Source organism: Marinomonas sp. 63XJN7_7_ISO-PGPR-S23-202, from assembly GCF_056173505.1.
This window is the reverse complement of the sequence record NZ_CM149677.1, coordinates 3137297-3194967: the sequence shown is the minus strand read 5'-3', so window position 1 is coordinate 3194967 and position 57671 is coordinate 3137297. Positions and strand designations below refer to the sequence as shown.

45 protein-coding genes (2 of these 45 running past the window's edge) are annotated in these 57671 nt (G+C 44.8%); 25 read left to right on the top strand and 20 right to left on the bottom strand.

All coding sequences use genetic code 11. The features are described from left to right. Positions 1–214: the 3' portion of a LysR family transcriptional regulator gene (locus AC0VYG_RS14815; protein ID WP_475428734.1), read on the top strand. Its footprint begins 665 nt before the window's first position; only the last 214 of its 879 coding nucleotides appear in the window; its start codon lies beyond the left edge, outside the window; its stop codon occupies positions 212–214. Positions 215–294: 80 nt separating this feature from the next. On the opposite strand, the gene trpA is transcribed toward AC0VYG_RS14815, so the two are convergent. Together trpA and trpB are read right to left on the bottom strand one after the other, a co-directional pair. Continuing rightward, positions 295–1083 carry a tryptophan synthase subunit alpha gene (gene trpA / locus AC0VYG_RS14810; protein WP_475428733.1) on the bottom strand — a complete coding sequence of 263 codons (789 nt, stop codon included), beginning with the start codon at positions 1081–1083 and terminating at the stop codon, positions 295–297. 3 nt (positions 1084–1086) lie between these two features. Then, positions 1087–2343: a tryptophan synthase subunit beta gene (gene trpB, locus AC0VYG_RS14805; protein ID WP_475428732.1), complete on the bottom strand. Its 1257-nt coding sequence runs from the start codon at positions 2341–2343 to the stop codon at positions 1087–1089. A 176-nt stretch (positions 2344–2519) separates the two neighbouring features. Between trpB and AC0VYG_RS14800 the strand changes: the two genes are divergently transcribed. Further along, positions 2520–3071 (top strand): TetR/AcrR family transcriptional regulator, encoded by a 552-nt coding sequence (locus tag AC0VYG_RS14800; RefSeq protein WP_475428731.1) that lies wholly within the window; start codon positions 2520–2522, stop codon positions 3069–3071. A gap of 82 nt (positions 3072–3153) precedes the next feature. On the opposite strand, the gene AC0VYG_RS14795 is transcribed toward AC0VYG_RS14800, so the two are convergent. Continuing rightward, complete coding sequence (locus tag AC0VYG_RS14795) at positions 3154–4386, bottom strand: multidrug effflux MFS transporter (protein ID WP_475428730.1); 1233 nt, start codon at positions 4384–4386, stop codon at positions 3154–3156. Between the two features lie 387 nt (positions 4387–4773). Here AC0VYG_RS14795 and AC0VYG_RS14790 point away from each other — a divergent pair, with 387 nt between their 5' ends. The 12 genes from AC0VYG_RS14790 to AC0VYG_RS14735 all read left to right on the top strand — a co-directional run bounded on the left by AC0VYG_RS14790 (position 4774) and on the right by AC0VYG_RS14735 (position 24517). Next, entirely contained in the window at positions 4774–5283 is a 510-nt protein-coding gene (locus tag AC0VYG_RS14790) for a GNAT family N-acetyltransferase (protein ID WP_475428729.1), read from the top strand. 97 nt (positions 5284–5380) lie between these two features. Next, positions 5381–6685 carry an SAM-dependent methyltransferase gene (locus AC0VYG_RS14785; protein WP_475428728.1) on the top strand — a complete coding sequence of 435 codons (1305 nt, stop codon included), beginning with the start codon at positions 5381–5383 and terminating at the stop codon, positions 6683–6685. Beyond that, entirely contained in the window at positions 6678–7625 is a 948-nt protein-coding gene (locus AC0VYG_RS14780) for a methionyl-tRNA formyltransferase (protein WP_475428727.1), read from the top strand. Before AC0VYG_RS14785 ends, AC0VYG_RS14780 begins: the two co-directional genes overlap by 8 nt. Positions 7626–7668: 43 nt before the next feature. Next, complete coding sequence (locus AC0VYG_RS14775; RefSeq protein ID WP_475428726.1) at positions 7669–8250, top strand: phage tail protein; 582 nt, start codon at positions 7669–7671, stop codon at positions 8248–8250. Positions 8251–8326: 76 nt separating this feature from the next. Next, positions 8327–8935, top strand: coding sequence for a phage tail protein (locus AC0VYG_RS14770; RefSeq protein ID WP_475428725.1), 609 nt, complete (start codon positions 8327–8329; stop codon positions 8933–8935). Between the two features lie 367 nt (positions 8936–9302). Further along, a complete protein-coding gene (locus AC0VYG_RS14765) occupies positions 9303–10877 on the top strand; it encodes a TolC family protein (RefSeq protein WP_475428724.1) in 1575 nt (524 codons plus the stop codon). A 12-nt stretch (positions 10878–10889) separates the two neighbouring features. Beyond that, positions 10890–11612, top strand: coding sequence for an efflux RND transporter periplasmic adaptor subunit (locus AC0VYG_RS14760; protein ID WP_199475456.1), 723 nt, complete (start codon positions 10890–10892; stop codon positions 11610–11612). Between the two features lie 113 nt (positions 11613–11725). Next, entirely contained in the window at positions 11726–19621 is a 7896-nt protein-coding gene (locus AC0VYG_RS14755; protein WP_475428723.1) for a DUF4347 domain-containing protein, read from the top strand. Between the two features lie 7 nt (positions 19622–19628). Continuing rightward, positions 19629–20966 (top strand): efflux RND transporter periplasmic adaptor subunit, encoded by a 1338-nt coding sequence (locus AC0VYG_RS14750; RefSeq protein ID WP_475428722.1) that lies wholly within the window; start codon positions 19629–19631, stop codon positions 20964–20966. Next, positions 20967–23087, top strand: coding sequence for an efflux RND transporter periplasmic adaptor subunit (locus AC0VYG_RS14745; RefSeq protein ID WP_475428721.1), 2121 nt, complete (start codon positions 20967–20969; stop codon positions 23085–23087). Between the two features lie 15 nt (positions 23088–23102). Further along, positions 23103–23906, top strand: coding sequence for a hypothetical protein (locus AC0VYG_RS14740; RefSeq protein WP_475428720.1), 804 nt, complete (start codon positions 23103–23105; stop codon positions 23904–23906). Between the two features lie 107 nt (positions 23907–24013). Then, positions 24014–24517: a hypothetical protein gene (locus AC0VYG_RS14735; protein WP_475428719.1), complete on the top strand. Its 504-nt coding sequence runs from the start codon at positions 24014–24016 to the stop codon at positions 24515–24517. Positions 24518–24594: 77 nt separating this feature from the next. Here the strand turns inward: AC0VYG_RS14735 and AC0VYG_RS14730 are convergent, their stop codons facing one another. From AC0VYG_RS14730 to dbpA, 8 genes are all read right to left on the bottom strand, one after another. After that, a complete protein-coding gene (locus AC0VYG_RS14730) occupies positions 24595–25131 on the bottom strand; it encodes an NADPH-dependent FMN reductase (protein WP_475428718.1) in 537 nt (178 codons plus the stop codon). Between the two features lie 299 nt (positions 25132–25430). Then, positions 25431–25958 carry a menaquinone-dependent protoporphyrinogen IX dehydrogenase gene (gene hemG, locus AC0VYG_RS14725; protein ID WP_475428717.1) on the bottom strand — a complete coding sequence of 176 codons (528 nt, stop codon included), beginning with the start codon at positions 25956–25958 and terminating at the stop codon, positions 25431–25433. Positions 25959–26067: 109 nt separating this feature from the next. Continuing rightward, positions 26068–27369: a guanine deaminase gene (gene guaD / locus AC0VYG_RS14720; RefSeq protein ID WP_475428716.1), complete on the bottom strand. Its 1302-nt coding sequence runs from the start codon at positions 27367–27369 to the stop codon at positions 26068–26070. 10 nt (positions 27370–27379) lie between these two features. Further along, the gene (xdhB, locus tag AC0VYG_RS14715; RefSeq protein WP_475428715.1) at positions 27380–29746 is read right to left on the bottom strand and encodes a xanthine dehydrogenase molybdopterin binding subunit; all 2367 of its coding nucleotides are present in this window, start codon (positions 29744–29746) and stop codon (positions 27380–27382) included. After that, complete coding sequence (xdhA, locus tag AC0VYG_RS14710; RefSeq protein ID WP_475428714.1) at positions 29739–31184, bottom strand: xanthine dehydrogenase small subunit; 1446 nt, start codon at positions 31182–31184, stop codon at positions 29739–29741. Before xdhA ends, xdhB begins: the two co-directional genes overlap by 8 nt. 166 nt (positions 31185–31350) lie before the next feature. Continuing rightward, complete coding sequence (locus AC0VYG_RS14705) at positions 31351–32640, bottom strand: glycerate kinase type-2 family protein (protein ID WP_475428713.1); 1290 nt, start codon at positions 32638–32640, stop codon at positions 31351–31353. A gap of 278 nt (positions 32641–32918) precedes the next feature. After that, a complete protein-coding gene (locus AC0VYG_RS14700; RefSeq protein WP_475428712.1) occupies positions 32919–33278 on the bottom strand; it encodes a VanZ family protein in 360 nt (119 codons plus the stop codon). Between the two features lie 45 nt (positions 33279–33323). Beyond that, on the bottom strand, positions 33324–34706 hold the full coding sequence (dbpA, locus tag AC0VYG_RS14695) for an ATP-dependent RNA helicase DbpA (protein WP_475428711.1): 1383 nt from the start codon (positions 34704–34706) through the stop codon (positions 33324–33326). Between the two features lie 327 nt (positions 34707–35033). Here dbpA and AC0VYG_RS14690 point away from each other — a divergent pair, with 327 nt between their 5' ends. Continuing rightward, entirely contained in the window at positions 35034–37391 is a 2358-nt protein-coding gene (locus AC0VYG_RS14690; RefSeq protein ID WP_475428710.1) for a bifunctional diguanylate cyclase/phosphodiesterase, read from the top strand. Positions 37392–37436: 45 nt separating this feature from the next. On the opposite strand, the gene AC0VYG_RS14685 is transcribed toward AC0VYG_RS14690, so the two are convergent. The 6 genes from AC0VYG_RS14685 to AC0VYG_RS14660 form a co-directional block, all read right to left on the bottom strand. Next, complete coding sequence (locus AC0VYG_RS14685; protein ID WP_475428709.1) at positions 37437–38375, bottom strand: LysR family transcriptional regulator; 939 nt, start codon at positions 38373–38375, stop codon at positions 37437–37439. Positions 38376–38418: 43 nt separating this feature from the next. Next, a complete protein-coding gene (locus tag AC0VYG_RS14680; RefSeq protein WP_475428708.1) occupies positions 38419–39435 on the bottom strand; it encodes an ABC transporter ATP-binding protein in 1017 nt (338 codons plus the stop codon). Beyond that, positions 39432–40466, bottom strand: coding sequence for an ABC transporter ATP-binding protein (locus tag AC0VYG_RS14675; RefSeq protein WP_475428707.1), 1035 nt, complete (start codon positions 40464–40466; stop codon positions 39432–39434). The genes AC0VYG_RS14680 and AC0VYG_RS14675 overlap by 4 nt, the downstream gene beginning before the upstream one ends. A 2-nt stretch (positions 40467–40468) precedes the next feature. Then, positions 40469–41407, bottom strand: a complete 939-nt coding sequence (locus AC0VYG_RS14670; protein WP_475428706.1) for an ABC transporter permease — start codon at positions 41405–41407, stop codon at positions 40469–40471. Continuing rightward, complete coding sequence (locus AC0VYG_RS14665; RefSeq protein ID WP_475428705.1) at positions 41404–42384, bottom strand: ABC transporter permease; 981 nt, start codon at positions 42382–42384, stop codon at positions 41404–41406. The genes AC0VYG_RS14670 and AC0VYG_RS14665 overlap by 4 nt, the downstream gene beginning before the upstream one ends. A 76-nt stretch (positions 42385–42460) precedes the next feature. Then, a complete protein-coding gene (locus tag AC0VYG_RS14660; protein WP_475428704.1) occupies positions 42461–44002 on the bottom strand; it encodes an ABC transporter substrate-binding protein in 1542 nt (513 codons plus the stop codon). Between the two features lie 268 nt (positions 44003–44270). Here AC0VYG_RS14660 and AC0VYG_RS14655 point away from each other — a divergent pair, with 268 nt between their 5' ends. From AC0VYG_RS14655 to AC0VYG_RS14630, 6 genes are all read left to right on the top strand, one after another. After that, the gene (locus tag AC0VYG_RS14655; RefSeq protein ID WP_475428703.1) at positions 44271–44840 is read left to right on the top strand and encodes an acyl carrier protein phosphodiesterase; all 570 of its coding nucleotides are present in this window, start codon (positions 44271–44273) and stop codon (positions 44838–44840) included. Positions 44841–45184: 344 nt separating this feature from the next. Then, positions 45185–46180, top strand: a complete 996-nt coding sequence (ylqF, locus tag AC0VYG_RS14650) for a ribosome biogenesis GTPase YlqF (protein WP_067343426.1) — start codon at positions 45185–45187, stop codon at positions 46178–46180. Positions 46181–46191: 11 nt separating this feature from the next. Further along, positions 46192–46572, top strand: a complete 381-nt coding sequence (locus AC0VYG_RS14645; RefSeq protein ID WP_067343428.1) for a YacL family protein — start codon at positions 46192–46194, stop codon at positions 46570–46572. Positions 46573–46640: 68 nt separating this feature from the next. Further along, positions 46641–47240, top strand: coding sequence for a hypothetical protein (locus AC0VYG_RS14640; protein ID WP_067015455.1), 600 nt, complete (start codon positions 46641–46643; stop codon positions 47238–47240). Between the two features lie 137 nt (positions 47241–47377). Then, the gene (locus AC0VYG_RS14635; RefSeq protein ID WP_475428702.1) at positions 47378–49729 is read left to right on the top strand and encodes a fatty acid cis/trans isomerase; all 2352 of its coding nucleotides are present in this window, start codon (positions 47378–47380) and stop codon (positions 49727–49729) included. Positions 49730–49959: 230 nt separating this feature from the next. Further along, positions 49960–50964 (top strand): LLM class flavin-dependent oxidoreductase, encoded by a 1005-nt coding sequence (locus AC0VYG_RS14630; RefSeq protein WP_475428701.1) that lies wholly within the window; start codon positions 49960–49962, stop codon positions 50962–50964. Positions 50965–51051: 87 nt separating this feature from the next. Here the strand turns inward: AC0VYG_RS14630 and AC0VYG_RS14625 are convergent, their stop codons facing one another. After that, the gene (locus AC0VYG_RS14625; RefSeq protein WP_475428700.1) at positions 51052–51981 is read right to left on the bottom strand and encodes a lysophospholipid acyltransferase family protein; all 930 of its coding nucleotides are present in this window, start codon (positions 51979–51981) and stop codon (positions 51052–51054) included. Next, positions 51974–52684, bottom strand: coding sequence for a 3-deoxy-D-manno-octulosonic acid kinase (locus tag AC0VYG_RS14620; RefSeq protein ID WP_475428699.1), 711 nt, complete (start codon positions 52682–52684; stop codon positions 51974–51976). The genes AC0VYG_RS14625 and AC0VYG_RS14620 overlap by 8 nt, the downstream gene beginning before the upstream one ends. Positions 52685–52847: 163 nt before the next feature. Here AC0VYG_RS14620 and AC0VYG_RS14615 point away from each other — a divergent pair, with 163 nt between their 5' ends. Then, positions 52848–53873 carry a glycosyltransferase family 9 protein gene (locus AC0VYG_RS14615; protein WP_475428698.1) on the top strand — a complete coding sequence of 342 codons (1026 nt, stop codon included), beginning with the start codon at positions 52848–52850 and terminating at the stop codon, positions 53871–53873. Positions 53874–53937: 64 nt separating this feature from the next. Here AC0VYG_RS14615 and AC0VYG_RS14610 read toward each other — a convergent pair whose 3' ends face one another. Next, the gene (locus tag AC0VYG_RS14610; protein WP_475428697.1) at positions 53938–54900 is read right to left on the bottom strand and encodes a methylenetetrahydrofolate reductase; all 963 of its coding nucleotides are present in this window, start codon (positions 54898–54900) and stop codon (positions 53938–53940) included. Between the two features lie 217 nt (positions 54901–55117). On the opposite strand from AC0VYG_RS14610, the gene AC0VYG_RS14605 reads away from it, so the two are divergent. The 3 genes from AC0VYG_RS14605 to gcvA all read left to right on the top strand — a co-directional run. Beyond that, positions 55118–55726: a DUF1285 domain-containing protein gene (locus AC0VYG_RS14605; RefSeq protein WP_475428696.1), complete on the top strand. Its 609-nt coding sequence runs from the start codon at positions 55118–55120 to the stop codon at positions 55724–55726. Between the two features lie 96 nt (positions 55727–55822). Then, positions 55823–57172: a DEAD/DEAH box helicase gene (locus AC0VYG_RS14600; RefSeq protein WP_475428695.1), complete on the top strand. Its 1350-nt coding sequence runs from the start codon at positions 55823–55825 to the stop codon at positions 57170–57172. A 125-nt stretch (positions 57173–57297) separates the two neighbouring features. Continuing rightward, positions 57298–57671 carry the 5' portion of a transcriptional regulator GcvA gene (gcvA, locus tag AC0VYG_RS14595; protein WP_067015426.1) on the top strand. It continues 514 nt past the right edge of the window, so 374 of the gene's 888 nt are visible here — the first part of the coding sequence; its start codon is at positions 57298–57300; its stop codon lies beyond the right edge, outside the window.

The following is a 57671-nucleotide window of genomic DNA, read 5'->3' as shown; positions in this document are numbered from 1 at the left end:
AATATTAAAAATTCTATCCATGAATCAACAATATGTAACCTTTCTATCGGCTTGGGCTGCCAAAAATTCACCTTTCGACAATATCACAACCCTAAAAACAACAGCGTACTCAGCCCCTTGTACTTGGTACATCATTTATCATCAATCAGTAGAGAGTCGACCTGAAATAAGAGAGGTTATCAGCGCATTACAAACGATCGCTGAGATTAAATAGACAAGTGGTTGAGAGTACAAAAGCGCGCCCCCTCGTGGAAGGTAATAGAGGCACGCTTTTGGTATTTCAAACACTTGCTTCTAATTTTGAAACAAGTCTTTTATCAGCTTAATGCCAGCTTCTTGTCCACCTTGGTTGTAGGCGTCTAGAAGAGCGGAGCCTAAAATAGCAATGTCCGCTTTGCCAAGCAAAGCCTCGATGTGGCTACGTTCACGAAGACCAAATCCAACGCCCATTGGAGCGCTGGCGTGGGCTTTGATATGGGCTAGATACTCATCCATTGCCGTTTGTTTACTTTTAGCTTCATGGCTTGAATGTCCGGTTACGCCAGATCGCGCCACACAGTAAAGGAAGCCAGATGCCTGGCTGGCTAACATTTCTAGGCGCGCTTTTGGTGTCACAGGTGTTACTAGCCAAATTGGGTCGACTTGGTTTTCTTTACAAGCGGCAACGTAATCGGCGGATGCTTCGACCGGTAGATCGGGCAGGATCAAGCCCAGTATATTAATCTCAGCGGCACGCTTAGCCAGTTTTTGCAAACCATAACGATACATTGGGTTTAAATAACTCATCAGTACGATACGACTGTCTGGAAAGTCCCGGCTGAGTTTGCCCATATCATTTAAGAAGGTGTCCACATCTAGGTCTTGCTCTAACGCCACATGGCAAGCTTCGACAATACTGGGGCCGTCTGCCACGGGGTCAGAGAAAGGGAACTGTACTTCAATAAAATCAACGCCTTCTTCTAAGAGACGTGTCATCCAAGATAGGCTTTCTTGAACCGTCGGATAGCCATACACCACATGAGTCATGGATAAAATCGGCTTCTGCTGGCGTTTTTGGGTGATATAATTCGCTAACTGACTCATGATTTAGGCCTCCTCGTCGTTATTCAAATGTTCTTTGTAATCGGCTAGATAATCTTCCAAAAACTCAGGGAAGGTTTGATCGTTCATGGCTTTTGCCACGTTAAAGATATCTTTATCGCCACGTCCCGATAGGTTGATCACAATGCGAGACTCTTTTGGCAAGTTCGCCGCGTCTTTGAATGCGCCAGCCAAAGCGTGTGAGGACTCCAGTGCCGGGATGATGCCTTCTTTTTTCAGTAGTAAAGAACAAGCATCGATCACTTCATCGTCCATGGCATAAGTCATTTGAATACGGCCAATTTGTGCTAGATGCGCAATGATGGGTGACACGCCCACATAATCTAAGCCTGCGGCAATTGAATGAGTGTCTTGCAACTGACCATTCTTGTCCTGTAAGAACATGGTGGCAAAACCTTGTGCAATGCCTTTTTCACCTAATCCGTTAGAAAGGCGAATGGAGTGTTGCCCCAACTCTAGCCCTTTACCGCCCGCTTCAACGCCAATCATTTCAACGTTCTCTTCTTCCAAGAAAGGAAGGAAAAGTCCACAAGCATTAGAGCCACCGCCGACACATGCGTAAAGACGATCTGGATATTGCCCAAACTGCGCTTTGCTCTGTTCTTTTACTTCTTCGCCGATAACAGACTGGAAGAAGGCTACCATCTCAGGGAAAGGAGCACAGCCACAGGTAGTACCAATCAAGTAGTGGCTGTCTTCATGGCTGGAAGACCAGTCGCGAAGAGCTTCGTCCAAGGCATCACGAAGGGTTTGCGAACCTTCCGCGACGGGCACGACGGTGGCGCCAAGTTGTTTCATCCAAAACACATTAGGATATTGGCGTTTCACGTCTTTGGCACCCATATAAATGGTGCATTCGAGGCCTAAGCGCGCAGCAATTAGCGCCGTTGCAACACCGTGTTGTCCAGCGCCAGTTTCGGCAATCACGCGCTTTTTGCCCATACGTTTAACCAGCAAGGCTTGGCCAATGACGTTGTTCATTTTGTGCGCGCCACTTTGGTTTAAGTCTTCGCGCTTTAAGTAAATCTGGGCGCCACCAAAATGCTCTGTTAAGTTTTTGCAAAAGGTTAATGGCGTGGGGCGACCAGAGTAGTTCTGCCAAGTCTCTTTTAGTTCAGCGATAAATTCAGGATCGGTTTTGATCTCTTCAAATGCATGAAGGATTTGTTGCTGACTGGCGTAGAGAATCTCTGGAATGTAACTTCCACCGAACTCACCATAGAAACCATTATTGCTTTGCATTGTGGCGTGCTCCAAATTAATTATTTAACTATACCGTTTAGTTAATTTAATGGTTGCGTAGACTGACGTCAAGTGCCTTTTTTAGCGATTATTTGCTAGAAAGGATTGCAATTTTTTGAAAGCATCGTTTAATCAATGCTTTAGACTAATGTGCTGAGTAATTTAGGAGAAATTAAATGGCTCGAGGTAGACCAACAAAAAAGAGCGTTATTGTGGAGGCTGCTTGTCAATTGTTCACTCAGCAAGGCTATCAAGGCACGAGTATTGATCAAGTGGTGATAGAAGCCAATGTTTCTAAACCAACGGTATACAGTAACTTTCCAACCAAATTAATATTGTGGGAGACGGTGTTAGAAACGTTAACAGAACAAACTAAAGCTGAAATGATGTCTGTGCTCTCTACCATAGAGGAAACCAGTCAAGATATGATTACAGGCTGGATCGCCCTTTGGCGCCAATGGATAGCGTTGCCAGAGCGTTTAGCTGCTTATCGCATTCTGCTAGGAGAGCAACATAAAATGGAGGCCTCAACGGTGTCCTTGTTTGCTAATTTAGAGTTAGTGTTAGAAATGGTGTTATTGGATTGGCTGGCCAGTTTTTCGGTCTCTAATGAACGCTTGTTTGCGCTGAAAGCCATCACAAAAGAGGCGCTATTAATGCCCTCTTTGATGAATCAAAAATTGGTGACAGATGATGCGCTAAAAGCGCATTTGAGCTGGATTCTATAAAAAAACGTGGCCAATTAGGGAGGATTTGGTCACGTTTTTACTCTGATTTTCGCTTTCTTGATGATCTTTCTAGTGAAGCCTACTAGGTCGGGGCGACCTCTATCGATGCATCTTGTCCTTTTTCAGCCCACAATATAATGCCTAGTGCTAGCGTTCCCACGATAATAAAGCCAACCGTAATCGGAATTAAGGTATTGTTATAAAGTTGCCCGATCAGTGTGCCTATCAACATCGACATAATTGATGACAAAGAGCCAATCACGGCTGATGCAATCCCTGCCACATGTCCCATAGGCTCCATTGCCAGAGCGTTGATGTTGCCGAACAGTAATCCAAAGCAAAAGAAAAAGACAACAGCATAGGCCATAAACATCCACAGTGTAATGTCGACAAAAGCATGTAGCGCTAGAAAGACTATAGAGGCAAGAACAACCGTCACAATGGCTCGGAAGGCGATAGTCTTAGTGCCGTGTTTCTCAACAATCCGTGAATTAATCAAAGATGAGACACCGAGTACTAAAGCTAAGACACCAAAGTAAACACTAAAGAGTGTGCCTGTATGGAACTGTACTTGGAAAATTTGCTGTGAGGAGTTTAGGTAGCCAATAAAACCACCAAAGAATAATCCCATGCAAATGGTATAGCTTGCCGTGGCTCGATGAGTCAGTACTTCCTTAAAGCCATCGTAAAAACTGCGAGCTGTTAATGTGATGCGTTTCTCTCTTGGCAAGGTTTCTTTTAAGCGCAAGCTAACCCAAACCAGTAATATTAAGGCGTAACAAAGATACATCTCAAAAATGCCGCGCCAGTGGCTGAATAGCATCACCGCTTGCCCTAAAGTAGGCGCTATCGCTGGCACGAGCACAAAAATCATCATAACCAAAGACATGGTGCGCGCCATTTGCGCCCCTTTAAACATATCTCTGACTAAGGACATGGCGGCAATTTGTGGCCCTGCGACCCCTAAACCTTGTAAAAGGCGCCCCAACATCAGCCCTTCAAGGGAGGAGGAGAAGTAGCAAACCAGTGTGCCTGTCAAATAGATGGCAAACCCAGCAAAGAGTATAGGCTTACGACCCAAGGCATCGGAAAAAGGACCAGCGATGAGTAAACCAATGGCCTCGCCCAAAAATAACATACTGATTAGGTATTGAGGTTGGTTAGGATCCGTAATCGCTAGATCTTTGCCAATCATACCGAGTGCAGGCAGGAGGGCATCAATGGAGATGGCTACGATGGACATCAATGCTGCAACCAAAACAGTAAACTCTTTTGCAGACATGCCGGATTTTGTTGTGTCTTGGGTGTGTTTCATAAGTATCTAACATCGTCTTCTATAAAGTGTTTATCGTGTCACCCGTGGATGATTCGCTGCACGGCTCAACCATTGGCTTATTCTCGCCACTATGATGGAAAAGTCCGAGTATTATAATCAGGTATCATTACAATGGCTTGATTGTTTGTGTATAAAAAAAGGAAGTGGCGGGGTTGCGCCTATGATGACATAAAAAGTTATGTTCTTAACATGAAAAGGATAATGATTATATATAATTATAAAAGCTTACTAGGATATGTGGCGGTGTGTCGATAATAGTTTTGTGTAATAGCGTGTAATTGACTGCTTTCGTTGTTTTTAATAAATTTTAACTTAGTTATTTTTATACTAATTTTTTATGAAAAGTCTATTAAAGGTTTCTGTTCTATGGGTGATATGGATTTTCAGTTATTAGCTTTGCGTAAGGAGAATAAAGCCGATATGCTTTTTATAAAAAATCTCTATTATATGTCTAGAGAAGCAGAAATGGCGACTGTTCCTTGGTCATTTTCCGATAAGAAGTTTTTTTTAAAAAAGCAATTCACTCTTCAAAAGAAACATTTTGATAAGGTCTACCCTCAAGCCATTAAGCAGTTGGTACTGTATCAAGGACAACCTATTGGGCGTTTATATACGGCTGTTAACGAGAAGAGTAAGGATTGGCATTTGATTGATATTACTTTGTTACCAGAACATTGTGGGCTGGGAATAGGGCGGTATTTAATTACGCAGCTTATAAATAAAGTGTCCTCTAAAAAAGCTAAGCTGACTTTATATGTACACAGTAGAAACCCTGCATATCAACTTTATGTTGATATGGGATTTGAGAAAATAGGAGATAAGGAGGGCTATTACCATATGCAGAATAACTGTCTTGAAAGTAGAGCTTTGCCTTAGCACATACGTTAATTATGTTAGCTTTTTGGATGAGATGTGTCTATTTTTAGTTATATGGACATCATTTGGTTTTTTGTAAAATAAGGAAGGTTTTATTGTGCAAACTAGAAATTCAACCTCAGCGGTTTATGAGGTAGAGCAGGATGGCCGCGAAGCGTTAGACAGTGTGATGCAAGTGGGGGTTTTGAACGAACTGCTTAGGGCGCAACTTAACCCTGCTGCGGTGACAAAAATCAACAAAAGCACAGAACAAGACTCTTCTAATGAGACGGCTTCCTTATTGTCCTCGGTGGTTGATGCTGTAGAGGAAGTTTTATCCCCTGAAGGGCTTAATCGTACTCAATTACACCAGAAATTAAGCCAACTCTATTATCAGCAAAAAGCGATATATGATCAGGCAAATATTCCGGCCCAACTTAGAAAACGTCAGTATATTTCCCATTGCGGATTGATCATGTCTCCGGACAATTGCATTACCACTCAATTGGATGATTTAAGGGTACGATCGTTTCTTCGAGGCATTGATTTAGCGATCAGTGACTTGTTGAACAGGCGTCAAGCATCAGTGCATATCGTATATCCTGCCTGTGGTCCATTTGCGCCATTGCTTATGCCCCTGATTGCCTATTACAAGTCTGCTGGCAAGTTGCTATCAACACAGCTTGAAATAACCTTAGTGGATGTTCAGCCTGGTGCAGTGCAATCTTTGCAGGCGTTGATCGATGCAATGGGTATTCAAGATTATATTTACCAAGTTAATTGTATGGATGCACTTGAATATGATCCTGGTGATAAAAAGATTGACCTAGTTGTGCTTGAAGCGATGCAGCATGGTTTTAGTCGGGAAGGCCATTTTAAATTGGCACGTCATTTTGCAACTATGCTGGAGCCCGATGGGTATCTTATTCCACAACAAATAAAGCTATCTGCTGCCTTGAATATAGCGCAGCGCGAATATGTTGATCAATGGAAGGGCGCTCAAACCGTATCAGAAAAACACATGAGTACGCAGATATACTCTGAACGTACGATACTAGGGGAAATATTTAGGGTAACAAAAGAGTCTCTATTGAACCTTAAAGAGCATGTGTTAGATGAAAATACCACACTAATTGAATGTGGTAAGGTTGATATTCCGTTGTTATTAAACCGCAATGATGAACAAACCCTGTTGATTCTTACGCAAATTCAAGTCTTTGCAGATGAATTCATTGGTGAATATGATTCTGGCATTACTCACCCCTTGCCTGACCAGCATGTTTGTATCAATTTCAAACCCAGAGATGAAAGGCCAGGTGATTTATTGCTGGAAAGTGGAGACGCTATTCGCTTTTACTACCGCCAAAATGGGCTTCCTGGTTTTATGGCGACTTGGGCTCAAGGAGCCATAAATAATGGTTAAGTCAAAGCCTGTTCATGAGGTAACAAAAGTGGTTGTATTGGCAGCAAGCCCTATGGCAGTGCCAACGATTGCTATGTTGTTACAGGAGCATCGTCTTGCAGGTGTACTTTTGCCTGAACGACTAGATGCCTTTAGTGGTCAATTACAGGCGCAGTTGCAACAGTGTGAGATACCTTATTGCAAGATGGGCGAGCAGAGCGAAGCAGTTGTTGTGGCTCAATTGCTAGATTGGCATGCGGATCTGGCGATTAGTTTTGGCTTTGCACCTAGTTTGAAAAACAGCTTTAGTCAAGCTACGACCTATGGTTTGTATTATATGTTGGGGGCTGCCCCTGACGATTATTACGGCCCAATGCCAAGTTATTGGCAAATTCGTGATGGCCGTCGTTGTACTCATCTCACATTAATCAAAGCCATTGCCAGCGAGCAGGGAGATATTGCCTTATCTTTGCCCATCGCCATTGAAGAGCTTGATACCTTGCAGAGTCTTGAAAACAAGTTGGCGCATTATGCACCTAAACTGGTGCAATCCTTTATGAATAAGTTGGTTGAGCATAATGGGCAAATACCCTTGGTTAAATCGCAACAGCAAGGCCTGCAAGCGCCGTTAGTAAAAGAAAAAGATTTGCATGTCGATTGGGCAACAATGACGGCGTCACAGATTGCCGCGTTGGCTCGTGCGGGTAATCCTACTTTAGTGGGTTGTGTGGTAACGCTGGGTAATACATCACTGAATTTGTTGCAAGCGACCGAAGTGAAGCACCCGACTTATGGAGTGAGCCCCGGCACTTTGTGTCATGTGGGGGAGCCTGAGGGGGTTATTGTGACAACCCTAGATGGAGCGATTCGACTGGATATTTTGTCCAATATTGATGGAGTATTTGGTGCCATGAGCTTTACAGAACGATTTGGTATTTCAGCGGGAATGGTGTTTGTTTGACCATAGGACATAAACTGGTAATGAGTTGAATGAGGAGAAAAAAATGGAAGAGCCATTTATAGGAGAGGTGGACATTTACGGTTTTAACTATGCTCCAGACAATTGGACGGCATGCAATGGTGCGATGTTAGCGGTTGTGGATTTTCAGGCACTATTTGCATTGATTGGAACGTATTATGGAGGAGATGGTCGTTCTACTTTCGGGGTGCCCGATCTGAGGGGGAGAATGGCGATCAGTCAGGGTGAGCATCCAGGCAGTAGATATGATTGGAAGATCGGGGAATTCTATGGCGAAGAAGTCCATACTATGTCCTCTGCTGAGTTACCAAAGCATAGTCATCTAGCGGCTTTTACTCCATCAGGGATGGAATTGCAGGTTTCCACGGATATTGCTACATCAGATGTGGCAAGTGATGGTGACTTTCTTGCTCAGGCAGACATTGCCATATACAGAGCGGATGCAGGGTCAGGTACCGTGCCTTTAGGTGGCGTTTACGGCGAGGGCGGGGCGGCTAGTGTCGCCGTCGACACGGTTGGAGCGGGGAAGCAATTCGGTATTATGCAAACAGTGCTTGTGCTGAACTACTGCATGGCAAAGGAGGGCTTGTTTCCTTCCCGATCTTAATATTTGCGCGAAACAATTTATCGTCATGCATAACGATTACGACTGAAAAAATGGACACAGTTAAGAGGAATTTATTATGGCAGACCCATTTATTGGTGAGATTCGATTATTTGGTTTTAGTTTTAATCCTAGAGGTTGGTATCGGTGTGAGGGGGCATTATTGCCAATTGCTACGAATTCAACATTATTTTCTTTACTGGGAACTTTTTATGGCGGTGATGGCCGCACAACCTTCGCCTTGCCTGATTTACGTGGTCGTAGTGCGATCTCGCAAGGGCGACATCCGGGTAGTTATTATGACTGGCGACAAGGAGAATATGCGGGGGCAGAAATCCATCAATTGAGTGTAGATGAGCTTGCTTATCATACTCACAGTGCAGAGTTTACCTCGGCGGGGGGAGGAGGCGCCTCGGTGGAGGTATCAACTGATGCGGCAACTTCTGATACACCCGCAGCGGGGAGTTATTTAGCCAGCACCAAGGTTGGGAGAGGTGCTGGGCCAGCTTTGTACCGTGCAGATGCTGGTAGTGGAACTGTGGCCCTAGGTGGTGTTAGTGGTAACGGTTCACAAGGTGTTGTGACAGTTCAGGCGACTGGTGGAAGCCAAGCATTTTCACTGATGCAGCCAGTATTAGTGTTGAACTATTGTCTGTCAATGCAAGGAATTTATCCACCTCGCTCATGATTTTTGCGAAACAGGTTCGTTTTTTGAAATGAACCTGTTTTTTTTGGCAGATTTCGGAAAGCCCTTCTTTGTATTATTGAATTGCGTACAAAAATCCCCTCGTTTTTAGATGTAATTATTTTTGACTGCTATCAATGTGTTTGAGTGTAAAGTCATTTAGGATAAGGATAAATAGTTGGCAAGAAAAAAGAATTTTATGTATATTGTGTGCAGATTACATTCTGTATTCGTCCTTTATTAGGATTCAGAAAAGGATTGCTTAGTTTTAACAAGGGAAGGTTAAAAATCCTATGTCTATTACATGTGCTCTTCCTCTTCATAAATGTGCTTTTCAATTTCTGGTTTTATTCTCTTCTAAGGAGTTTTTATGTCCTCTCGATTAACGTTGGGTCGTACCACATTGGCTGTGTTTGTATCTTTGGCTGTAGCAGGGTGTTCGGTGGTACCAAAGCAACTTTCTAACCAAGAAGTGATGGCTAATGCAGCGGAAAATGCGGATATATTAGCGAAAGAGGTGGCGCCTATTACAGGCCCGATTGACTTAAACGAAGCCTTTGCAAGAACGATCAAATACAACCGAGATGCTCAACTAAAAGCCTTTGAAGCGGTAGTGTCCGAGGGACAACTGTCCGTAGATAAATTTGATATGTTGCCTAAGCTGGCGGCGGCTGCAGGTTATAGCTATCGCAATAATTATGCTGCCTCAGCGTCGGTGTCGTTTGTTGGTGACCAGCCAGCAGCGCTTGGCAGCAACCCCAGTTACTCGGTGTCATCAGATAAAAGTACGGTCAATGCGAGCATCGGCGCAACATGGGATATTTTAGACTTTGGGCTGTCTTATTACCGTGCTAAACAGCAAGCGGATCGGTTTCTGATTGCCAAAGAGCGTGAGCGCAAAGTGGTGCATAATATCATGGAGCAAGCGCGTAGTGCTTATTACCGGGCAGTATCCGCTGAGCGTTTGTTGTCTAAAATTAATCCTTTAATTGTCAAGGCTCGCATGGCTTTATCGGATTCAAACCGACTGGAAAAACTGCGTGCTCAATCACCAATGGAAGCGTTGACTTATCAGCGATCTTTATTGGAAACCTTGCGAACACTTCAAGATATCCGTAAAGACTTAATGCCAGCGAAAGCGGAATTAGCCACCTTAATGGGACTCAACCCATCGACCGATTTTCAATTAGCGGATGTAAATAATCCGAATTTCACGACACCTAAGCTCAATATTGATATGAATACTATGGAGCGTACCGCACTTGTGTTACGTCCAGAGCTGCGTGAAGCGCAATACCAAGAGCGTATTACTCAGCAGGAGGTGCATTCCGCTTTCCTTTCGTTGTTTCCTAGCTTGAACCTCAGTACGGCAGTTAATTATAACGATTCGGATTACTTGCGTAACAATAACTGGACGTCTGCAGGGGTAGGGGTGAACTGGAACCTAATGAACGTTTTCCGTTACGGAAAAATTGAGAAGCTAAATAAATTGAAAATAGCAGCGAGTAAGCAGCAAGCCTTAGCGACGTCCATGGCGGTGATCTCGCAAGTTCATATTGCCGATATCCAATACCAAGAAGCGGGTGATAGCTACCAGCTAGCACAGCAGTATTTTGATGTGGCACAACGTATTAAAAAACAAGTGGAATCTAGCCGGTCTGCACAGAGTATTGGCGATTTAACGGTCATTCGTGAAGAGTTGAATGCGGTATTAGCGGAGTTACGCCGCGACGTCGCTTACGCAGACCTACAAAATGACTACGGCAAAATTTTAGTCTCCATGGGATTAGATCCGTTGCCAGCAGGATTTGGCAATATGAATTTAGCCGAGCTATCAAACGCTTTTAAAACGTTGCAAGCGAAATGGCAGCAAGGGGATATTCAAGTGGTGAGCAAAGAAGCCATGCAGTCAGCGCTTATGGCAAAGAATAAAGTGGAATCATAAGGCTAGTGCAGGATGAAGAAGTACCTGAGTTTGTTTTTATTGGTTATTTTTTTTATGCCGGGGGCTGTTTGTGCTGCTGTTCAGGAAAATGCCCGAGGAATTTTAGTGGCGGTTCATCAAGCGACCTTATCCAGTGAGCTGGCTGCAAAAGTGATCGCTGTGCCGAAGCAAATGGGCGAGACTTTTAAAAAAGGTGACACCTTAATTCAACTAGATTGTCGCTTGTTTAATGCTCAGCTGGAAAAAGTCGATGCCGAGGCAAAAGCGGCTCGGGCGAAATTAGATAATGTGCAACAGCTGAACCGATTAAACTCCATTGGTACATTGGACGTCGCTATTGCGGAGGCTGACTTGCAAAAAGTCCAAGCCGAACGACTTATGGCGCAACTTAATGTGGCGCGTTGTGACATTAAAGCGCCCTTTAGCGGCAGTGTAGAACAACTGGATATTCATCCTTTTGAGATAGTGCAACAGCGCCAAGCCTTGATGAAAATAGTGGGCCATGAGCGCCTAGAAGCCGACATTATTGTTCCCGCTCAATGGATGACTTGGTTAGCTATAAATAAGACTATTGTTTTGCAAGTAGAAGAAACCAAGCAGCGTTTACAAGCAGTGATCAGTCATATTGGGCCCAGTGTCGACCCGACCAGCCAGACCATCCAAATTCGCGCCACCATCAAAAAAGTACCGGCCAAGGTGCTACCAGGCATGAGTGTGGTGGCTGAGTTTCGGTGAATATTTTGGATTAAAAAGCACATTAAGCGTGCAGCTGAAATCAATAAATTGACTATATTTAAATAAAGCAGAGCGAACCTGCTTATTAAGAATTACCCATCGAGGTGACGAGTATGAAAAAGGACTATTCCAACAAATTAGGCAAAAAAATGTCAGGTTATCATTCTGTAGGTAGGAAAAATCATGCGCGTAAGCCACTGATTACTGTTCTAGAACCTCGCCTGTTGTTGGATGGTGCGGCCGTTGCCACGGCAGTAGATGTGATCAGTGACGCTCAATTACATCATGATGCGACACAAACGGATTCTAATCATACCGTTACTGCTGATCGTCATAAAGACATCAGTAAATCTGTTGTCATTGCGCCCACCGAAGTCCGAGCCGTTGATCCTGCACAAAATAACGGCCGCAAAGAAGTGGTTTTTATTGAAACCAATGTTGCGGATTACCAAAGCTTGGTAAATGGCACAAAAGCGGGTGTGGAAGTCGTGCTGCTCGATTCTAGCCAAGATGGTTTGTCGCAAATGACAGAGTGGTCAAAAACTCATAGTGATTATGATGCCATTCATATTATTAGTCACGGTTCGGAAGGCAGTGTTAATCTTGGCGCACTGAATCTGGATCGTTCTGATATTAGCGGTCGAGCTTCAGATCTAGCGCAACTGGGCTCGGCATTGAATGAACAGGGGGATTTGCTGCTCTATGGTTGTGATGTGGCAAGTGGCGAAGGGCAAGCATTTATTGACTCCATCGCGCAGCTAACCCAAGCCGATGTGGCCGCGTCTAATGATCTTACCGGAGCGGCTGATTTACATGGAGACTGGGATTTAGAGTACCATCAAGGTCATATAAAAGAGGGGGCTGTTTGGGATAAAGCGATCTTAGATCACTATCACTCTGTGCTAACAACTGCAAGTTTTAAAGGCTTAGGTAACACAGACTCTGGTGGCACAGGGTTTAAATCATTAACAGACGTTAATTTAGTAGTGAATAATGCGGTATCAGTGGAAAATGGAGGGATGTACCTTTCCGATAGCGCTGATAATGATGCAACCATCACAATAAAGGCAGATGGTATAGATGCTGCCTCATTTGATGTGAGTAAAGTGATGGTATATAACTATGCTGATCCCACTGCACTAATCTTAGATTCTAGTTCCACAATTGTCTTTACAGATAAAGATGGTGCTGTTTTGCGCACCATGACGTTAAATAGCGACATATCAATAACTGGAGGTTCAGGTTCCCCCTCAAATCTTTTTACCTTATTTGATAATAATACAACCTCTGTGGAAGGGGTTGCGCAAATAGACTTCAATTTTATATGTAGTAATCCATCTCAAGTTCATCTGGCTGACCTAACATTCACCAGTATTACTTATGATAATGTGGTTGCCCCTTCCTCTGGACCGAGTGCTCCATCAACACCGGATTTGTCAGCAGCATCCGATACTGGTATATCCAGTACTGACAACATCACCAACGATACCACGCCGACCTTTACCGTTACTGGTGTCACCAGCGGAGCGACGGTTACGCTGTTCAACGACGCCAACAATAATGGGGTGGTCGATGCGGGAGAGACTCTTAAGACCGGAACTGCCAGCGGCACCAGCATCCAGTTGACCACCAGCTCGGCCCTGACCTCTGGCACCTACAACATCAAGGCTATCCAGACCGTCGGTGGGACCAACAGCGATGCTACTTCCGCCCAGTCTATAACGATTGATACAGCAGCGCCAACAGAGACAATTGCCTCAGCGACCTTTTCGGCTGATACAACGGCTAACGGCGGTACTAACAGCGATTTTATCACCAAGACGGCTGAGCAGACGGTCAGTGGCACCTTATCAGAGAACTTGTCATCGGGAGAGAGCGTTTACGTGTCCCTTGATAATGGGGCGAGCTGGACAGTGGCGACGGCGTCCGTGGGATCGAATACTTGGTCTTTAGCAGGACAAACGTTAACGGAATCAAGCACCTTAAAAGTTAAGGTGACTGATAAGGCTGGTAACGACGGAGAAGTTTATAGCCAAGCATATGTGCTGGATACAAGTGCACCAACAAAGACAATTACCTCAGCGGCCTTTTCGGCTGATACAGCGGCTAACGGCGGTACTAACAGTGACTGGATCACCAAGACGGCGAGTCAGATCGTCAGCGGTACTCTGTCGGCCAATCTTGCCTCAGGCGAAACTGTTTACGTGTCACTTGACGGCGGAACCAACTGGAGTGCTGCTACTGCCATAGTTGGGCAGAACACATGGACGCTAGCCGGACAAACGCTAACGGGATCTAACACATTGAAGGTGAAAGTCACCGACACTGCTGGTAACGACGGAGAAGTTTATAACCAAGCGTATGTGCTGGATACAAGTGCACCAACAAAGACAATTGTCTCAGCGACCTTTTCGGCTGATACAGCGGCTAACGGCGGTACTAACAGTGACTGGATCACCAAGACGGCGAGTCAGACCGTCAGCGGTACTCTGTCGGCCAATCTTGCCTCAGGCGAAACTGTTTACGTGTCACTTGACGGCGGAACCAACTGGAGTGCTGCTACTGCCACAGTTGGGCAGAACACATGGACGCTGGCCGGACAAACGCTAACGGGATCTAACACATTGAAGGTGAAAGTCACCGACACTGCTGGTAACGACGGAGAAGTTTATAACCAAGCGTATGTGCTGGATACAAGTGCACCAACAAAGACAATTGCCTCTGCGGCGTTTTCCGCTGACAGTGCGGTTAACGGTGGCTCCATTATCACCAAGACGGCTGAGCAGACGGTCAGTGGCACCTTATCAGCGAACTTGTCATCGGGAGAGAGCGTTTACGTGTCCCTTGATAATGGGGCGAGCTGGACAGTGGCGACGGCGTCCGTGGGATCGAATACGTGGTCTTTAGCTGGACAAACGTTAACGGAATCAAGCACCTTAAAAGTCAAGGTGACTGATAAGGCTGGTAACGACGGAGAAGTTTATAGCCAAAATTACGTACTTGATACGACAGCACCGACCATTACTTCGATTACTCGCCAAACTCCAAGTGGCTCCTCTACTGATGCGGACTCGCTGGTTTATCAAGTGACCTTTTCAGAAGCGGTTTCTAACTTAGATGCTAGTGATTTTTCCGTAGCAGGGACAACAGCAAGTGTGACGAGTGTTTCTCAAGTGAGTAGCAGCAATGTCTATAATATTACGGTATCGGGCGGGGATTTAGCGGATCTCAATGGCACAGTCTCTCTTGGTTTTTCTGGCAGTCAAAATATTCAAGATATTGCTGGTAATGCGATAACCAATACCACGCCCACAGGTAGTAATGATGCAAAATATGATGTTATTAATTCTCTGACGGTGACGACAGGCGATAACAAGAATGATAATGCCACTTTTTCTGATTATGCGACTGACCTTACTGATGGCGGTGGGTTGTCGCTGACAGAGGCCATGCATTATGCGTCGGCGAATCAGACTGTGGCGTTTAATCTAGCCTCTGACTTTGTGGATATGAATGGTCAAACTATCAACCTGGTATCTGGTGTGACACTCGATACTGACTCGATGAATGCTTTGACAATATCCAACGGTACATTGAATCTTCAGGGCAGCGCGACTGTGACTAATGGCGTTGGTGATTCGTTAACTATTGCAAGCATCATAACAGGTGATGGTCAAACTCTTACCAAAATGGGGGACGGCCGTCTTACCTTATCTAGCGCTATAAATAGTAACTCTTCTTTTAGTACCAATGTGACGGGCGGGAGTCTTTCCATTTCAGAAAATGGCAACCTCGGCTCGGGGGAGCTGACCTTAGATGGCAGCTCGTTAATTCTGCAAAATTCGTCCGATATCTCACATGACATCACTCTAGGTGCAAATGGGGGAACCATTACGGTTACTAACAGTGATGTGACTGTCAGTGGTGCTATTTCTGGTTCAGGCGCAATGACTCATACTGGAGGGCGTGCGTTAACACTTTCTGGAAACAATACGTTTTCTGGGGGCTTAACGCTCTCCGGAAGTGGTGGTGTGGTGGTGGCCGATGGTGGCAATCTTGGTAGTGGCGCTGTCACTCTGTCACAAGGATTAACGGTCACAGGCTCATCCATTGCTTTAGCCAATAATTTTGTATTCAACGGAGGTTCGATTACGAATGCGAATAATGTCACGATTTCTGGTGACATTTCTGGTTCTGGTTCGGTGGAAAAGGCAGGGGCGGGGACTTTACTCTTGTCTGGTGCTGGCAATTCTTGGTTTGGTGCCGCTACCGTATCGGCGGGGACGTTAAGTGGTACGACAGCAAGCTTAACAGGCGATATTGTCAATAATACGGCTGTCGTATTCAACCAAAACTCATCGGGTACTTACAGTAAGATAATCAGTGGAACCGGAACGTTTACTAAGTCTGGTTCGGGTGCTGTTACATTGACCGGAGAGAATACCTACACCGGTAATACAATCGTTTCTGCGGGGGAATTGGTACTCAATAATAGTAATGGCATGGCGTTGGCTGATACTAGTGCAGTGGCATTAACGGGTACAGGCAAATTAAGCCTTTCCAGCAACGAGACGATTGGTAACTTGAGTGGTGTTAGCGGAACCAGTGTTGATTTAGGTGATAATACGTTGACCGTTAATCAGACCAATAGTAGTTCGTTTGCAGGGGTAATGAGTGGTACGGGAGGGCTGATTAAGGCAGGAGCTGGTACACTAGCCTTGTCGGGGGGGAATACCTATACGGGAGACACGACGATTTCTTCAGGTGAAGTGTTTGTCTCTGGCGGTAGTGCTATTGCCGATAACAGTGCAGTAACGGTTGCTGCAGGTGCAACATTTGAATTATCTACTTCTACCTCTGAAACTATAGGATCCATTGCTGGTGCAGGCAGTATTGTGGCCAATGGCGGAACGTTAACGGTTGGTAGCAATAATACGTCAACGACTTTTGGTGGCGTTTTTAGTGCTGGTTCTTTGGGGGCTGCATTAGCGAAGGTTGGGTCGGGCACTTTAACGTTATCAGGCAATAATATTTATTCAGGGAACACAACAGTCTCGGGCGGCACCTTGTCATTGACTGGGTCACTGACTAATACATCAGAGGTTATTGTCAACTCAGGCGCAATGCTATCGGGGTCCGGCTCTATCTTTGCAGCAAACTCAACGAATACCTTAACTGTGAACAGTGGTGGCTTTCTTGCGCCGGGTGTCTCTGGCGTTAACAGTGGGTCAGGGGGGCTGACTGTTAATGGCAATCTCGTATTAAATGGCACTTTAAAAGCGGATATTACGGGGTCGACAGCTAAAACAGAATATGACCAAGTGACAGTTAAAGGTAATGTTACCTTGGGGGCGAACAGTGCTTTTGATATCGCTTATTCGGTGACCAGTAGTGGTAACACGTTTGAACTGATTGATAATCAAGGTTCGAGTGCGATTACAGGAACGCTAAATGGTGTCGCGGAGGGTGGGTCGTTAACCTCTAATAGCCATAGCTTTCAGACGAGCTATGTGGGTGGGACAGGAAATGATATCACGCTAAAAGATAATGCTGTCCCAGTGATTAGCGCTGTTGATGTAACCGGCAACCTAACAGAGGGTGGAGCGTTAACGAAAAATGGTAGTGTGACGTTTAGCGATGCCGATACGACCAATCGTCCTACGGCGACAAAAGCGGATAAATCCATTACAGCCAAAGCGCAAGATGGGACAACTGCCCTAACTCTAACGGCTGATCAAATTGCTGCTCTAAAAGCTGCTTTCAGCATTAGCTCACCCAGTAGTAATACCAATACTGGTACGGTCAATTGGAGCTTTAATATAGCAGAAAGTAGTATCGACTTTTTGAAACAAGGGGAAACCGTAACAGCGGTCTTTAGTATTATTGTTACAGACGACTTTAACGCAAAAGCCACGCAAGATGTGACAGTGACTATCACAGGAACTAATGATGCTCCCGTCATCACCTCAGGGGCAACAGGAAGTGTCAATGAAAATGCGCCGACCAGCACCGTGATCTACATGGCGACGGCGACGGATGCTGAAAATGATACCTTAACTTACAGTCTAACTGGTGCGGATGCCGCATTATTAAATATCAACCCCAGTACGGGCGCAGTCACTCTGAAAAGCTCTGCGGATTATGAGACGAAAAATACCTACAGCTTCAATGTTGTTGTTACCGATAACGGTACTGGCAATCTAACGGACAGCAAAGCGGTGACCGTTAGTGTGAACGATCTAAACGACAATGCCCCTGTGATTACCTCCAGCACGACGGGCAGTGTCAATGAAAATGCACCGACCAGTACGGTGATCTATCAGGTCACCGCGACGGATGCTGATGGTACGGTAGCAAATAATACTCTGCGCTACAGTTTGTCCGGTGCAGATGCGAATTTATTAGATATCAACGCCGTGACGGGAGCAGTAACCCTCAAAGCGTCGGCAGATTTTGAAACCAAGGCCAGCTATAGCTTTAATGTGATTGCGACAGATAACGGTACTGAAAATCTAAAGGACACCAAAGCGGTGACCGTTAGTGTGAACGATCTAAACGACAATGCCCCAAAGGTCAGCGCAAGCACCGCGACAGCAACTCTAGTGGAAGCCGGAGGTATCAATAACGCGACGCTAGGAACAAGTAAGGCTTCCATTACCTTAACTAAAGCAGATGTTGATACTGTTGGGACAGTCCATTACGACGCCGATTATCTTCTGAGTAATGGGTGGGGTACCACGAATGGTGGCTTGAGTTACTCAAAAGTAGGTACCTATGGTACGGCAACGTTAACACTGGCAACGGATACTATCAGTTATGAATTGTCTAATAGTAATAGTGACACACAAGCCTTGACTGTCGGGCAGTCAGTGAGTGATAGCTTTACTATTGAAGTGACCGATGGCAATGCGACGCAAACGACCAAGGCTGTATTTAACATTCTTGGTTCAAATGATGACCCTATTGCTTCTAGTGTGGTTGCCCCTTTAACGGTGATAAGCGGTCAGGCTTTTTCTCCAGTCACCTTGCCCGCCAATTTATTTAGAGATTTGGACAGCGGCGAAACGAGTAAGCTGGTCTGGCGTGTTGAGAATCTACCGACAGGGATGGTGTTTAACTCAGAAACACATACCATTTCAGGTAAGCCTGTAGGTGGATTTGAAGGAGTAATCACATTACAAATTATTGCAACGGATCCTCATGGCGCAGAAGTAAAAGTTCCCGTTACTCTAACAATTTCCCCTGCGCCAGTGATTGCGCCTGTTGTGCCGACAATTATTCCCACACCTCAAGCTGAACCGCAGGATACAACGGTAACTTCGTTTGATGCGCCAACAACGACTGTTACGCCATTACCTACAGGAACTATTTCATCAGATCAAGGCGCGAGTGGTTTTGCGGGAGTGCCGGTCATTCCTAATGCCAATATAAACACGATAGACAGTGGCAATATAAATGTGGGTAACACCGTACCAAACGCTATTGGTATTGGTCAGCCTGCGGCTGTTATATCGACATCCCGAGTTGCTGTGAATGTGGGGGCAGATGGACAGGTTCAAGTAACACCCGCATCTGGTGTAGCGGCAAATACGACAGGCTTAAGCATTGCCAATTTATCCACTCAACCAGATCGAGTCTCTATTGCCATAGCGGATTCAGGGTCGGCGAGTAACTACAGTGCCACATTATCAGATGGCTCGACTCTACCAAGTTGGGTGCAAGTCGATCCTGTCACGGGGGAAGTCTCTATGACGCCTCCACCAGGACAAGGAAAGATCTCTCTGAAAATTAATGCGGTGGATGCAAATGGTAATGCTCGTGTACTTGAAGTGGATCTGGATCTGGATAAATTGCCAACTGCTCCGCAAGGTCAGCAATCGACAGAGCCTGCACCAGCCAGTGCAGCAGGTAATGGGGTGACTTTTATGTCATTGGATGAGCAGTTAAACAAAGCGGCCGGTCAACTTGATGACTATGGTCGTGACTTAATAAAATTATTGGTGTCTTAAGTAAATTATGTCGGATCACGTTGTAGCGCAGCTGTTGCAAATAGAGCAACAGGTTAGGCGTTGTGAAACATTAACGGAATTGAGTTTTGTGATGGTCAATATGACCAAAACCCTCGTCCCTTATGAGCAAGCGGCCTATTTAATAGGCAGCGAGATTGAACGGCTAACGGTCAATGCTTTGAGTGATCTGTCATTGGTGGATCGAACCACGCCGTTTTGTGCTTGGTTGGAGCAAATTGCTAAGCGGGAGGACAGTCTTGAGTCAGCGGCCAATACGCATACAATAGATAGTGCGTCTTGGCCTGCCGAGTTAGCAAATGACCTGAGTGAGTTCTCACCCAATTATATGCTTTGGTTGCCGCTTTTTATCCCCTCTAAACCCAATCAACGAGTGGGTGTGCTTTGGCTGGCAAAATCTCAACCATGGTCGGAGAAAGAAATAGGTTTGCTGCAGCATTTAGCATCCAGTTATGCTCATGCATTGCAATTTTTTGTTTCTCGTACTGGTTGGCGTTATTGGACTAAGCGTTTTTTTTCTAAACGTGTGCAATGGATAATATTGACGGCATTGGTTGTCTTGAGTTTTGTGCCTGTTCGTTTAACCGTATTGGCGCCAGCTGACATTGCGGCCAAGGATCCTCTTTTAATCACCTCTCCTTTGGCGGGCGCTGTTAGTCAGGTTTTAGTGAAACCAGGGGAGCATGTGGTCAAAGGACAATTGGTCGTAGAGATGGATAAAACGGAATTTAAAGGGCGCTTTGATGTGGCTCAGCGAGAGTTGGAGCGAGCTCAAGCGGAATTAAGAACCGCTGAGCAAGCGGGTTATGTTGATCGTAAGAAAAAATCTGAACTGTCGCAGTTGGAGTCGCAAGTTGAATTAAAAACCATTGAGCGTAATTATCTGAAAACGAAACTCGCTCAAACGGATATCCTAGCGGATAAGGCTGGGGTGGCGGTGTTGGATGACCCAGATAAGTGGAAAGGTCGTCCTGTGGTGGTCGGTGAACGCATTTTATCCATTGCTGACCCAAATCATGTGCAATTAAATATTATGTTGCCAGTGAAAGATGCCATTTCACTGAGTCATGGTAATAAAGTAACCTTTTACTTGGATACGGACCCACTCAATCCGATCCCATTTAGTGTGGATTATTCGTCTTTTGAGCCAAGTTTAACACCTGATCAAGTGATGGCGTACCGGATTGTGGCGAATATTGAGGATCATCATCTTCCCCCAAGGATTGGCTTGCGGGGTACTGCTAAGTTGTATGGAAAAAAGGTATCGTTGGCTTACTACTTGTTGCGTCGTCCCATTACGTTTGTCCGACAACGCTTGGGGTTGTAGATGCTAGCCGATACGACGCATGGAGCTAAAGAGCTTCCACTGCTACGTCAAAATTTACGTTTAATGACGGCGTCTCCTGATGAAGATGGTGAACCTCGTTGGCAAATTTTTGACCCCCTTTCTAATAAGTTTTTTTTCTTATCTCGGACTGGTTTTTATTTATTTCGGGAATGGCGTCACGCGAAGACGGATGAAGAATTATTAGCGTCAGTGGAAGGTCGCGGGCTTGATATTGACCCGCATGAGCTGGACTTTTTTATTCGCTTTTTAGAACTTAACCATCTTATCGAGGTTCATACTAAAAATGATTTAGCACGCCTTCAGCAAGAGGTTGTTAAGCGTCAACAGCACGCTTTAATGTGGCTGTTGCATAACTATTTGTTTATCAAAATTCCTCTAGTAAGACCGGACTTGATTTTGAGTCGGTGTTTCTCAAAAATAAAATTTCTATTTCGACTGCGCTTGCATTGGATCGCTTTTCTATTAGGTGTATTGGGCCTCGTGATGGTGCTACGCCAATGGGATACCTATACCCATACTTTGCAAAACTTCTTTGATGTCTCCTCGATCATTTATTATGTGGGGGCCTTGGTTGTGGTCAAAACGGCCCATGAATTAGGGCATGCATTTGTCGCTAAACGTTATGGTTGCCGTGTGAGCTCCATGGGGCTGGCATTTTTACTGATGACGCCGATTTTATACACAGATACGACGGATGCTTGGCGCTTGCGTTCGCGATTTCAGCGGCTAAGTATTGTTACCGCTGGTGTACGAGTGGAGATCTATATCGCCTGCGTGGCGACCTTTCTATGGGGCATCGTACCGGATAGTGGCATTCGAAGTGTGTTGTTTTTTGTGGCGACGACCAGTTGGGTTTCATCATTGCTGATTAATACCAGTCCCTTTATGCGTTTTGATGGTTACTATGCCCTGTCAGATTTTTTGGGCATGGAAAACCTCCAGCCTCGCTCTTTTTTGGTGGGTAAGTGGTTTTTGAGAGAACGTCTGTTTGGTTTTGGTTTTGCCCCACCTGAGCCTTTAAATCGAAAGAAATGTTTGTTGATGGTCTCCTATGCTTGGGCGACTTGGGTGTATCGTTTTTTCCTCTTTATTGGTATCGCCGTTCTCGTTTATTACTTCGCGTTTAAGTTGTTGGGGATTGTGCTGTTTTTAGTGGAGATCTTGTGGTTTTTAGTGCTGCCTATTATCAAAGAAATAGGTATTTGGCTGAAGTTGAGAAAAGACATGACGATAAATAGAACCAGTATTGTGACCTTATGCTTCAGCCTGCTTATCCTAGGAGCTTTGCTGATACCTTGGCAGGGTCAGATAAGTGCGCCAGCGGTGGTTACTTTTGAACGCCATCAAACCTTTTATCCCAGTGAGCCAGCGAAAGTAGTGAACTGGCAAGTAACGCCGGATCAAAAAGTGAAACAAGGACAATTGCTTATCTTGTTAGAATCTGCCGCAGTTGAGCAAGATATTCATTTAACGCAAGTTAAATTAGATGCTTTGCAAACACAATGGCAGCGCGCTAGTTCAGGTGCCTCATCCAGTGATGAGCAATTAACCTTACAAACTCAACTATCTCGGGAGCAATCCCGTCTACAGTCGTTATTAGAGCGCCGGGAGAGATTAGTGATCCAGGCTCCTTTTAATGGTTATATTGGTGAAGCCTTATCGTTAAAAAAAGGCGACTATGTTAATGAAAAAATGCCCTTAGCGACCTTGTACGATGAGCAAAGTGGTATTGTGAAAGCCTATATTGATAGCCGCTCAGTGAGTCGCTTGAAAATAGGCAGTGAGGCGAGTTTTATTGGTAATGGTGGCACGCCGTTAGCCACTAAATTGGTGGTGGAAAAAGTGCTTCCTACAGCCATTACGCACCTTAATTATCCTGGTCTGTCCTCGGTTTACGGCGGCCCTATTGCTGCGCAGAAAATGCAGGACCAAATTATTCCAGATGCGTCCATTTATGAAGTTATTTTATCCTTCAAAGGTAAGTCGCCCATAACCCGGCAACAATATGGTCGAGTGGATTTGTCTGTTGAGCCAACCAGTTTCTTGGTGAATGGGTTGCGCTATCTTTATGGGATTTTTATAAGAGAGTCAGGTTTTTAGCGGATGGTGAAAAAGATGAGTGATTCCATTCAATGGGATGAAAAACAGGTCGATGCCATTGCGAGAGATTTGGCTCATTTACGCTTGAAAGTGGATGTAGAGTTAGTTCCTCGTTATCCGATGTTTTTAGATAAGGCCTATCCTTTAGGGCGTTGTAAAGAAATCCGTGATGAAATGTTTGCTCTTTTGCAGGAAGTATTACCGAAGGCGACTGAACATGGACTGGTGTTGATTCGCGAGGTGTTAACAAAAGGCGCAACATTGAAGAAAGTTTGGGGCTCCCTTCGCGATGAATATTTTCAGAATGCGATGGTGTTAGGTGATTGGTATATTGATGTCTCGAACGATACCGTTAACCCGAATAAACCTAGGGTTGAAATTCTTCCATTGGCCCAGTCTCGCTTCTCTAGCATTACTAGCTTTGAGCAATTTATTAAGATCGCACGATCTTATTGGGAGGTTGAGGTCTATCGTAATGATATTTGTCCGGCCTTATCGCCGTTTTTGCCACTGATGTATGTCGATGCAAAGGGTGGGTGCTGGATGGGGGAGGCGAATGACGACATGCTCTGTCTGGCAATGGATAGCCAGTTTCTTCTCTCTGAGCGTATTTTGACGGAGTTACCCGCCTTGCCAACTGTGTTTAGAAAACAATGGAAAAACAGCTTGGACTCAATAAATAATAACGAGTTTATCCATGGAGAAGGCCAGCCATTAGATTTTTGTCGAGCGTATCGTGAAAAGAAAAGGTATCTTGATATGTCTTTTCGAGACGGCGCTGTGATGGCGTATTTGTCTTTGCCTAAGCGTGTTAGTTAACTCTCTTAGGACTAAGCTCTCCAATAAAATGCATGTGATGGATTAGCGCTCTTGTGATAAGTTGATGTTATAGTGAGACCAGTGAGGGGGCGTTGGTAGGAAGGCTTATGCATCAAAGTGAAGAAGAGAAAATCGAGCTTGAGCATCAAGCGGCAAAGATTTTCATGCGCTGGTATGAGAAGAATACCGGTAAGCCTATTCGTCATATTTGGCACAATGAACCGATTCGACCAGATGTGTCCTGCATGCTGGAAGGCGAGCGCTTGGATCTTGAAATTGCCCATTTATATGGTTCGGAAGAAGAAGCAATGGCGATTCTTGGGCGGGAACTCACTGATAAAACTCGGCAGGCTATCAGAGATCTCGCCCACGATGAGGTCAATTCTCGATTATTAAAAGCGTTAAACCGTATATTAGAAAACAAATCCGGTAAGCGTTATGACTCAAAAAGAGTATGGCTGGTGATTCGTAATGCGCATCCAGCATGGAGTAAAAGTGAGATTAAAGCGCTTGAGCACCTCATTACTATTCCGGAACCCCATGCGTTTGAGAAAGTCTGGATTGTTGGGGATATGGAAGGCAAGACGGGGATTGTCAGGCTATACCCTTAAACCTCTTTGTGAAAAGAAGACGTTGTTAAGAGAAGACGCTTGGAAAGTGAAGCGTCTTTGCTATGTTTCAAAACGACCTAGCGGCGCTTTTCAATAAAGCGTAAAAAGTCTGAGGTATGTCTTTCTAGTCGTGCAAGTGTTTTTCCATCTGTTACCACTCCATCTGTAATGACTTGACTGACCGGTGAGATCATCATCTCATGGGACACGTGAATGTCCGATAAAATCGCATCCATAATCAATTTTATGTGAGCCTGAGCACGAGCGCCGCCCACAGGGCTATCCGCTTGCGTAATGATGGTGACAGGTTTGTCTTTTAGACAGGAATTAAACGCGGGACGAGAGGCCCAATCTAAGGCATTTTTCAATACCGCTGGAATACTGTGATTGTACTCTGGTGTACAAATGATAATGCCATCGGCATGTTCAATACTGTCCATTAATCCCACGACGCTTGCTGGTTTGTTTTTGTTTAGATCTTCATTAAAGAAAGGCAAGGTATCGAGTTTGGGGGTTTCAGTTGTATGGCCAGACAGTAAATTCTCAACAGATTTTAGTATCGCTAAGCTTTTGCTTTGGGAATGAAAACTCCCAGATAGTAATAGTAAGTTCATGTTTTTCCTACAAGGTGTTAGCTAAAGAGGGCAATCGTATTGATTGTTCGAGTATCTTCATACTTGCGTATAGCTACCATACCCTGAGGCATGAAGGAAAAGTCATGAGGAAAGGGAAATAAGTATGGAAATTTTGTCTGCTATTTCTTTTCTCTGTGCTTTTTGAACAAAAATAAAGCAATGGTCAATGCAAAAAAGACAAACAGAATGGTAAAGGCACCCAGTGCCATAACAGCTAAGTTCATAGTGGCTTCCTTAAGCGAATTTTTTACTATTCTAGCAGACTTCTTTTCTGTCTTTTAGTGTTCCGCTATTTGCTGGCTAAAGGTTTCAACCGCTTGCCAATCGGTGTAATCGATCACACTATTGGAGTCGGTTGGGCCTTTTGTCATCCACATAATCAGTTGGATCATGATTCGATCCAAAAATGCGTATTTTTGGTAATCCACTTTCCCTGCAAAAACGCTTAATAAGCTTGGCTGCCAATCTAATTCTTGCAGTAATTTTTGCAAATAGGGGTTGGTTTCAGGTGTGTTTTTATTGGCTTTGCGGGCCACGAGATTGACGCTAAAAAAACAGCAGATTTTATCGTCTAAGATGGCCTTGTTCGAACGGATAAACTCCACAAGATTCTTGCGATGTTTGCCATAACGAATACTGGCGCCAATAACGATTTTCCCGTATTGAATGAGCATTTCGGTTGTTGCTTGCTCGATAGCAAGCAAGTGTGTGCTATGGTCTTGTTGCTCTAGACTATGAGCAATGGTGTCGCAAATCTTAAGTGTATGACCGTCGACACTGGAATAAAGAATAAGAGTATTTTTCATGATAGTTCAGACCACCATATTGGCAAAATGTTCCATTCTTTTCATATGTGAGTGTGAAAAGAATAAAGAAAAACCACTTCAAGAGAGCGGTTTTTCTTTGCTAACCCCCTTAGCGCTGGTGGACACATTGCCCTGCGGAATAGGTCGCTTGAATCGCTCTATCATCGCCAAGGGTCATAAAGACAAACAAGTTTTCTTCAATGGATTGAGCAAGAGCAAGGCGTGATGTTAATAATGGCGTGGCTTTCTTATCCAGAATCACAAAGTCAGCTTCGCTACCGGCAACAAGATTACCAATCTTATCTTCTAAGCGAAGCGCTTTGGCCCCACCAAGGGTCGCAAGATAAAGCGACTTAATGGGGTTGAGGTTTTCATTCTGAAGCTGAACTACCTTATAGGCTTCATTCAGGGTTTGTAGAATGGAGAAGCTGGTTCCACCTCCTACATCAGTTCCCATGCCCACATTGACCTTATGCTCCTCTGCTTTGCTCAATTTGAACAAGCCACTACCAATAAAAAGGTTGGAGGTTGGGCAGAAGGAAATCGCTGAACCAGTTTCGTGCAGGCGATGGTATTCACTGTCACACAAGTGGATACCATGGGCAAACACAGAGCGCTCGCTTAACAGCTGGTTTTGGTCGTAGACATCCAAGTAGTTTTTACTGTTTGGAAATAAGTCTTGAACCCAAGCACATTCGTCCACGTTTTCTGAGAGGTGAGTGTGCATATAGACATCATTGTACTCCCCTAGCAATTTACCCGCCAGTTGTAGCTGTTCATCTGAGCTGGTTGGTGCAAAGCGAGGTGTAATCGCGTAGTGTAATCGTCCTTTATTATGCCAAGCGTCTATCAGTTCTTTGCTTTCTTGATAGCTGCTTTCAGGTGTGTCAGTCAGGTAATCCGGTGCGTTGCGATCCATCATGACCTTACCACATATCATGCGTAAGTTTTGTTCTTCACAAGCTTCAAAGAAGGCTTCTACTGATACTTTATGCACTGAACCAAAGACCAACGCGGTCGTTGTTCCGTTACGCAGTAACTCTTTTAGAAAGCGCTTTGCAACGTCGCTTGCATGGGCTTTATCAGCAAACTTGCCTTCTTCTGGGAAGGTGTAGGTGTTTAGCCAAGTCAGCAACTGCTCGCCATAGGAGCCTATCATATCCGTTTGCGGATAATGAATATGGGTATCAATGAATCCAGGAGTGATCAGACCATCGGGATGATGTTCAATCAACATATCGTGTGGCAGAGTGGGTAATAGTGTTTCTGCATCACCAACGGCGCGGATGGTATCGCCATCAACCACTAATAAACCGTCTGCAAAGTATTCGTAAGCGTTTTCAGTGCCTACTTCTTTTGGATCAGCAATACAGTGTACGATGGCGGCGCGCCATGCTTTCAATTGGCTCATTGTGTCTCTCTTAGGCGTTTTTCATTTGTTTGCGAATGGCCTCTATGCCCATTAGCACTCTTTCTGGTGTCGCAGGGGCGTCAATATCAGGATGGTATTGATAGTTTCCCACTGAGGCTACGGCATCCTTGATAGCACACCACGCGGCAATGCCAAGCATAAAAGGTGGCTCGCCCACGGCTTTAGAATGGTACACCGTATCTTCTGGATTTTTGCGACTTTCCACAAGGGCGACGCGTAAATCATTTGGCATATCCGCAATGGCAGGGATTTTATAGCTCGCTGGGCCACTTGTCATAAGACGACCTTGCTCATTCCAAACCAACTCTTCACTGGTGAGCCAGCCCATACCTTGTATAAAGCCGCCCTCAATCTGGCCGATATCGATGGCAGGATTTAATGTGGCACCTACATCGTGAAGAATGTCGGTACGAGTAAAGTGATATTCGCCAGTGAAACTGTCTACTAAGACTTCGCAGCAGGCTAAACCATAAGCAAAGTAGTAGAAGGGACGACCACTGGCTTTGTCTCGGTCGTAATAGATCTTCGGCGTTTTGTAATAACCTGTGCTCGATAAGGAAATCTGATTGACGTAAGCCATTTCTATTAAGCTTTCGAACGACAAGTAGGTTTCACGCACTCTGACTTGTCCGTTACGGAACTCGATTTCCTCTGGATGGACTCGGTAGTAACCCGCTAAGAAATCAATCAAGCGCTGCTTAATGGTTAGTGCCGCATTTTGTGCCGCTTTACCGTTTAGATCGGTACCAGACGAGGCCGCTGTAGGTGAGGTGTTCGGTACTTTCTCTGTATTAGTTGCGGTGATTTGGATTTTATCCGTTTCAACTTGAAACACTTCGGCTACGATTTGTTGAACCTTAGTGTTCAAGCCTTGACCCATTTCGGTTCCACCATGGTTTAGATGAATGGTACCGTCCGTATAAATATGGATCAGCGCTCCCGCTTGGTTGAGGAAGGAGTTAGTGAAAGAAATACCAAATTTCACCGGTGTTAATGCCAAGCCTTTTTTCAAAATAGGGCTCGTTGCATTAAAGGCTTTAATGGCTTCGCGACGTTCGTAGTAATCGCTGCTGGTCAACAGCTCGTCGGTGATTTCCGGCAGAATATTGTGCTCGACGATTTGGTGATAAGGCGTGATGTTTCGGTCTTCTTTACCGTAATAATTTAATCGACGCACATCTAAAGGATCTTTACCTAGCCTGCGGGCAATGGCGTCCATAATGTCTTCCGTTGGCACCATGCCCTGTGGGCCACCAAAACCACGGTAAGCCGTATTGGATGCGGTGTTGGTTTTACAGCGATACCCCGTAATCGTTGCATGCTCAATAAAATAGGCATTATCCGCGTGGAACATGGCGCGGTCGACAATGGAACCAGATAAGTCGGGGGAGTAACCACAGTTCCCGGCAAGGTCCATATCAAGCGCCAAAATACGGCCAGCATCGTCATAACCCACATCGTAGCGCGCATAAAAAGGGTGGCGTTTGCCTGTGATGGTCATATCTTCCATACGTGGCAGGCGCATTTTGGTTGGGCGTCCAGTGAGATGAGCCACCAGCGCGCACAAGCACGCAATCGGCGCGGCTTGGGTTTCTTTGCCGCCAAAACCGCCGCCCATACGGCGCATGTCCACCAGCACCTTATTCATGGATATGCCCAATACGCTCGCCACCAGCTTTTGCACTTCGGTTGGGTTTTGCGTACTAGAGTAGACAATCATACCACCGTCTTCGGTTGGCATAACGGAGGCGACCTGAGTTTCCAAATAAAAGTGCTCTTGGCCACCGATGTGTAGTTCACCTTGAAAGCGATGCTTGGCGTGTGCAAGCGCTGTGGCGCTATCGCCCAGTTTAAGCTGGTGACTTTCTTGAACAAAATGCTCTTTTTCTAGTGCCTCTTTCACATCCAAAATGGGCGCTAGAGGTTCATAATCAATCTTAATGGTTTTCGCAGCTTTTAGGGCGGCTTCGTGGCTGGTCGCTGCAACGGCGACAATAGGCTGACCATAGTATTCCACAAGTTCCTCTACCAGCAGAGGGTCGCCTTTTAAGACTGGTCCAACGTCCAAGTCACCGGGAACATCGTTTGCGGTGACGACTCTCACCACACCTGGCATGGTAAGGCATTCTGAGATGTCGATATTGGTCACTTGGGCGTGGGCGTAATCGCTGGTGCGCACATACACATGGAGTTGATTCGGAAACTCTAATTTATCATCTATGTATTGGGCTTCGCCACTAACGTGTTTGTCGCCACTTTCGTGTTTGATGCCTTTACCAACACCCGTTTTAAGATGGGTCTTAAACAAGGCTTCCAATTCGGCTTGGCTAAGTTGAGGGGCTGAATGATTAGACATGGGCCGTTACTCGCGTTGTCAGGTAATCTTGGGACGCTGTGGTGGTTTCAACAAAGTATTTGCGCAGCAGGTTTTGCGCGACCAGCTGGCGATACGCTTTGCTGGCACGAAAATCCGTCAGTGGGGTGAAATCTTTTGCGAGGGCGCTGCAAGCTTGCTCAATCGTCTCTTGTGTCCATGTTTGACCAACTAGGGCTTGTTCGCAATGTGTGGCGCGCTTTGGTGTTGGTGCCATGCCCCCAAAGGCTAAACGAGCATCCACCACTTTTCCGTCTGCCACCTGAATATTGATGGCCGCGCAAACGGCGGAAATATCATCATCAATGCGTTTAGAGACCTTGTAGGCTTTAAATACCGCAGCGTTTGGTTTAGGGATGATAATTTTCTCGATAAGTTCACTGGATTGGCGAACCGTCTTTTTGTAATCCAAAAAGTAGCTTTCCAGTGGAATCCGACGAGTTTTGTCTCCTTGCCTTAGCTGGATGTGCGCATCCAAGGCAATTAATAATGGCGGCGAATCACCAATGGGTGAGGCATTGGCGATATTGCCGCCAAGAGTACCTTGGTTGCGAATTTGTAATGAGGCAAAGCGATGTAGCAGTTCGCCAAAATCTGGGTAATGTTTTGCTAAGACTTGGTAGCAGTCAGTTAATGGGGACGCTGAGCCAATTTCAATATAGCTGTCTGTTTCGACAATTTGCTGCATGTCAGACACATTGCCTAAATAGATAAGAGTGCCGAGTTCACGATGAAATTGGGTGACTTCAAGGGCAAGGTCGGTACCGCCTGCCAGAAGGTGTGCATCAGGATGGTTTAGATAAAGCTCGGCAAGTTCGGCGGTGCTCGTTGGTAAATAGGCTTGATGTCCTTTGCCTGCGAATTGAGCGCCGCTTTGGGGGGCAATGGCTTGCAGTCTTGCAATGGTTTGTGCTTCAACGGCATCAAAGTGGTCTGACGGCTTGTTTGAGCAGCTTTGCTGGGCGGCGTCATAAATAGGGCGGTAGCCCGTACAACGGCATAAATTACCCGCTAAGGCTTCACTGGTTTGGGCGACATCGTAACTGTCGGCGTTTTTCTGTAGGGCAAACAGAGACATAACAAAACCAGGTGTACAAAAACCGCATTGTGAGCCGTGACAGTCCGCCATGGCTTGTTGTGTGCTGTGAAGTGTCTGCTGATGCTTTAAGTCTTCAACGGTAATGAGCTGTTTACCATGTAGAGCAGAGACAAAGGTTAGGCAGGAATTCACACTTCGATAGCGTAGTTTGCCATCAATAACCTCGGCTAAGACGACACTGCATGCGCCGCAGTCGCCAGAGGCACAGCCTTCTTTGGTGCCTGTTTTCCCCAGTGTGTTACGTAGATAATTTAACACCGTGGTGTTTGGATCCAGATTGTCTTCTTGGCGAAGCTCTTGATTTAATAAAAATTGGATCACGGCGTTTCTCCTGAAAATGGTGGCCATATCGGGTAAACTTTGACCGATAGGTTAATGTTTGTCAAACCTTTGTTGCTCATCATGTTTTTGCCCCAAAATGAAAAGGTTTGACACTATTTTGGGGCAGGTTTTTGGGACAGAGAGTAGGGCACTCACTAATCGTGTTTCAGCGAATAAAAATAGCGCGAAAATCATTCACATTGGTCAGTGTCGGACCGGTTACTAATGAATCATTAAGGGCTTGAAAAAAGCTATGAGCATCATTGTTTTTTAAGTAAGCGACAGGGTCGAGTTGCGCCTGAAAGGCTCGTTCTAGTGTGGTGTCATCGATGATGGCGCCCGCGATGTCGGCAGCACCATCCACACCGTCTGTGTCGGCAGCAAGTGCGGCAATGCCCGATCGGCTTTGCAAGCTAATGGCGAGTGATAAAAGGTATTCCACATTGCGCCCACCAATACCATTGCCTTTCATTGTCACCGTCGTTTCACCACCAGAGAGTAGTACGCACGGTGGCTTAATAGGCTGGTCAAAGGTGGCGACTTGTCGTGCAATGCCTGCCATCACCAGACCCACTTCGCGAGACTCTCCTTCAATGCTGTCTCCTAAAATAAGACTTGGAATGCCCCATTCTTGTGCGCGTTGGGCGGCAGCTTCTAAGGCCATTTGAGGCGTGGCAATCATGGTTGTCGTGCAGCTTGTGAGGCGTTTATCGTCTGGTTTTATGCTTTCATAAGCGCCATTCGATAGGTTATCTAGAATGGTTTGAGAAACAGGGATTTGATATTTCTCGATAATATTCAGGGCATCATGGCAGGTAGTCACATCGCCTACTGTCGGACCGGATGCAATGGACGGTAGGTCGTCTCCTGGCACATCGGAGATTAATAAGGTGGTGACTTTAGCTGGGTAACAGGCAGCGGCTAGCCGTCCACCTTTTAAAGCCGACAGGTGACGGCGAACCGTGTTCATTTCGATAATATTAGCACCGCTTTTTAGCAGGGCTTGATTGATGGCTTGTTTTTCTTCAAGACTAATGCCTTCGGCGGGGAGGGGCATCAACGCAGAACCACCGCCAGAGATCAAGACAATGACCTGATCTTCAGCGGTTAAATCCGAAACCGTTTCTAAAATACGTTTTGACGCAGCTAATCCCGCAGCATCGGGAACAGGATGTGCGGCTTCTAAAATCTCAATTTGCTTGCAAGGAACAGCATAACCATACCGTGTGACAACCACACCCGATAATGCATCCTCTGGATAGTTTTCTTGCCATACACCCTCTAAGGCTTGTGCCATCGCGGCAGACGCTTTGCCAGCACCAATGACAATGGTTCGACCTTCGGTTTTTTCTGGAAGGTAGCGAGGAACGCATTTATTAGGTTGAGCAATGTCTAGGGCGGCTTGGAACAGCGAGGTTAAGAATTCTTTTGATGAGAAGGTGTCCGATAGCGTCATAGTATAATCCCTTCTTGCAATAAAATTGATTATCTGATGTGTTGTACATAGGCAATTGCAAAAGACTAGCAATAAAAAGCCACCATCAGAAGGTTGTTTTTTTGTATGCAGGTTCTATACCAATGGTTTTGAGAGGATATCGCAAAATTACTGCGCTTGATAATTCAGTGTTAAAAAACGTCTCAAAATGCTCATTTATAGGCATAAACTCCGCTTTTTCGGCGATTTTTGCCTTGCCTTATCGTCGCTTCTACCTTTTGCGAATCCTCTTTAAAGGGTTAGGGGCGTTGTCGAGTAATTAGAATGGCAGGGAGTAAGACGCATAGAACGCCAACACCATCGGCAACAAAGTCGGCAAATTCACGATGACGGTTAACATAGGGTTGAATCATTTCAATGGCACCGCCCCAGAAGAGAATAAACAAAGCCATTACAAAAAAACGCTTTCGAGAACCAAACACACAGAGAAATGACCATCCTGCAAACCCCAGAATATGATGAAGCTTATCCGTACCGGGCACTGGTGGGAGTTCATCCATGGGTGTGAGTGTGGCAATGCTAATCATTACCCAGCCTAGAAGGAAGCCTATCCATTGTACTTTAGTCGATTGCCAAACAGGCTGGTTGCGAGTTTCCACGATGCCTTTCCTAGGAGATGGTTCTTGCCACGTTAATCAGTAAAATTAGCGAAGAATGCGCGCACGAATATTACGACCTTTGATTTTCTTATTTGCCAATTCTTTCACAACACGTTTGGCTTCACGACCATCCACAGAAACATAGGCGTGAAAATCAAAAATATCGATCTTGCCTACCTGGGACTTATCTAGACCAAGGCCCGCCGTTAGCGCGCCAAGGATGTCACCAGGACGAAGTTTATTCTTACGACCAGCATCAAACGCGATGGTGGCTTTTTCAGGGACAAGACGATAACTCGGATCCGCTGCGTCTAGGTCTAAGAAGTTTGCCGTGATACCAAAACGTTCCTCAATATCTTTTACTTTGTAATCTTCTTTATTGGTCACAAGGTTAACGGCTATGCCGGATGCCCCAGCACGACCTGTACGGCCAATACGGTGGGTGTGCACATCGATATCACGAGTGGTGTCGTAGTTCACTATAAGGTCGATTTCTTTTACATCAATACCACGCGCGGCCACATCGGTTGCGACCAATACACAGCTGCTTTGGTTACTGAATTTGACGAGAACCTGGTCACGTTGCTTTTGTTCCAGGTCGCCATGAATGGCCTGTGATGCGACTTTATGGTCATCCAACCAATCCGCGACCGCTTGAGATTCCGCCTTGGTATTACAAAAGACAATCACTTGGCGTGGGGTGAAATGTTGTAGTGTCGCTAGTAGAGTCTCGCATTTATCTGCATTTTCACTGCGTACGAAGAACTGCTCGATATTTGGCTTTAGACTTTCTTGCTCTTCAATCTTAATGGAGACAGGGCTTTTCTGAAATTCGTGACTTAATTCCGTAATGGTATCACCGTAAGTGGCGGAGAAGAGTAGCGTTTGGCGGTTAGTTGGTGTCAGTTCGACCACTTCGCGAATACTGTCCACAAAGCCCATATCCAGCATACGGTCGGCTTCATCTAATACTAACGTGTTGAGTGCATTAAGTTTCAGAGTGCCTTTACGAAGGTGTTCTAGCAAGCGTCCGGGTGTACCGACAACAATGTGTGCTCCATGCTCCAATGAACCAATTTGTGGCCCAAATGGCATGCCGCCACAAAGGCTCAATACTTTGATGTTGTCTAAATAACGTGCGACTTTGCGAATTTCTTTTGAAACCTGATCGGCAAGTTCGCGTGTTGGGCACATAACTAGGGCTTGAACCCCAAAAAAGCGAGGGTTAATTTTCAATAATAGACCAATTGCGAAAGCTAAGGTTTTACCGCTGCCTGTTTGTGCTTGCGCTAGAATGTCTTTGCCATCGATCATAGGTGGCAAACTTTGCTCTTGAATCGGTGTGAACGCAGTAAAGCCCATGTCAGAAAGCAGGGCGATTAACGGACTAGGAAGGGATAGGTTGGAAGAATGAGAAAATTGGGTCACAAAAGGCCTGTCTACATCAGAAATAAATTATCTGCAAACAATAGCAGAAATTGTTTTAAATTGCTGTTTTTTGCAAATAATTACGTGTCTCAATATGGTCTTTTATGTAAAGTACTAAAGAAATGTGCCAATGAGTTTTAAATTGCTGTTTATTAAAATGAAACGTCATTGATGTTGTGAAGGGTAGGGAATTACTTTTTAGGTTTGTAGATGAATGCTTGCTATTCAGACCTTACCTAGTCTGTTTTATTCTGGTTGGCTGAATTGTATAGAGGAGAGAGGTTGTTTGAACTTAATATTAGCTTGCAATGCTCGAAATGGTGAAGAATGTTCGATTCAAAACGCCATTTAAAGAGTTCATATTGGGTAATATCTTGCTTAATTGTTTTGTGCGGTCTGGTGGTGTCCTGTACAAACTACTTTTATGAATTAGAGCAATCTAAAGTAAGTCAGTTTAAGGCTGGTCAGGTATTTGTTCAAAAAATCTATTTCGCTTTGGAAAAAAAAGGCATACAAGTGTCTGCCATGGTGTCGTTTATTCAGTCCTTGAATGGGCCTATGAGTCCTGAACAGTTTGACAGCATGACGGCCAGCTTGCGCAGTGAGTTCCATAGCCCCAAAACCGTATATTTTTTCTCCAAATATGTTGGACAAAAGAATAAGCTGCAGTATGAACGGCAACAGAGAAAGTTCATGAAGGACCCTAATTTTGCTATTACACCACCTGGCAACCGTCGTGAATACTTGCCCCTGACATACACTTCGCCAAACGATTTCCCTCTTGGGTATGATCTCTTTTCGCCTTATTTTACAGACCGTGAGCAGAATATATTGGCCCGTAATAATCATGGTTTGTTGCTGTCCAAACCGACTTATATTGGCTTTAATAAAGGCCCAAATGAACAGACGCTCGCGCCTAATGCTCTGTTGATACATCATTCCATTTATCTGCCGATCGATTTGAGAGGGGATAACTTCACTGATGACAATGGATTTTATGGTGTTGTGGGTTTGCATGTGAAGATTAAGAACTTTTTGGGAGGGCTGGGTGCAGGCTCGAATGGGTTAGCTTTTCGTATTATAGATACGACAAATAATAAGGCACCAGGTATTCCTGTCTATGATAGTGAGAGTGGGAGCGATTCTTCGTTCTGGCAGAAAGACAGATTCAATCGCTACTCTTTTTCCTATGGTGGTCGTCAATGGCAGATCGATACCTGCCCATATCGACCTAATCATGCCATTAATTGGTTTCGGGTATTTTTACCTTTATTGGTTTCTTTGTTATTGGCTTTTTTGATGGGCTCTTATATTAGAATGTTTTATTTCGCCTACAAAAAAAGTTTGCGCTCCATTAGCCATCGTATTGAAACGGATGAGTTGACAGGGTTATCGAGTCGTTATCATGTGCAAAAACAATTCGACTATTTACTGACTGAGTGTAAAGAAGACTCGTCCAAATTAGCTGCATTATTTCTGGATCTGGATCATTTTAAAACCATTAATGATGCATTTGGACACGAGACCGGGGATAAACTCCTACTAAAAGTATCACAACGTTTGACTTCGGTTTTACCTGATAATGCGTTGGTTGGACGGTTGGGGGGAGATGAGTTTTTGGTGCTGATTCAGTTCAAGGAAGAAGAAGATGGCTTTTCTTTCGATAGCATGTTGAAAGAAATGATTCTCCAGCTTAGCCAGAGTTACTTCATTGATAACCGTAACTTGAATATTGGCTGCTCCATTGGGGTAGCGTTTTATCCAGAAGATGGAGAGGACTCGGAAACCTTAGTGAAGAAGGCGGATATGGCCATGTACCAAGCTAAGTTGGCAGGTCGTTCTTCGTTTCGCTTTTATGATAAAGAGATGGGGGCTCAGTTTGCCCGCAATGTACGCATTGAGAATCGATTAAGACGTGCTTTACGACATGAATTTTTAGAACTGCACTTTCAGCCTAAGGTAGACCTTAAAACCGAGCGCTGCGTTGGTATGGAAGCATTAATGCGATGGAATGATGAAGAGTTAGGGGTGGTATCGCCTGCTGAATTCATTCCAGTAGCAGAGCAGACGGGTGTCATTCTTTCTCTAGGGGATTGGGCATTTGAACAAGCCTGTCGTCATATCGTGCAATGGCAACAAGAAGGTCTCCAGGTTCCGCCTATCGCGGTCAATGTTTCTGCTGTTCAGCTAAAACGTCCTGAATTTTTAACGAAGCTTTTGGGGCTGTTAGACAAATATAATGTTTCACCATGTTCACTGGAACTTGAGGTTACGGAATCGATCTTAATTGAAGATGCTAAAGGCTGTGCTGAATTATTGAGGCAGTTAAGCCGCTTGGGTATCAAGTTGTCGATTGATGATTTTGGCACAGGGTATTCAAGTTTGAGCTATCTAAAAGACCTGCCATTTGATTGCGTAAAAATTGATCAAGTTTTTATCCGGGACATGATTGAAGATCAAAGTCACGCCGCTTTGACAAAGGCGATTATTCGTTTGAGTCATGATTTGAATTTGCAAGTCATTGCCGAGGGGATAACGAATCAAGCTCAATTAGAGTTGTTACGCGAATACGGCTGTGATATTGGGCAAGGTTATTTGTTCAGTAAAGCGTTGGGCGCCAACTCCATGGCAAATGATCCGATGATTATAGCCTTGAATCAACGTCAGGGTGATAGTGACCATTGAGTCGCTGTCATCCCAATGTAGACGAGATGGCGTAGACATTGCGATTTATAGGAGATGATTCGTACGGTTAATATGCTCTTTTAATAACTGCCAAAATTGGTTCAGGTTCGGGTTTGCGTTAAAACGTGATCGATACAGGCGTATTTCGAGTGGAATATGCCAGTTTTCTTCTCCCGCGAGTGCGACTTTCCCATAATTAAGTGTGTCAGACATCAACCTTTTCGGAATCCAGCCTATCCCATAACCTTCTTTCACCATGGCTTTGACACTAATGGCATGATAGTTCTCATTGAGTGTTTGCAGCTGTGGAACATCCCTTTGACGTTGTAGGTGGTGAGTAATAATTGGCTGTAAAAAGGAATTTTCATAATAACCAATATAAGGGAGTGGCTTGCGTCTCATCCCAGGTAAGCGAAACTTTGGTTCGCCGTTTGTATCGGTGGCACTGCATGGAATCAGTGTTTCTTGGCCAATAACCAAGTGCTCATATTGCTCTTCATCTAGTGCGCGAATAAAGTTGATGGCAGGATGCCAATAACACAGCATCAGGTCACATTGCTTATTCACCAATGAATTAACGAAGTCGATACCAAGCCAAGAGCTGGATTTCATATTAACGTCCATGTCCATATTGATGTTGTTGCAAAAGGGTTCAATGGCGTCTTTATAAAAGCTCAAAAATAGCGTTTGTGTCGAAATAAAACGAATTTGTGACTCTTCTTGCTTGCGAATCTCTTGGCAGCGCTCTTTTGTATCACGCAACTGGCGTGTAATCAGCTCCGCACTTTGTAGAAATACTTCCCCTGCTGGTGTGAGCGAGAGTGGAAGCGTATTACGGTCGATCAGAGTGACACGCATCTCCTCTTCAAGTAGCTTAATACGGCGACTGAAGGTTGGCTGAGTAACGTTTTGCTCATCGGCTGCACGGGAAAAGTGCCGTGTTTTTGCCAAGGCAATAAAATCTTCAAGCCATCTTATTTCCATGGGTGACCCCCATGGGATGTTGGTTGTCGATAGAGCGTGGTCATCATGATAAACGCCCCTCCTCAATGGCATGGCAAGCGACGTTGTTACCATCTATTTGACGCAGCATTTTGGGGGATGTTTCATAGCAGCGTTGGTTAGCGTAAGGGCAGCGGGCTTGGAATACGCAACCAATGGGTTTTTCAATTTGTGTCGGCACTTCGCCGATCAATTTAATCGGTTGTGTCATGTTGCTGTCTAGCCTTGGAATGGCAGACAATAACGCCCGGGTATAGGGGTGCTTGGGGGCGCTAAATAAAGTCTTGGTGCTAGCGATCTCGCATACTCTGCCAAGGTACATAACAGCAACGCGTGTGGCGAAGTGTTCTACTACTGCAAGATCGTGAGTAATAAACAGATAAGTGAGATTACGTTCTTCTTGTTTATCCATCATTAAGTTGAGTACCTGTGCTTGCACAGAAACATCAAGGGCGGATAGGGGCTCATCTGCCACAATAAAATCAGGTTCGACAGAGAGTGCTCGTGCTAGGCTAATACGCTGACGCTGGCCGCCCGAAAATTCATGTGGATAGCGATCTGCGCTGGAAGGACTAATTCCAACGGATTCTAATAAGTCTTCTATTTGCAGGTTTATTTCCGCACGACTGAGTTGTTTGTTATGAAAAGCAATGGGTTCGTTTAATGTTTGGTAAACGGTCATTCTTGGGTTTAACGACGCATAAGGGTTTTGGAAGACCATTTGCATACGACGACGAAACATCATGCGTTTATGGTTGTTTAGGTGATCAATACGTTGATCTTGGTAGTGTATTTCCCCGCTGCTAGGAGGTGTTAACCCCATGAGAACCCGAGCAAGGGTGGATTTGCCACACCCCGTTTCCCCGACAATGCAAAGCGTTTCCCCTTGGTTGATCGTCAGGTTAACACCATTCAAGGCGTGTACGCTTTCTTTGCGATGGTGTATTTTTCCTCTACGGAGTTGCCATTGTCCGAGCCAACTGCTTTTGGTAACAAACGATTTTTCAAGATGGCTAATTTGGATGAGAGGGGTTGCGTTCATACCTGACCCCCATCATGGGATGTTGAGTATTCGAAGTCGACTATGTCTTCTTCTGGTCTCTCTTCTTCGAGCATGTCTTCCACGAGAAAACAAGAGACGCTTGAGATGCCGTTATAGATAAAGTTAGGCTGTTCTGTACGGCACTTTTGTGTGGCATATGGGCACCGAGGGTGAAAGGCGCAGCCATTGGGGCGATCGTTCAATGCGGGCATATTGCCCCGTATTTGATTGAGCCTTTGTCCGGGTAATGACATTTGCGGAAGGGCATTCAGCAAACCTTGGGTGTAGGGATGTTGTGGGTCATTTATCAGTTCCAGAGTCGGTGCTTCCTCGACAATTCGCCCTGCATACATGACTAACGTGCGTTCTGCAACTCGGGACACGACGCCAAGGTCATGGCTGATTAGAATCAAAGCCATGCTGTTGTCGTGACATACGTCCAATAAGAGTTGAATAATTTCCGCTTGGATGGTCACATCCAGTGCGGTAGTAGGCTCGTCTGCGATAATGATGTCGGGATTCAGTAATAGTACGCTGGCAATGATCACGCGCTGGCGCATGCCGCCAGAAAGTTCATGGGGGTATTGATCAAAACGGCGCTCCGGAGAGGCAATTTGTACACTATGAAGTTTTTCTATGGCAATATTTCTGGCGTCTTTAAAAGAGATGCGCGTATGGCTGCGAATGGCTTCGACCAATTGAGCACCAATGGTGAGCACAGGATTTAGCGTCATCATGGGGTCTTGAAAAATCATGGCAATACGTTTGCCACGTATCTCTTGCAGCTGACGCGTATTCATTTTGCTAAGCTCTTTGTTTTCCAGTTTGACAGAGCCGGATTTGATATAGCCTGGCTTATCCAAAAGGTTGACAATAGAGAGCCCAAGGATGGATTTACCTGCGCCGGATTCACCGACAATGGCAATGCGCTCTCCTCGATTCAGGGTAAAGCTCACATCGATTAAGGCGGCCAATTCAATGCCTTTGATACGAAAACTGACGTTCAGGTTACTGACAGTTAGTAAGTTCATAGTTAATCCCTGTACGTCCTTGGGTTGAGATAGCCCCGTAGCCAATCACCTAATAGGTTCATCACTAGAATTAAGACAATTAGGGCAACACTAGGAAAGATGCAAATCCACCAAGAGCCAGAAAACATGTAATTAAACCCTGCTGATATGAGAGAACCCAAAGAGGGGTCAGAGGAGGGCATACCGAGCCCTAAAAAGGATAACGCGGCCTCTGTTGCAATGGCGCTGGCTATTTGTACCGTGAAAATAATCAATACAGGTGATAGCGTATTAGGTAAAATATGCCTGAACATGATGCGTTTCGTGCCAATGCCCATAATGCGGGCCGCATCAACGTATTCCTTTTGCTTTTCGGCTAATACCGAAGCGCGTACAGTTCGAGCAAATATCGGCCACTCTGCCAACCCAATGACTAAAATCAACATCAGCATGGCCAGCTGCTGATAAAGCTCCATACCAAACAGAGCCTGAAAAATGGCCAAAAAAACAATGGCTACCATCATGGTAGGGAAAGATAGTTGAACATCGGCACAACGCATCAAAAAATTATCGATACGCCCACCTAGGTAGCCTGCGGTTAAACCAATGCATATGCCTAATGTGGCTTGGATGAGAACCGCACAAATCCCAATCGTTAGAGAGAGTCGAGTGCCGTACAAAATAACAGATAATAAGTCACGCCCCTGAGCGTCTGTTCCAAGTAAAAAATGCGGGTCGCCACTGATCCAGCTCGGAGCAATTTCCGAGTTATTTAAGTTCATAAAGTTAGGACTGTTAATATTATAAGGCGCAAGTAACGGCGCGAATAATGCGATAATGCAATAAAAAATAAAGACAGCTAGGGCCAAAGTTGCCAGCTTATCGCCTAGAAAACCGGACCAGATATGCTGCCATCGACTACCAGCAGAAGGGGGGATAATGTCCTTTTTTAAGTAGCTCATAATCCATGATTCTCTAATTTAACGGTTGGGTTCACCAAACCATAGATGAGGTCAACGACCGTGTTGGTTGTCACAAAGATACCGCCTACGACCATTAAATAGGCAGAGATGAGTGGCGTATCGACTCTGCTCACCGCATCTATGAATAAAAATCCCATACCGGGCCATTGAAATATGGTTTCCGTTAGAATGGTATACGCAATCAGTGTGCCTGCCTGAATCCCACCAATGGTGATAACAGGTAGCATGGTGTTTTTCAGCGCGTGGACAAAGTAAATACGATTGGTGGATAGGCCTTTGGACCAAGCAAAGCGAATGTACTCTGAATGCAGTACTTCCATCATTTCTGAGCGTATTAAGCGAATAAAAATGGGCATTAGAGCAAAGGCTAAAGTGATGCTGGGAAGCATTAGGTGGTGTAGGCCGCTTTTCGTAAAAAGACCGCTTTTCCATATGCCAAATACATCAACCGTTTGTCCACGGCCAAAGCTTGGCGCCAAATGTAGTTGGATAGAAAATACATAGACTAAAAATATACCCACAATAAAAATGGGCACAGACAGGCCAAGGGTACTGAATGCCATGATAAAACGAGTCAATATGCTACGTGGCCGGATGGCGGCATATATCCCAAATGGGATGGCAAAAATGGCGACTAATACAATCGCACAAAAAGCCAGTTCTAGTGTCGCGGGCATTCTCTCAAATATAAGATCCAGTACTGGCTTTTTATAGTAATAAGAGATGCCAAAGTTACCATGGGCGGCATTTTTTAAAAAATGCCAATATTGCACCGCAAAACTATCATCAAGGCCAAGTTCTTGTCTGAGGTGCGCGCGTTCGGCGGGCGACACCGTTGTACCAACCATTTGCTGGACAGGGTCTCCCAGCTTTCCTTGTATGGCAAAGCTGATCACGCTGATGGTCATCATGACAAAGAAGGCTTGTATTAAGCGACGAAAAAGGAATGTGAGCATCAGTCCTTTGGAACTCCATGTTGTGCGGGCATATTAATGAAACTCATAAAGTATTATGTTATCTGTATTATGTCGGCTAATTTGACTTAGGGGGCGTTATAACCAAGTCGCCTAGATGTGGGTAATTCTGCTCATTAACGATGCTTTTTATTCCCACGTTGTCTTTTGCTGCCCATGTTAAGTCTTGCCAATAAAGTGGAACGACCGCAGCAGAGTCTGCTACTTTGGTTTCAATATCTTGCAAGATTTTTGTACGCTTTTTGAGATTCATTTCCCGGTTAGCTTGGGTTATTTCGCTGTTTATGCCAGGCACACAATACTCGCTGGCATTATAAGCACCTAAACCGGATTTGGCATCAGGACAGGCGATTAAAAACTCAAATAAATTATTTGAATCCATCGTATCTGATTGCCAGCCAAGCATCATAATATCGGCGGCTCGAGCATCATATTGTTGAAAATACTGTGCTTTTGGCAGTGTTTTTAAATCGACTGTAATATGCAGCCTACCTAGCATGGCTGCCACAGCTTGAGCCACTTTTTCATCGTCCATATAACGATTGTTTGGGGCCATCATACTGATTCGAAATCCATGTGGGTAGCCCGCTTCTTTCATCAACTGCAATGCTTTTTTTAGATTATATTCGGGCTTAATTGTATTCACATAACCTAAAAGGGAGTTAGCACTTAGTTGTCCTGCAGGTCTGGCATACCCTCTCAAGATTTTTTTGACGATGAGAGATTGGTTAATTGCCAAATTGATGGCTTCTCGAACGCGAATATCACGGAACTCTTTACGGCGCTTTTGGTTTAGTTGGAGCAGTAATAATCGGCTGGTCGGTAAGGTGATGACTTGTATGTTATTGGCCGCTTTAGCACGGGCAATATCTACCGGGGAAACGGGAAATATAAAATCCACATCACCGGACAGCAGAGCGGCTAAACGTGTTGAGTCATTTCTTATTGGTGTCAATATTATTTTGTCGACATTGCCTTTTGATTTTGTGTCCCAATAATCTTTATTACGGACTAACACCATACGTACGCCAGGGTCGCGCTCTTTGATGATAAAAGGGCCTGTTCCAGACGTATGTTGTGAGGCAAAAGTGCGGCCAAATTTTACAATTTGGTCTCGCCCTTCATAGAACTTTTTGTCCATGGGGAAGACATAGGTCAGGATATTGAGTAGCAAAGGGGTTGGGTGATTACAATGTATATCAACCGTGTATTCATTGACCTTGGTGACCGAATCAATAGAAGTGAACAAGGCGCGAAAGTCTGGTGAACGTTTTAAACGATCAATGGTGTAGACCACATCTTTTGCCGAAAAGAGATTGCCATTATGGAAGTGAACATTCTTGCGTAAATAGACCCGAGTGGTGGTTGGCGATATTTGCTTCCAGCTTGTTGCAAGTCGCGGCTGAATTTTTCCATCTTGTGTCCAGCGCACTAATGGATCAAAGACCATGTGTGAAAACTGTAAAGTGCTTTCGGAAAGTTGTTCTTGCGGGTCCAAGGAAATAGGCTCAGAGTCGAAAGCCATGCGTAAGGTAGCAGCAGGCAGTGTTTGACTAATAAGAAGCGCCAAGAAAGACACCAACAAGGCAAAGTATCTCATTATTCAGTACTCCTATTTATGCGCGATCTACTGCGCGTGGGTGTATCGGTTCGGACGATGGAGGTGCTGGCTGTATTACCCGTTTTTCAACATTGAGTCATCTCGGTGAATTGGCTTGATGATGTTGAGAAACCGGGAAGAAGTTTGTCCAGGCAGTTAACTTACTATAATGTCAAAAAATGAGCGCGAAATATAGCAAATAAGAAGAGATTGCGCACTTTGATTGCATAACACTTAGTCATGATAAGGTGTTCGAAAGGAATGTAGCTTGAATTACTTTGCACATTTACATATAGCAGAACGAACTCAAACCTCGTTTGCAGGGAATTTATTAGGGGATTTCTCTGTTCAGGTTGATGCCCTGCCAGAAGATTTATTGAGGGGTTGGCGTCTGCATCAAAAAGTTGATGTGATGGTGGACGAACATGAGCAGAGTAGCTTGTTTCGATCTATGGCACGATCTGGACGACGTCGTTTTGCTGGTATTGTTCAAGATATCGTGATGGATTACTGGCTAATTCGTTATTGGTCGCGGTTTAGTGATATGCCTTTGGCTCTTTTTTGTCAGCATGCGGTTACGGAGCTGGTGGCCGATGCTTATCGTTGTCCAGAGCGATTGCAAAAGATGATTCGATCCTTAGAGCAACGTAATTGGCTGGCTGATTTAGGAACGCAGCAAGGTGTAGAGAATGCCATTCGGTCCATTATGAGGCGTTGGCGGCATGGCCAACATTTACAGCCTTTTATTGAGGAGTTGCCAGAGGTCTTAGCCCAGGGAGAAGTGCCTTTTTTGCGGCTATACCCTGATTTATTAGCATTTGTTGATCGTCAAGCATAAAAAAAGCCAAGGCCACACACAGCCTTGGCGAATCGGGGCACAGAGGCCCAATCGAGAGAATATCCTCATGGTGCTGTGGCATTCAGTTGACTAAAAATGCGCCAGACCACTCGGATAAGGTCTATCTTAAAGAGACGAGTATTTTTTGTTTTGATGTAGATCACAAAAAGATTCAGCGAAAAGATAAAGGTGTTATTGGCGACGATCATTCGCAGTGTTCTGAACAATTTGTTTTTTAAAAAAGTGGGACCATATATTAAGAGGACTTATTCACACCTTCTCGAAGAAGTTGTGATAGACTGCGCAGCCGCAAAAATAGATGCAATACAGAGAGGTAAACAGGGGTGAGCGTTCAGTGGTATCCAGGACACATGAACAAAGCGCGTCGAGAAATCGAACAGGTGATGACGCAAGTCGATGTGGTCATCGAAGTGTTGGATGCGCGCATTCCAGATTCAAGTCAAAATCCTATGCTAACAACCTTGCGAGCAGGTGTGCCTGTGCTGCGCTTGTTGAACAAAAAAGATTTGGCCGATAAAGCGCGTCTTACATTGTGGCTAGAGCACTGGCAGGGGAGTGATACGATTTTGGCTCACCCTTTTTCGACTCAAGATAAAGCGGATGTGGCGAAAATTTCTCAATGGGTGAGTCAGTTGGTTCCACATCGCGGCACGGCAGAAAAACCGATTCGCGCTATGATCGCAGGCATTCCAAATGTCGGTAAGTCCAGTTTAATGAACGCCTTGTTAGGTCGTCGTGTTGCGAAAGTGGGTGACGAGCCCGCTGTCACCAAAGCACAGCAAAAGCTAAAAGTGACGAATGGTTTTGTCTTACTCGATACGCCAGGCATTCTTTGGCCTAAAATAGAAAACCCAGACGCCAGTTACCGTTTAGCCGTTACGGGTGCGGTACGTGATACGGCGATTGATTATGAAGATGTGGCTTTGGTTGGCCTACGTTTTTTCATAAAAGATTATCAAGAGGCATTAATAGCGCGCTATAAGCTTAAAGAATTGAGCAGTGATCCTTTTGAAGTATTAAAAGTGATTGGCTCTAAGCGTGGGGCGTTACGAGCAGGTGGAAAAATAGACATGCATAAAGCGGCTGAAGTGTTCTTGAACGATGTAAGAACCGGTGCCATTGGCCCTTATGTGATGGAAACGCCAGAGATGATTGCTCATGAAGAGCAACTGGTTGAAGAGGCGAAAGCCAAAAAAGAAGCAGAAAAACAGGCTCGATTGGCTGCCGCCGTACCACAGCGTCAGCAGGAAAAAAACCGAGAATACCGAAATCAACAAGCCCAACAGCAGGATGCTAAAGTAGGTGATGAGACTGAGTGAGGTTTAAGGCTATGGATTATAATATTGCCTTTGATCAGGATGAAAATTCCTATCGTATTTATACAGATTATGAATTTGCGGCCATTGCTGAGTGGGTGGCATTGTATTTAACGGGCAAAGAAGACATTCAGCGTGTGTTAATGGCCACTACATTGGCGGAATCTGAAAAAGAAACCACCAAAATGAAGTATGGTCCTTTTGATGTGTTAATCAACGAAGAGGGGGTGTCTGTCTCTCGTCAAGTGGATTTCGATTCAGCCGCTGAAGAAATTAAAGCCATGTTTGATACACAAGAGAGTTTTTACCAAACGTCTTCCGATGGTGTTCAATCGGAATGCGGACTAGAAGATTTTATGGATTTATTAGAAAATTGGTATGATGTGCTGCAGTAGTTGTTCGATGCGCTGGCTGGGTTTACACTAGCGCCTGTTTATTCTTTTTACGCATTAAGGGAGCCGATATGCTCATCGAATTGGAAAAAGCCCGTGCCCGAAATAATGTTGTCCGCATTTTTCGTGAGGATTTAGACGGTCCAGATAATTGGACGGACGGCTTTGTTGTGGATGCCAATGAGGAGATGGTGCTACTCCAATTAGTGGATGATGGTGTTCATCTAAATGGCTATCAAATTTTATTCTTAGAAGACATTAGTGATTTTGTTCATCCGGCTCCTTTTAATGATTTTCAAAAGCGGGTTTTGGCACTTCGTGAGGAAGAGGTTGAAGATCCAGAAGTAGATTTAGATGATTTAGCGGTTCTGTTGATTGATATCAGCGAAGAATATGGCCTTGTGACATTACATCGTGAAGAGGTCGAGCCTGACAGCTGCGAGATTGGTCGTGTTGTAAAAGCCGATGCGGTGACCTATGAGCTTGAAGAAATAGGATCGGACGCTCGTTGGTTCGACGACACGTTCGAATACGATCTATACGATATTACGCGTATTGAGTTTGGCGGTGCTTATGAAGAAGCCCTTATCATGGCCAATGATGATATGGGTGATGATGCTTATGAGCTTGCTGACGAATACGAAGATGATGGTTTGCTTGTAGAAGAATAAGCGTTACAAATTGTAAGAAAACGCCCATTTTATGGGCGTTTTTTTTGTCTTCATGATATTTTCTTTTTTTTATATTTGAGTCTGTGCGTTAGTGGTATGAATTTTTCGACTCATTAACTTTAATTAGGGCTGTGTTTATGCCAAAGGCTTTGGTCGTTGTTCTTTTTGTGATGCTTTTTTCCGGCTGTGCGTTATTTGCCAGTCAACAATTAGATAATAGTTTTGGTGTGGAAAAAGTCGCAAATCGTGAAGGCCAGAAGGTCTCAAAAGCCGATGCCGAATTTTATAATGCTCAGGTTCGCCCTATTTTGGATAACCGTTGTGTTACTTGTCATGCCTGTTATGACGCCCCTTGCCAATTAAAATTCACTGCCCCTGAAGGGATTGAGCGTGGCGGTTCAAAAGAGTTGGTGTACGACGGGACGCGCTTACTTGCCGCGACGCCCACACGGCTTTTTATTGATGCACAAACAACTCAACAATGGCGTGATAAAGGTTTTTACCCCGTTTTAAATGAACGCAGACAATCACCCGCTGCCAATTTAGACGGTAGCTTAGTGTATCGTGCCATTGCTTTACGAAAAAAACAGGGGAATTTTACCCATGCGGTGTTGTCTGATGACTACGACTTTTCCATTTATCGCAATCAACAGTGTCCTACCATAGAAGAGTATTCTTCTTTCGAGCATGACTTTCCAAAGTGGGGGATGCCATATGGTCTTCCTGCCTTAACAGACAATGAATTTAATATTTTAGTGCGTTGGCTTGCATCAGGCGCAAAAATGCCAGCGGCCAAGCCGCTTCCTAAAGATATTCAACAGCGTGTGACCTTGTGGGAAAGTCGATTAAATGGCGATACGCTAAAAGAACGCTTGGTAGATCGTTATATTTATGAACACATATTTTTGTACAGTTTGTATTTAGATAAAAAGAGTGATATCCGCTTTAAGTTAGTACGATCAAAAACACCACCAGGTGAGCCAATTGATCGTATTGCGACGCGTCGCCCTTATGATGATCCTGGTGTAAAGCGTGTGTATTATCGATTATGGCGAGATCCTGAAGTGAAGGTTCAAAAAAATCATATTCCTTTTGAACTGAATGAAACGGTTTATAAGCGCTGGCACTCTGATTTTTATTCACAGGATTATAAAGTAACAAAAGATCCAGGTTATGCACCAGAAGTCGCGACGAACCCCTTTAGAGCCTTTTCCCAGCTGCCAGTTGGCGGGCGTTATCGCTTTATGCTTGATCATGCCCAAGACACTATTATGTCGTTTATCAAAGGGCCTGTTTGCCATGGGCAGGTCGCTGTGAATGTGATTAATGATCATTTTTGGGTATTTTTTGTGAATCCTGAAAAAGGTATTAATCAAGAAATAGCGAAGTTTTTAGAGACGCAAGTACAGCATTTGGACCTGCCAGCAGAAAGCAGTAGCAATGCGTTACCTTTATCTTCATGGGTGCGTTTTTCCCGGCAACAAAAAGAGTATTTGTCTGCCAAAGCGAAACTGATTGATAACAATTTAGGTAATAAAATTCCACTCAATCTGAGCTTAATCTGGAATGGCGATGGCCACAATGAGAATGCGGCTTTAACGATTTTTCGGAATTTTGACAATGCCAGTGTGGTTAAAGGCTTGGTTGGGCAAGATCCCAAAACGGCTTGGGTAATTGATTACCCCTTATTAGAGCGTATTCATTACCTATTGGTGGCCGGGTTTGATGTTTACGGAAATGTTGGCCATCAGTTAAATACTCGCCTATACATGGACTTCTTGCGAATAGAAGGTGAAATGAACTTTTTGATGCTCTTGCCAAAGGATGAGCGTTCGACTATTCGCCATTATTGGTACCGTGGTGCAAACCAGACGATTAAAGATTATATTTTTAGCGCTTACTTTAAGATCAGTGCTCAGTCGCAGATTCATTATACGACGTCTCACCACGAAGCCGAGTTATTTAATAAATTGAAAGGGCGGCTGGCTAAGGTGCTTAACCATGCTTACGATTTGGATCAAACCCATTTGTCTGAGGATGACATCGCACTACTGAAAAGTCTGCAAACATTGCAAGGTAAAGGTTTGCAGTACTTACCAAATACGGCATTGGTGCTGGTGACGAAGCATGGTAAGCCAAAAGAGTTGTTAACGTTAATTTTAAATCAGGCACACAGCAATATTTCCAGTTTATTAAATGAGTCGGCCACACGTTTACCTTCTGAAGACACAGTGACCGTGACAAAAGGTGTCATTGGTGATTACCCAAACCTTTTGATGCGGGTAGAAGAGAGTGATATACCGGACTGGGTCCATAGAATTTCAGCCTTGCAAACGCGAGAGGATTTCACCCAATTAGTGAATCAATATGGGATACGTCGTACTAACCCCGCGTTCTGGACGGTGAGTGATGAGATTGCTGAGCTGAACAAAGAAGAGCGGCCTCGGGCCAGTGGTATTTTGGATTATAATCGACTAGAAAACCGCTAATGCTTCTATAGATCAAACCTGATATCGCTAGCGTATCGATATGGGCTCATGGCTTAACGGCTTTGGGCCCATTTACTTTGTGGGAAAAGTCTTGTTGAGCACACGGGTGTTTGTTTATATTCTTACATATCGAAATATTTCGAAATTACACTTTTTCTGCAAACTCTTAGACTTGTCTATTGATAATTGTCCCCAATTTAAGATGTATAAAGATTAAACGGATATATATTATGATACCTTTTTCTATTCTTGATTTGTCGCCGATAGGGCAAGGCAAATCCATTTCAGAATCCTTCTCTTTGAGCTTAGCAATGGCCCAAAGGGCAGAAACTCATGGCTATCAGCGTTACTGGCTGGCAGAACATCATGGCATGTCTGGTGTTGGAAGCTCTTCGCCAGCGGTTTTGCTATCTCATATTGGCGCGGGTACCTCGACCATTCGCTTGGGGGCTGGTGGTATTATGTTACCGAATCACGCGCCGTTGGTTGTGGCCGAGCAGTTTGGTACCTTGGCGGAGTTGTATCCAAATCGAATTGATTTGGGGTTAGGTCGCGCCCCTGGGACAGACATGCTCACTGCACGAGCATTACGTCGTAATATGCCGGCCTCTGTTGATGATTACCCGCAGGATGTGCAAGAGTTAGAGCGTTTGTTAGGGGATGGGCCTTTTGATAAAGGTATTGTCGCCGTGCCGGGGCGACGGACGAATGTGCCAATTTGGTTACTAGGGTCAAGTTTGTATAGCGCGCAGGTGGCTGCCGAGTTTGGGTTGCCTTATTCCTTTGCTTCCCATTTTGCTCCGGATCAATTGATGCAGGCTTTGACGGTCTATCGACGACACTTTAAACCCAAAAAAGAGGGGGATAAGCCCTATACAATGGCTGGCATTATGGCGGTGTTGGCCGATACGCAAGAAGAAGCGGATTATCTGTTCACTTCTGCTCAACAACAATTTGTCAATTTACGCCGTGGTGGTAACCATGCTTTTCCTGCTCCGGTTGAATCGATGGATACGATTTGGTCTCCCAGCGAAAGTCATATGGTGTCCCATGCGTTGCAATTTGCAGTGGTGGGGACGAAAGCGTCAGTCGCGCATCAACTCAGTAGTTTTATTGAAAAAACGGAGATTGATGAGTTGATTATCTCGTTTCCGATTTATGATGGTGAGAAACGACTCGCGTCTCTTGGCTTGATGGCCGAGTTGCGTCATGAAATGGCGGATTATGTGGTTTAACGGCTAGTCTGCTCCCTTTATAAATAAACGCCTTACGGGCTTCCCTGTAAGGCGTTATTGTTTTAAACAGACATAAAAAAGCAGTGATTACATGGTATCGTACGGCGATGGATCACCTTGATTAACCGGGGTTTTAAAGCGGCGGTGAGACCATAAATATTGTTCTTTTTTGTTCTCTATGGCTTTTTCCATCAGTTGGTTAATGATGGTGGCGTTGATAACATCATCATCCGTTGGATAATCTGGTACTTCACTAAATCGATAAGTATAACCCGTCTTTGTACGACCATAATCCAATAACAGCACTGGGGCTTTAGTCATTTTCGCAATGCGTCCAATATGAGAGATGGTCGCGCATTTGTGCCCAAAGAAGGGGGCAAATACCGAATGTTTGCGGCCATAATCTTGGTCAACCGCGTACCAGACGGGTTTGTTTTGCTTAAGCGATTTGAGAACTTCACGCATATCCGAGCGCTCAATGGTTTTGCTATAGACCTTTTTACGCTGATGTTCCATTACCCAATTAAAAACAGGGCTATTTTGGCGCTTATAAATAGGGTGAAGGTCTAGGTGGCTGGCAATTAAGGTGCCACATAAATCCAATGGCGAAAAATGGCCACTGATTAAAATACAGCCCCTGCCAGCTTCGAGGGCTTTATCCACCACATCTTGAGAGTCGAACTCCACTCTTGGTAGTAATTTTGACGCTGGTTGATACCAGGCGTCAAAGGTTTCCAATAAGCCTTTACCAGCACTGACAAAGTGCGCTTTAGTAAGGCTCTGACGTTCTTGAGCATTCATATCTGGGTAGCAAATTTTAAAGTTTACATCGCAAATATGGCGACGTTTTTTTGCCACTTTATAGACTAGCAAGCCAAGGTATTTTCCAAGGGTCTGTTTGACTTGCCAGGGTAAAAAGCTGATTAAATAGGTAATGCCCATGACGATCCAAGTGAACCAATATTTGGGTGCTAATAATTGCTTCAAAGTTAAGTCTTTCGTGCTTTTATCAGCCACGATATCCCTCCAGTAATTCGTGCCACTGCTCGTCAGAGACGGTAAAGTGAGCATATTTTTGTGATTCTTTGTCGATAGAGCGCTTGAGGCGGTCTAGGTTCTTTTGTGGCCACTCTTCATTAATAGGTCGTTGATCGCATTTATCAAAGTCAATCACCCATACCTTTTTGTTATCATCGATCATGATGTTATGGCAATTTAGATCGGAATGGTGAATGCCATGATCGTGAAATTGCCTGATCACTCGACCAATGTCATGCCAATCTATTTCATGGCTAAAGCCGTCTTTTAGTATGTCAAAAAGATCTTGCGCACAATCAATGGTTTCCGTAATCAGGGTGGCTTTGTAGTAACCTTTTTTAACGCTATAGATACCACCGATGGGTTTTGGTACCGGCAATCCCATATCTCGCATGGTTTCTAATAAGCTTAGCTCTAACCAAGGGCGTGTTTTTTTATGCCCTGAAAAAAGGAAATACGATTTGTTAAATTTGGCAACCAATCCACCACGGCGGTAGCGTCGCATAACAAACTGACCGTAGTTACTGATAATAAACCAGACGGCACCGCGTCCTTGGGCTGTACCAGTGAGTGCGCCTTGTTTTTTCCAATAGTCTGGAGTGAACCAGTTAGTGTCTATTGGTAAGGAGGTATCACTGGTGAGTAATACAGTATGAGCATCAATAATGTGTGTATCAGGCATAACTCTCGCTTGAAAATGATACGGATTAAGAAGTTATTGTTCGCATTAATGGTTCTGGTGCGAGACTCTATTATGTCGTTTTCTTTTTGCGGATTATTTTCGACACATTCAAAGCTGGCTATTCTATAATACTCGCCGATTTTAAACAGCCTTTGAGGACAAGATGACACAAGAAAGCATTCAGCGTATCGCCGTCGTTCGATTATCCGCTTTGGGGGATGTGTGTCATGCGATGTCTGTGGTCAGCGCGATTCAAAAACGTTATCCCCAAGCCACCATTACTTGGATAACAGGGCCAGCCGAAGCGCAGCTGGCTCGGCTTATTCCCAATATCGATGTCCGAGTCTATGACAAAAAATCCGGTTTCAAGGGAATGTTTGCGTTAGGAAAGGCGTTAAAAGAGCAAGAGTTTGATGTCTTACTTCATATGCAATGGTCATTGCGTGCCAGTCTGTTAACGCGTGTATTAAAAGCAAAGCGTCGTATTGGTTTTGCTCGCTCTCATTCACGAGAAAAGCAACATTGGTTTGTGAATGAATTAGCCCCCGAACCAAGTGGCAGGCATGTGTTGGACGCTTTGATGTCTCTTGCTCGTGCCATTGATGTGCCTGAGCAAGCACCTGCGTGGCATGTGGACATCCCGCCTAGTGGTCTTGATCTACCTAAGCGCTATGTGGTGGTGAATCCATGTGGTTCAAAAGTGACAAAAGATTGGACACTGGAAGGTTATCGAACCTTGATCGCTTCGCTGTTGGAAAACCACATCGATGTGGTGGTGACAGGGGGGCCGAGTGAACGTGAGATACAGGTGTGTCAGGCAGTAAGCAAGGGATTTGATGTGCTGAACCTCGTGGGACAGACGAGTATTACCGTGTTGTTTGATGTGATTCAGCGTGCTGAATTGGTGATTAGTCCCGATACTGGCCCGGCTCACATGGCAACGGTAGTGAATACGCCTGTCATTGCGTTGTTTGCTTTATCAAATCCAATGCGAACAGGGCCTTATAATGATCAAGAGAACGTCGTGAGCGTTTATCGTGAATTGGTCGAAGAGGAAAAGGGCAAGCCTGTTGAAATGCTGCCTTGGGCAACGACGGTTCATCGTGAGGACGCGATGGCACAATTACCGATAGATCGTGTGATGAAAAAGGTCAACAAGGTGATTCGCCAATTGGATTTGGTTGGTTAATGTGTCATAAGCGTTGCAATGACATCCGCTCAATAGGACAGGTAGCCCATTGAGCGGATGTGTTTTATTCATCGGCAAACTCTTTTTCTGCCAATTTCAAATCGAGAGTCGCTTTGAGTAGTTTGTAAAGATGAATAGAGGCATCAATCTCTTCTTTACGATTGGTTAAACTTTCAATGTTTAGCCCTAGTGGGACGCCATCCGGTAGGGCTGTTTCGATAATTTGCTCTAAAGCGCTGCGGCAAATCTTGATGGATTCCGCTAAAGGGGCATCTGAATTTAGGATGCGATTTTTCGTTGCAACAGGCACGGAAATGCCTAACCACTCCATAAACTCTAATGTCTTCGCACTGCCACATGGGGTAAAAGTAAGAATAATACGCTTTGGTGCAACCCCTTGTTCCTTACAGATTTGGGCATATTGGCTGATAAGATCTGCCGTCGCTTGCGGGTTATATACGGCTTGAGAAATAAAGAACTCACAGCCTGCTTTAGATTTGTTCATCAAGCGGATGTGTTCGTCTTTCTTTTTAGCGTGGCGCTCAGCAATGGTTACGCCGCCAAGGTTAAAGGCTTGGGGGGCGTGTTGTAAGGCCAAGTAGGCTTCAGAAAGTGGTAGTTTGATGTTGCTTTCAGACGATGGTGAGCCAACTAAGACGATGTCTCTAATATCAAATTCATCCCATGCTTCTTGTAGCCAATCAGAAAATGCTTCAGAAGAGCGTGAGGAGACCGATTTGTAAGTGATAACAGGTGAGCCAGAGGCTTCTTTTAAACGTTTTGACCATGCACGTGGGTCATGGGTTTCCAAATAGGGAAAAGGGCGAGGCTTGTCAATGCGGCTGCTTTCATCTTGAATATCGTAGACAATCAATCCATCAATATCGATACCATTAAGACGTTCTAGTAACTTTTGGCTGATCTGCGCGAGCTGTTCATCATTAACAGAAGATTTAGGCGGCGTGGTACCAATAAAATAAACACCTCGGCTAGGGTCTGCAAATTTGGTTGCTAATTGCGTTTTCATAATGCCACACTCTTCTCTTGTTCTATATTAAGTCTTTTAAAGTGCATTTTTGGGCACTATTGATAGGGTTGCTCTGATGTGGGTATCCTATCAGTGAATCACTTTCAAGATAACAGCTTAGCAATGAATAAAACTAAAGACTAATTGAGATGGATTAATCTACCTCAATAAATGAGACAAGACGCGCATTGTTTTTATCGAAATTAAGGAGGGCGCTATGCTGGATGTATCGAAAATTTCGCCATTGCAGACATCTGCCTTACCACCGGTGCATTTATGGTCACCACCATTCTGTGGCGATATGGATTTGATCATTAAGGCCAATGGCGATTGGATTCATGAAGGCGGGAAAATTAAGCGAGAAAAGATGGTGACCCTTTTTTCTCGTATTTTATGGTTTGAAAATAACGAATACTTTTTGGTGACCCCCAGTGAGAAAGTGCGAATACAGGTGGAAGATGCTCCGTTTCTTATTACCCAGTGGCGCTTTCTTGAGAATGAACAGGTTGAGAGTGAACAAGGGCGTATTATCGAGTTTACGTCTCTTACCCATGATGTGGTGCAGTTAGGTGTTGATTGTGACATCTGGATGGCACCGTCAAATACGGCTCAAAAGAAAGGCGTTAGTCAAAATATAAGTTCAGAAGAAAGGCCTTATATATCCATGCGTTACGGGATGAAAGCGATGCTGCATCGTAATGTATTTTATGATCTGACAAAGTATCTAGAGCCTGTCTCGAACGAACAAGGTGAGGGGCTAGGGTTGGTGAGTGCAGGCAAGTCTTATCTATTAATAGATGAGGCCTCATTAATCCATGATGAGTAAAGAATCTCCGTGTGTGCTAGTGCTTGGCTGAGGTATAATGCGCAAAACTAACGTGTGTCAAACACATGTATGTCATGTCTTAAAGAGGAAGGTTACTTGTTATTTAAAGAATTTGGTTTTGATAATCGTATTATGAAGTCCATCGCGCATATGGGCTTTGAAGAAGCAACGGAAATACAGGCTCGCGCCATGCCTGAGGCGATGGTCGGGCGGGATTTGCTGGCTTCCTCGAAAACCGGTTCAGGAAAAACGCTGGCCTATTTGTTGCCAGCGTTGCATCGTGTTTATAAAACACGAGCGCTATCAAAGCGGGATCCGCGAGTGGTCGTGTTAGTGCCAACGCGGGAGCTCGCAAAACAGGTCTATAGTCAGTTGCGCTTGTTGTTAGCGGGAACGAGTTTTTCGTCTATCTTGATTCAGGGCGGTGAAAATTTTAACGATCAGCACAAATCACTGCAAAAAGATCCGCATTTTGTCGTTGCGACTCCAGGTCGTTTAGCGGATCACATTAAGCATCGCCATGTGTTTTTAGAAGGGCTGGAGCTACTGATATTGGACGAAGCGGACCGTATGTTGGATCTGGGGTTTGCTGACGCGATGCGTGCGATTAACGCTGCGGCGAACCATCGATTAAGACAAACCTTGTTTTTTTCGGCCACACTGGATAATACTGACGTTAATACCATTGCTTCAGAGCTATTGAAAGAGCCTTCACGAGTGGCAATCGGCCAAGGTTACGATGAACATAAAGACATTGAACAGCATGTTTATTTGTGTGATCACCTTGATCATAAACAAGATATGTTAAAGCACCTATTAACCACCCAGACAATTAAGCAGGCTATTGTCTTTACTGCAACAAAAAGTGATACCGTTCGTTTAGCCGAAATGATCGAAGGGTGGGGGTTAACTACGCGTGCTTTAAATGGCAATTTATCACAAAGTGCTCGAAATAAGGTGATGGAAAGCTTTTCAAAGGGGCAGTTTACCGTGCTGGTTAGTACGGATTTGGCGTCTCGTGGTTTGGATATTGCCAGTGTCTCCCACGTGTTTAATTTTGATTTGCCAAAGCAAGCGGAAGAATTTGTTCATCGTACGGGACGAACAGGGCGAGCGGGTTTTAAGGGGGATGCATACTCTCTAGTAGGCCCCAAAGATTGGCTCAACTTCAAAGCGATTGAAACCTTTTTGCAGCGCCAGTTTTCCGTGGAGGTTATTGAGGGCCTAGAAGCTAAATTTAAAGGTCTTAAGCCAGAAAAGCCTATTAAAAAAGAGGCGAAAAAAGCCCCCGCGAAGAAAGCGAAAACGGTGAAGAAAATGCCTCGTAAGGCGGCTCCCACCAAGGGTAAGTTCCATGATAATACCCAAGATGGTTTTGAGGCATTCAAATTGCCGCCCAAGCGTTTTTCAACGCAACAAACGACCCAGGATGACGAAGAGTCTTAAAGACGACTTTTTGTTGGCGTTATGATTGGCTCTTGTTGCAAAACGGCTGTCTGGAGGGTTGATTTATTGACAGATCAACCTAATACCAGCTATTTGTTAACTAAGACATTATTGGAGATTAGCCTATTAATCGTTTACCGCCACTAAACTCATTGAAGTGTTTTGAATCTGCTGCGCGTCATGGCAGTTTTAATAAAGCGGCTAAAGAATTATCCGTTACACCTTCTGCGATAAGCCATCAAATTAAAGGATTAGAAGGGTTTCTTGGGGTCGAATTGTTTCGTCGCACGAAGCGAAAAGTGATTTTAACCGATGCCGGCGAAGCGTATCTTAAGCCAATTAAACGCATATTTGAGCAATTAGAAAGTGCCACGGCAGAGCTTAAAAGCTCACAGCGGGTCGGCTCACTTCGTTTAGCGGTAGCGCCTGCCTTTTTAACTCGATGGTTAATGCCTCGGATGGAGCGCTTTCAATCACAATACCCAGATATAGAGATTGA

Excerpts from the sequence above, each read along its gene's own strand:
- trpA (WP_475428733.1), bottom strand. The coding sequence starts at position 1,083 with ATGAGTCAGTTAGCGAATTATATCACCCAAAAACGCCAGCAGAAGCCG.
- trpB (WP_475428732.1), bottom strand. The coding sequence starts at position 2,343 with ATGCAAAGCAATAATGGTTTCTATGGTGAGTTCGGTGGAAGTTACATT.
- AC0VYG_RS14800 (WP_475428731.1), top strand. The coding sequence starts at position 2,520 with ATGGCTCGAGGTAGACCAACAAAAAAGAGCGTTATTGTGGAGGCTGCT.
- AC0VYG_RS14795 (WP_475428730.1), bottom strand. The coding sequence starts at position 4,386 with ATGAAACACACCCAAGACACAACAAAATCCGGCATGTCTGCAAAAGAG.
- AC0VYG_RS14790 (WP_475428729.1), top strand. The coding sequence starts at position 4,774 with ATGGGTGATATGGATTTTCAGTTATTAGCTTTGCGTAAGGAGAATAAA.
- AC0VYG_RS14780 (WP_475428727.1), top strand. The coding sequence starts at position 6,678 with ATGGTTAAGTCAAAGCCTGTTCATGAGGTAACAAAAGTGGTTGTATTG.
- AC0VYG_RS14775 (WP_475428726.1), top strand. The coding sequence starts at position 7,669 with ATGGAAGAGCCATTTATAGGAGAGGTGGACATTTACGGTTTTAACTAT.
- AC0VYG_RS14770 (WP_475428725.1), top strand. The coding sequence starts at position 8,327 with ATGGCAGACCCATTTATTGGTGAGATTCGATTATTTGGTTTTAGTTTT.
- AC0VYG_RS14765 (WP_475428724.1), top strand. The coding sequence starts at position 9,303 with ATGTCCTCTCGATTAACGTTGGGTCGTACCACATTGGCTGTGTTTGTA.
- AC0VYG_RS14760 (WP_199475456.1), top strand. The coding sequence starts at position 10,890 with ATGAAGAAGTACCTGAGTTTGTTTTTATTGGTTATTTTTTTTATGCCG.
- AC0VYG_RS14755 (WP_475428723.1), top strand. The coding sequence starts at position 11,726 with ATGAAAAAGGACTATTCCAACAAATTAGGCAAAAAAATGTCAGGTTAT.
- AC0VYG_RS14750 (WP_475428722.1), top strand. The coding sequence starts at position 19,629 with ATGTCGGATCACGTTGTAGCGCAGCTGTTGCAAATAGAGCAACAGGTT.
- AC0VYG_RS14745 (WP_475428721.1), top strand. The coding sequence starts at position 20,967 with ATGCTAGCCGATACGACGCATGGAGCTAAAGAGCTTCCACTGCTACGT.
- AC0VYG_RS14740 (WP_475428720.1), top strand. The coding sequence starts at position 23,103 with ATGAGTGATTCCATTCAATGGGATGAAAAACAGGTCGATGCCATTGCG.
- AC0VYG_RS14735 (WP_475428719.1), top strand. The coding sequence starts at position 24,014 with ATGCATCAAAGTGAAGAAGAGAAAATCGAGCTTGAGCATCAAGCGGCA.
- AC0VYG_RS14730 (WP_475428718.1), bottom strand. The coding sequence starts at position 25,131 with ATGAACTTACTATTACTATCTGGGAGTTTTCATTCCCAAAGCAAAAGC.
- hemG (WP_475428717.1), bottom strand. The coding sequence starts at position 25,958 with ATGAAAAATACTCTTATTCTTTATTCCAGTGTCGACGGTCATACACTT.
- guaD (WP_475428716.1), bottom strand. The coding sequence starts at position 27,369 with ATGAGCCAATTGAAAGCATGGCGCGCCGCCATCGTACACTGTATTGCT.
- xdhB (WP_475428715.1), bottom strand. The coding sequence starts at position 29,746 with ATGTCTAATCATTCAGCCCCTCAACTTAGCCAAGCCGAATTGGAAGCC.
- AC0VYG_RS14705 (WP_475428713.1), bottom strand. The coding sequence starts at position 32,640 with ATGACGCTATCGGACACCTTCTCATCAAAAGAATTCTTAACCTCGCTG.
- AC0VYG_RS14690 (WP_475428710.1), top strand. The coding sequence starts at position 35,034 with ATGTTCGATTCAAAACGCCATTTAAAGAGTTCATATTGGGTAATATCT.
- AC0VYG_RS14685 (WP_475428709.1), bottom strand. The coding sequence starts at position 38,375 with ATGGAAATAAGATGGCTTGAAGATTTTATTGCCTTGGCAAAAACACGG.
- AC0VYG_RS14680 (WP_475428708.1), bottom strand. The coding sequence starts at position 39,435 with ATGAACGCAACCCCTCTCATCCAAATTAGCCATCTTGAAAAATCGTTT.
- AC0VYG_RS14675 (WP_475428707.1), bottom strand. The coding sequence starts at position 40,466 with ATGAACTTACTAACTGTCAGTAACCTGAACGTCAGTTTTCGTATCAAA.
- AC0VYG_RS14670 (WP_475428706.1), bottom strand. The coding sequence starts at position 41,407 with ATGAGCTACTTAAAAAAGGACATTATCCCCCCTTCTGCTGGTAGTCGA.
- AC0VYG_RS14665 (WP_475428705.1), bottom strand. The coding sequence starts at position 42,384 with ATGCTCACATTCCTTTTTCGTCGCTTAATACAAGCCTTCTTTGTCATG.
- AC0VYG_RS14660 (WP_475428704.1), bottom strand. The coding sequence starts at position 44,002 with ATGAGATACTTTGCCTTGTTGGTGTCTTTCTTGGCGCTTCTTATTAGT.
- AC0VYG_RS14645 (WP_067343428.1), top strand. The coding sequence starts at position 46,192 with ATGGATTATAATATTGCCTTTGATCAGGATGAAAATTCCTATCGTATT.
- AC0VYG_RS14640 (WP_067015455.1), top strand. The coding sequence starts at position 46,641 with ATGCTCATCGAATTGGAAAAAGCCCGTGCCCGAAATAATGTTGTCCGC.
- AC0VYG_RS14635 (WP_475428702.1), top strand. The coding sequence starts at position 47,378 with ATGCCAAAGGCTTTGGTCGTTGTTCTTTTTGTGATGCTTTTTTCCGGC.
- AC0VYG_RS14630 (WP_475428701.1), top strand. The coding sequence starts at position 49,960 with ATGATACCTTTTTCTATTCTTGATTTGTCGCCGATAGGGCAAGGCAAA.
- AC0VYG_RS14620 (WP_475428699.1), bottom strand. The coding sequence starts at position 52,684 with ATGCCTGATACACACATTATTGATGCTCATACTGTATTACTCACCAGT.
- AC0VYG_RS14615 (WP_475428698.1), top strand. The coding sequence starts at position 52,848 with ATGACACAAGAAAGCATTCAGCGTATCGCCGTCGTTCGATTATCCGCT.
- AC0VYG_RS14610 (WP_475428697.1), bottom strand. The coding sequence starts at position 54,900 with ATGAAAACGCAATTAGCAACCAAATTTGCAGACCCTAGCCGAGGTGTT.
- AC0VYG_RS14605 (WP_475428696.1), top strand. The coding sequence starts at position 55,118 with ATGCTGGATGTATCGAAAATTTCGCCATTGCAGACATCTGCCTTACCA.